The following is a 57,671-nucleotide window of genomic DNA, read 5'->3' as shown; positions in this document are numbered from 1 at the left end:
TGAATTAGCGAAGTTTGCTTCTGTTAATGAATTCATGAAGCATCAACAAGTTGAATTTTTTATAGTGGAATAATTAAAAGAAAGCTCAAAAGTTCAAGTGAGGGACTTTTGAGCTGCCTTTTTTAAAAGATAAGAAAGTATATAAATTTGTGCGATGTCTAGCTCCAGCGCCCAGCGACTAGTAGATTTCGCCCATCTCCCTACGATAAGTCAACATCGAATCGGCTACCGCCTCTTCGTGTTTCCTTTATCTCAGTTGAAGTGCTCCAATCTATACGTCGCAAAACGGGCGCTTGCGCTTTTCTTATAATGTATTTATTTAAAATAAAAGGTGAGCTACCCCAACGATAATCGGTAACGTGATTGCCGTACGGATCAAGAAGATAATAACAAGATCTTTGAAGTTAACAGGGATTTTTGAACCGAGTAGTAGTCCACCTACTTCAGACATGTAAATCAATTGCGTTACTGATAAAGTGGCAATAACAAATCGAGTAAGGTCACTTTCAATTCCCATTGCTAGGACAGAAGGCAAGAACATATCTGCAAATCCAATGAGAATTGTTTGAGATGCAGCATGAGCCTCTGGGATTTGTAGCAATTCTAGAATAGGGATAAAAGGTAATCCTAACCATTGGAATACAGGTGTATAATTGGCAATAATTAAAGCGATTGTTCCCATTGCCATAACAACAGGAGCAACACCCATCCATAAATCTAGAACATTTCTTCCACCCTCTAAGAAGAATTTCTTTATTCCCTTATTTTCTTCTGCACGATTAACAGCTAGTTTAACTCCCCAAGTAAAAGGATTATAGCCTTTTGGTGTTACTTCGTCATTATTTGGCTGATGATCACCATGATATGTATCAGGCTTCCTTGATAAAGGTGGAATCCTTGGCATAATGATTGCAGCTACAAGTCCAGATAGAAGAACAGTTAAGTAGAATGGGATAAACATATGACCAAGATTAACTTGTGAAATAATAACAAGGCTGAATGTAATAGAAACAACAGAGAAGGTTGTTCCGATAATCGCAGCTTCTCGTTTTGTATAATAGCCTTCTTCGTATTGTTTGCTAGTTAGTAGTACTCCGATTGTTCCATCACCTAACCAAGAGGCGGCGCAACCAATGGAGGAACGACCCGGAAGTCTGAATAGCGGGCGCATTACTTTTATAAGAAGTGCTCCAAAAAGCTCAAGTAAACCAAAGTTTAAGAGTAGTGGTAAGAGTAATCCAGCAAAGAAGAATACTGCGAATAAAGTAGGTAGTAAGCTAAACAGCAATGTTCCACCAGTGTCTTCTGACCAAAGCCATTCTGGTCCAATTTTGAATAATACCATAACAGCAAAGATTGCACCGAAGATTCTTGTAATCATCCAAACAGGGCTCACGTCGAATAGCGATGTGAAAAACGGGCTTTTTTTGATGAAAGGTATATTAAATAGTTTAGCAGCTAATGTTCCAAGAACAGCTAGTACAATAATAAAGGTCATAATGTAGGGAATTGAGTCACCAAGCATGTCTTTAAACGTACCAGATAGAATTGCAATTGGAATAGTAATTTGTCCGTCATATGAGACAGGAGTCATGAATAATAGAATACCGATTAGAGAAGGTATGATAAATAGTAGTAATGAAGATACTTTATAGTGTTTTGACGTGTTGTTCATTATGTTCCCCTTTACTTTCATTGTATCGGTTGATTAATATATATACAGTTTAATGCATAATAATAAAAAAATCTATTAATATTTCAAAATAGTATTTATCAGGTTTTTACCTTTACCCCATTTTTTTATGTATAAACGTTGAAATGATATAAAATGTTGAATTATATGTATATATTTTATATGTGTATAATAAAGAAGAAGCTGTTAGATGTATAATAAATGAAGTTATTTATTATTTTTAAATAAGTAATGATGAGGAGTGTTAATGTGGAAAGAGTACAGCTACAGGATGATATTCAGTTTTCTCGTATTATTCATGGTCAATGGCGATTAGCAGATTGGCAATATAGTGATCAACAAGTGTTACAACTTATGGAACAGTGTCTAGAGTTAGGCATAACAACAATTGACACAGCTGATATTTATGGACAGTATACATGTGAGAAGCTTCTTGGAAAAGCCTTATCATTAAAACCTCAACTTCGTGAACAATTAGAAATCATAACAAAATGTGGGATTAAATTAACTTCGAGAGATGATGTGCAGCTGAATCATTATGATTCAAGTAAGAAACATATTGTAGAGAGTGTGCATCAATCCTTAGAGAATATGCAAACAGATTATATTGATGTATTGCTAATTCATCGTCCAGATGTACTTACTGACCCAGCAGAAGTTGCAGAGGCTTTTTCCGAATTAAAGCAATCGGGGAAAGTAAAGCATTTTGGAGTATCTAATTATACACCTTCACAAGTCTCCATGTTACAAACGTATTTAGAAATGCCTCTTATTACGAATCAAGTGGAATTGTCTGTATTAGAAAGAGCTCAATTTGAGAATGGAACGTTAGATCAAGCAATTGAAAGACGTATGCCACCGATGGCTTGGTCACCTTTAGCTGGGGGACGAATATTTACAAGTGAAGATGCTCAGGCTGTTAGAGTGAGAGAGACACTTACAAAAATAGCATCTGAAATCGGCGCGAAGAGTATCGATCAAGTAATGTATGCGTGGTTGTTAAAACATCCAGCAAAGATTATGCCAATTGTTGGTTCAGGTAAAATGGAACGTATTCAAGCTGCTGTAAAAGCTTTATCATTAAATCTCACTAGAGAGCAATGGTATGAAATTTGGGTAGCTTCAAGAGGAAAACAAGTAGATTAAAGAAGATTGTAAGGAAAGAAGGTCGTTTTAGTTTGATTAAATGTATTGCAACTGATATGGATGGTACTTTATTAAATATGCATGAAAAAGTTAGTGAGGCGAATAAACGCGCGATTGAACATGCCCAGTCAAAAGGTGTGGAGGTAGTAGTAGCTACAGGTCGCTCGTATTTAGAAGCTCGCCATGCGTTAGATGAAGCTGGTTTGAAATGTCCTGTTATTTCCATCAATGGAGCCGTTGTATGGGATGAAGAGGGAGAAATGGTAGCATCAAATCCAATGGATAGAGAAGATGTAGAGCGAGCTAGAGCAGTTTTAGATGAAGCGGATATCTACTATGAAGTTTATACAAATAAAGGTACATATACATATGATAAGAAAGTCTCTATTGAAACGATTGTGGATTTATTAGTATCTGCATTTCCTGATGTGGATCCGGCGTATTTAGAGAAAAGAGCAACGGAGCGTTTTGATTTAGGTTTAGTTCATGTAGTACCGAGTTACGCTGAATTATTTGCAGATGAAAACATTCAATGTTTTAAAATGCTTGTGTTTTCTGGTGATCAAGATTTATTAGGACACACTGGTGGTAAGCTTAAAGAGCATACATCTTTAACAGTTAGTTCATCTGGTAAAGAAAACCTAGAAATCACAAGCCCTTCTGCTCAAAAAGGTATCGCATTAGAAAAGTTTGTAGCGAAGCGTAATATTGCTCTTAGCGATACAATGGCAATTGGTGATAGCTACAATGATATTTCTATGTTTGAAAAAGCAGGTAAAGCAGTAGCGATGGGTAATGCAATTGCTGATATTCAACGCTTTTGTGATGAAGTAACATTGAGCAATCACGAAGATGGTGTAGCTCATGCTATTGAAAAAGCCTTAAAATAAAGTATTGCATCTTAGTCAGGCACCTACGTTTACTTTCTTTTAGAAAGAGGTAGGAAAATGAAAAAGATTAAGTGGTTATTCAGTATGATGTGTCTACTCATTTTAACAGCTTGTAGTAAGGCAGACGATGTGGATGATGAGAAGAAGGAAGAAATGGTAAGCAATCGGGCTACAACCATTGCAGTAGAGGCAACACAGCTTCAAGTTCCATGGTCAATTCAGAAAGCAAATGAAACCTTTTATATTAGTGAACGAAACGGAACGATTGCTGTCGTGCAAAATGGACAGGTAACAAGAGAACCAGTCCAGTTGAATCAACCTTTATCTTCTCAATCTGAAGCGGGCCTGCTAGGTTTTCTGTTAATGCCTGATTTTGCAAAGTCACAGCGAGCAATTGCCTATTATACGTATGAGCAGGATGGAGAGTCTTTGAACCGTGTAGTTATTCTCCAACGAAGTGAGAATAAATGGCATGAAATCACAAAGCTATTAGATGGTATCGTTAGCGGTCAATATCATCATGGTGGTCGTCTGCAAATAGGTAAGGATGGTTTGCTTTATATTACGACGGGTGATGGTTTGAAAGAAGAACGAGCACAAAATCTCCAATCGCTTAGTGGGAAAATTCTTCGAATGAACCTAGATGGTAGCGTACCGGAAGATAATCCATTTTCAAATTCATATGTATATAGTTATGGTCATCGAAACCCACAAGGACTTACTTGGGATGAACAAGGCAATCTCTACAGTAGTGAACATGGTTCTTCTGCTCACGATGAATTAAATACCATTGTAGCAGGAGCAAACTATGGTTGGCCTATTATTCAAGGAGATGAAAAGAAGGAAGGCATGGTAACGCCGATTATTCATTCAGGTAATGTAACATGGGCACCTGCAGGGCTTGCGTATCATAATGGTAATCTGTATGTAGCAACGTTACGAGGCGAAGCGCTTAAACGTTATCATCTTCAATCAAAAGTAATGGAAGATGTCGTGAAGGATGTTGGCCGTATACGAGATGTATTCATAGAAGGGAATATGTTATATTTCATTTCGAATAATACGGATGGAAGAGGCAACCCTTCTAAAGATGATGATCAATTGTATAAAGTAGAATTGTAAGAGGCTATCTGCCAAGTGATTAACAATCACTTGGTGGACAGCCTCTTTACACTGTTGTAGATTACAAAAAAAAGATTACCTAAATAGGTAATCTAATTAAAGGGGGATACTATGGAAAGTTCATCATATTGGCATTATATCCAGTGCACGAGCACTTTATACATAGATGATGAAATTATTTATTATCCCACTTATATGTCCAGAACGTCTCTATATTAAGTCTTCTCAATACTTCTGGATCACGTTGGTTAATCTTTTCTTCCCAATCAGCAGTCATTAATTGCGTTTGAGAAGCGTGAGCTCGAAGTGCCGCTAGTTTCGTAGCTTGAAAAGCACTTACTTCGTTAACAATATCCGGTTCTCCTAAATCTTCAATACAGTTACTTGAGAATGCTACTGCATGTAAAGTTGGACGGCTTTCCTCTGGCATTCTTCCCAAAGCTTCTACGACTGCTTTTCCTGTTGCATCATGGTCAGGATGGACACTATATCCTGGATAGAAGGAAATAACTAAGGAAGGATTTAATTCGTGAACGGCATCTGTAATCATACCGATAAGTTTTTCTTCATCTTCAAACTCAATTGTTTTATCTCGAAGGCCCATCATACGTAAATCGGAAATACCCATAGCTTTTGCTGCTTCTTGTAATTCTTGTTTACGGATTTTTGGCAGCCCTTCACGAGTGGTAAAAGGTGGGTTACCTAAGTTTCTGCCCATTTCTCCTAGTGTTAAACACATATATGTTACAGGTGTCCCTTGAGTAGTGAATGAAGCAATCGTTCCTGATACACCGAAAGCTTCATCATCTGGGTGAGGGAACACGACAAGTACATGACTTTCTTGACTCAATGTTTTTCCTCCTCTCGTCTTATTCGAACGGTGTCTCGCTAATTTGTAATGAGACAGCTAAACGACCACTTTCATCTAAACCAGCTAGAAGTAATCGATTCTGGTCATCCATCATGAAGTGAGTAACGCCTTCAGCGTAAACCCATCCTAATGCAATCTTTAAACCTACACGATAGGGACCGTCACCTTTAATTTTTCCATGCTCATATTGAACAAGAGCATTTCGAATATAAGCACCAGCAGAGTAACTGCCTCCGCCAAAGTGTGAAGCATATGCTCCGTTAGTTGTTTCTAGATGTATATACACATCTTTTTGCTGAAAAGAATCAATTGCTTCTTGAACAGCTAAAGGTACAATTGGCTTCATACTATAACCTCCTCATTCCTAATTAACATCTTGATTTATAGTAGATTTCTCAAAGTAAATCTTGGGGTAGTTCTTCTTTTTGGGGGTGATAGATTGTTGAAAGAAAATCATATCAACCCAAATTTTTAATATTACTATTCACTATCTTACTAAAAGAATGGAAATAATGCGAAAAGATTACCTTCATTTTTTTTGAACATTTCTTGTGATTGCTTCAATCAAAATGTAGTTGTAAGAGTGAAAACGAAGGAAAAAAAGACTAATGCATAGTTCACATTAGTCCAAGTTTTATATTATATTATATTTTATTTATTTTGAGCTCCATATAGTTTGTAAGCACCATGCATAGTTGGTCCAACGTATTCGTTTAGTTTCCAAGAATGGCGAATGGCTTCTGTAATGAAATCTTTCGCTACAGAGATTGCTTCTTCTACAGATTTTCCAAGTGCTAATTCAGCCGTAATTGCTGCAGCAAATGTACAACCTGCACCATGTGTATAAGAAGTTGGAATTAGGTCGTTTTCAATAATGATATGTTCTTTACCATCATACATTAGGTCGATGGCTTTTTCTGTACCATGTAATTTGCTTCCGCCCTTAATCACAACATATTTAACTCCAAGGTCATGAATTTTTTCTGCTGCTTTTTTCATTTGGTCAACTGTCGTAATAGTTTGCATTCCAGCAAGCTGAGCTGCTTCAAAAAGGTTAGGTGTAGTAACCGTTGCAAGTGGAAGTAAAGCTTCTCTGTATGCAATGGTATGCTCAGGGAATAGAACTTCATCTTCACCTTTACAAACCATTACTGGGTCAATTACTACGTTTGTAAGATTGTACTCTTTAATTTTACGAGCTGCTAATTCGATAATTTCAACTGAACCAAGCATTCCTGTCTTTAATGCATCTACGCCTACTGAAAGAATTGTTTCTAATTGTGCTTCAACTGTAGATGTTTCTTGAGGAAATACTTGATGATGCCAGTTATCTTTTGGATCCATCGCTACAATTGTCGTTAAGGCAGTCATACCGTAAACACCAAGTTCTTGAAATGTTTTTAAATCTGCTTGTATACCTGCACCGCCGCTTGAATCGGAGCCAGCAATCGTTAAAGCTTTTTTCATTGTCATATGAATCCTCCTAATGTAGTTAGATAATTATGAATTAATTAACTATTCTTCGCCTAATAAGCAGTTAATTAGTCTTCTTCTCTATTAAGAATATAATAATTAAGTTTAGATATACAAGCATTTCATTTACTTATGTAAAGTGAAAAAGTAATAGTCTAGTTGAAGAATCAAGGGTTCTTTCATACATACTGTGTGGCTGCACTAATTTCTTTTCTATGAAATAATGAGAAATTAGAGGAAACTGAGAATTTAAGATAAAATGATAAGAGATAATCCTGAAAGGTAGAGAGATACAATGATTTTACCGAATAATATACATGATTCGTGGAAGCCTTTTTTGACAAAAGAAATGATAGATGAGTTAAAAGAAATCGAACAACAAATTGGGTCGAATTATAATCCGCATGAAACCGACCGCATTTTACGATTTCTTACTACAGATTTACATCAAGTGAAAGTCATTTGGCTTGGTCAAGATGTGTATCCAATGAAAGGGGCAGCTACTGGAAGATCCTTTGAAGTAGGTGGGTTAGAAAGTTGGCATGGTCCATTCCGCCAAGTATCTTTGAAAAACATCGTACGTTTATTGCATAAAAATTTTAATCAAATTGAGGATTATAGTGATATTAAATCTTTTCAATCTATTAAGTCTGAAATTAGTTCAGGTAGCTTTCCTATTAAACCACCTCACTTATGGTTTGATGATTTAGAGAAACAGGGTGTTTTATTTTTGAATACATCATTTACGTGTGAAACAGGAAAGCCGAATAGTCATAAACATATTTGGGCTCATTTTTCACAGCAAGTGTTAGCTTATATATCTAAATGTAATCCGAATATTAGTTGGTTTTTATGGGGGAAAGAAGCGATTAGTAATAAAGTATATATTGAAAAAGGACGGTTCTATGAAAGTCGTCATCCAATGATGTGTAGTGTAAAGTATCCAGATGATTTCTTAAAGTTTCAAGGTTTTGAAAGAACGAGAAATGATATTCATTGGGTGCATTAAACTGAATTCGTCAATGTTTCACATGAAACATTATTTTCTGACAATTTTCGAAAGAGAGAACAATAGGAGATATGGAAAATAAACAAAGAATTAATTGTGTGAAGTGTAGGCATTATTTCGTGACATGGGATCAGCAGTCGCCAAAGGGATGTAGGGCATTCGGGTTTAAATCCAAGCTACTACCTTCGATGATTGTTTTGCAATCGTCGGGGCAAAATTGTATGAAGTATGAAGAAAAGAAATGACTAGAATGATTGTGAAACGTACATTATGATTAAGGAAGAAACTTGACTAGAACACTAGAGGTGAATAAAATGGAAATCTCATCTGATAAAGTGTTGAATAAAATGGAAGAGCTTATTCAAAAAGCTAAGACAGCCTCAACATTTCAAAAGAAACAAAGTTACATATTGGCAATTAAAGCATTATGCGAAATAATGTCAGAAGAAGAAGCCAATATACAAGTAGTAAAGCAACCTGTAATGCAGGAACCTAAGTATGTGAGTACACCTACTGCTGAAGTAGCGAATCAAAAACCAATGTCAATGAATGATGCAAATGGTTCGTCTTTATTAGACTTCTAAAATTTAAGATAAGGGTGACTCGAAAGGTATTAGCTAATATCACTTCACTGGGCTTTCCTTTTAATATTAAATGGAGAATTTATCTATTCTCTAAACCGCAAGCGTTATAAACCAACTATTTCAAGTAACTTAATTTAAATTAACAATCAGATGTAAACAAGTACGAAGCATCTTAAAAGCGTAAAGAGGCGTCTTAAAAGTGATTGGAAATCACTTTTAGGACAGCCATATTTTTTTGACTAGAGTACTCGAAACGGATGAATCAATTCGTTATAATATATTCTAGTGAATGAATTGCTTCTATTCATTAAATAGATTAATTTTTTATGATTTTGTATAGATTTAAAGCTGAAAGAGAGTGAGCGCAATGGGTCGTAAGTGGAACAATATTAAAGAGAAAAAAGCATCCAAAGATGCTAATACTAGTCGATTATATTCAAAATTCGCACTTGAAATTTATGTAGTTGCCAAGCAAGGTGAACCAAACCCAGAATCTAACCAAGCATTAAAATTCGTTTTAGAGCGTGCTAAAACGTACAATGTACCAAGAAACATTATTGATCGTGCTATTGAAAAAGCCAAAGGTGGAGCAGATGATAACTATGCTGAGCTTCGCTACGAAGGATTTGGACCTAGCGGATCAATGATTATTGTAGATGCATTAACAAATAACGTGAACCGTACTGCTTCAAACGTTCGTGCAGCCTTTGGTAAAAACGGTGGGAACATGGGTGTAAGTGGATCCGTTGCTTACATGTTTGACGCTACAGCAGTTATTGGTGTAGAAGGTAAGACTGCTGATGAAGTACTTGAACTACTAATGGAAGCAGATGTTGATGTTCGTGATATTCTTGAAGAAGATGAAGCGGTAATCGTATATGCTGAGCCAGATCAATTCCATGCTGTACAAGAAGCATTCAGAAGTGCTGGTGTTACAGAATTTACAGTTGCGGAATTAACAATGCTTGCACAAAACGATGTAACACTTGATGCTGATGCACAAGCTCAATTTGAAAAATTAGTTGATGCATTAGAAGATTTAGAAGATGTTCAACAAGTGTACCACAATGTGGATTTAGGTGAATAAATGAAAGAAAGCGTCCGAAAATCATTTTTCGGACGCTTTTTTAACAGATAAGAAAGTATATAAATTTGTGCTGTGTCTAGCTCCAGTGCCCAGCGACGTATAGATTTCGCCCATCTCCCTACGATAAGTCAACACGAAAAAGGCTATCGCCTCTTCGTGTTGACTTTATCTCAGTCGAAGTGCTCCAATCTATACGTCGCCAAACGGTCGCTTGTGCTTTTCTTAATAGAGGGAGTATATAGTTTTGCGTGTTGTCTAACCTGACACCTGACACACTCGGTCATAAGCCAACCCATTTTGAAAACCAAAAGAGGGTTTTCAAGAATGGTTCGTCTTATGACTGCCGTGTGTCTCCTTTTGGATTAGGAGTAAAAACAAGAAGCAAATTCTAAATCCAAAAGGATCGGTGATGTTTTTTCTTATTAATCATCATTACTTAAAATACCGATTATACGTAATAAATAGATAAACAAGTTAACGAAGTCTAAATAAAGACTTAAAGCAAGTAGAGGTACCATTTCCTCTGAAATACCACGATGTTTCATCTGGTTAAAATCATATAGGATATACAGAGAGAAAAGGATTGCTCCAACACCTGATACGATTAACATATTTGTAGATGATAGAGGCATAAATATGCTTAAAATACTTACTACTACTAAACCAATTAATACAACCATTAAGAAAGAACCTAAGAAAGAAAGGTCTTTCTTCATTGTAGATCCAACAATTCCAAATACTGTAAAAATACCAAATGTTGCAGCAAATGCCATTAATACGGCTTCTGCACCAGCAGTTGAAGCGTAATAGCTTACGATAGGGAATGTTGTTATACCTGAAATGAAAGCAAAAACATATACAAATGTATATCCAACGGCTTTTCTTCTTCTAAACCAAAAAGCAGCAATAATCATGATAAACTCTGCAATGGCTAGTGGAAGCATAAGGCTAGGTGGAATGAACTGACCAGCATACAATCCAATAGTTGCTAGTAAAAGGCTAATAATAAATGTGACAAGAACTTTTTGAAATAATGATCTTGTACTAGTATTGTGATAAATCGTTTCGTGCATGATTCAGACTCCTTTATTTAATGAATAATGAGATGACATATCAATTATGTATCGGATTTCTTTTCTTCATTATAAATTATGAATTTTTTTTGTACAGAGGACCTCTTACTATTCTTTACAAAAACAATATGTTTTAATGGTATTTGACTAAAAATAAAATATTTTCTAATAAAATACACTTGTAAAAGTAGAGGGGGAGCAGGAAAGATGAAATTATTTATATCATTAGGTGCTATTTATGGCTTCTTAGCGGTTGCATTAGGTGCATTTGGAGCTCATATATTAGATGGAAGAATTCCAGCAAAATATATGATTACATGGGAGAAGGCTGTACTATATCAAATGTTTCATGCAGCGGGGTTACTTGTCGTTGGTTTATTAGCAGGTAAGTTTGGTATGAAGCCACTTATTAATTGGTCAGGTTGGTTAATGTTTATTGGCGTTATTTTATTCTCAGGTAGTTTGTACGTATTAAGTGTTACACAAATTAAAGTATTAGGAGCTATTACACCAATTGGCGGTGTTTCATTCCTTGTAGCTTGGCTATTAATGGTGTTTGCTGTTAACAAATATGCATAATGAAAGTAAAACCCTTGCTAGTATAGCGAGGGTTTTACTCTTGGTATGGACTAAACTAGTCCTCGGTTGACTATCTTCATCTTGGTGAATAAGTAGCCAAAGGCTGTGCAGAGGCGAATGGATACTCGTACTCAATTTCTTCATCAAACGTAATATAATCCAGATATACCATCAGTAGAATGTAGCGAATACCTGTTTGAGGATCGCTTAGAATGATATGATCTCGTCCTGCTGCTTCGATAATTCCTTTGAAAATCTTTGCATTCCATTCTTGATTGTTCTCAAAAGTCATATATACGGTTGCAAGCTTCCCTTTATTTAAGCGGAGAATATTCTCTACGTAAGATTGCTCTAAAGGCAACATTCCAGGAATTTGTGGACCTGTTGTTGGTGTACTGGGTGGTGTAGGTACTAATAAACCACCAGAAGCTTCGAGTGGTCCTCCTTGGAAGCTTTGTCCTTGCTGAGTAGTTGGCATTGGGTGCGGTGATGGTTGTTGGGACATTGGTTGTTGATACATTGGTTGTTGTCCACCTTGCATAGGGTTGAAATAAGGTGGTTGTTGTTGAGGCCGATATCCATAGTTTTCATACGGGTTTGGACCAGACTGGTTCATTTCTTCTTACCTCCAATTTACATGCTATGATAGCAGTTTTAGTAAGTATGAATACATGTCAGTAAATCTTGTTGTTGTTATGCGTTTAAAACGTTTGATATACACTTGGGCAGTCGTCTCCAGTAGGCTCGAAAAAACAATGTGCTTTGTATCGTCCTGAATTGGCTTGGTTGTACCAAGTAGGTGGGCATTCACCCTCTGGTCTAAAATACCATAAAGAATAGCTAGCAGGATGATATCTATTTCCTTTAAGATTCTTTCGTGCTAAGTCCATATCTTTTTGCCTTGCTCGCTGATAGAAATAGCCCTTTTGGGTTGCTTCAAAGCCACCAGGGCTTTGGAAGACCATTTTTGATACGGTATCAATGTTTTTGAAATCTAGGCAAGTGGCTTTGACTCGATTGACGCCTACATTACCAACCATAAGCATTCCAAGTTCTCCTTCACCTTCTGCTTCTGCACGCATAAGGCGTGCAAGTAACTTCACATCTTCTTCGTTATACGGAATCACTCCCATTTGTTTCACCTCATTGTTGACTCTTGATGATCAAAAAAGATTAGTAAGCAATATGCGATGAAGTAGCTTGGCACTTCAGTAACTAGCAGTAATCTTTACTATTTCAAATGTATGAACAAGGGAGAAAAATATGCATTGAAAAATCATTCTAGAAATTTTTTATGTAGTGAAGTAGTCTATAAAACCAAAAGAGACCATCCAAAAAGTAAATGGAGATTACTTTTGAGATAGTCTCTTATAAATAATAATTATACGTGAAGAAAAGAAGTAATTTTCTCTTCTTGCAGTAGATTACCGACGAAGAATTGACCAAATTCACCATAACGAGCACTTACTTCATCGAAACGCATTTCATATACAAGTTTCTTGAATTGAAGAACATCGTCAGAGAATAATGTAACTCCCCATTCATAATCATCAAAACCTACTGAACCAGTGATGATTTGTTTAACGATTCCAGCATATTTTCGACCAATCATTCCATGAGAACGCATTAAGCCGCGGCGTTCTTCCATAGGTAGCATATACCAGTTATCTTCACCTTGGCGACGCTTGTCCATTGGATAGAAGCAAACATGTTTTGCTTTTGGAAGAGTTGGATAAAGACGTGCTAGAATTTGTGGATTTTGATAAGGATCTTCACCAGCTGGTAAGTAATTACTTAGTTCTACAACAGAAACATATGAATGAGCTGGAATTGTGAATTCAGCTAGTTTTGACTTGTTGAATTCCGTTTCAATTTCATTTAATTCTTCCATTGTAGGGCGGACAATCATCATCATGAAGTCGGCTTTTTGTCCAACGATTGAATATAATGCATGACTACCAGCTTTTTCTGCTTCTGTTTTATTCCACTTTTCAACTAATCCTAAAAATTCAGAAATGGCTGCTTGTCTTTCATCGCTTGAAAGCATTTTCCAAGTTGTCCAATCCATAGTGCGGAAATCATGCAAGCAATACCATCCATCTAAAGTTTGTGCTGCTTCACTCATTAATAATCACTCCCACAGTTACCTTCTATATTTATCATCATTTACTATATCATACCTTATGAAGAAAATAGGTCAGCTAAGCACTGTGAACAGCATATTAAATGTGAACAGCGAGTGGATTTGATTGATAAAACAAACATTTCGGAATAAACAAAACTGGAACTTTTCTGTTACTTCCGTAGAAATTTTGATGATAAGAGGGTATGCTTATCATATAAGAAATAAGGAGGATTTTTATTGTGAGTGATTTATTTATTTCATTGAAAAACAAAGTAGCAGGTCAAAATGTGAAAATCGTTTTTCCTGAAGGCGCAGATGAGCGCATCTTAACTGCTGCAAGCAGATTAGCAGCTGAAAACATTTTAACACCAATCTTGGTAGGAAATGTTGCAAACATCGAAAGCAAAGCAAAAGAATTAGGTGCTTCACTTGATTCTGTTGAAATATATGATCCAGCAAACTATGAAGCAATGGATGAACTAGTAGCTTCATTTGTAGAACGTCGTAAAGGTAAAGTAACAGTAGAAGATGCACAGAAAATTTTATTAGATGCAAACTACTTTGGTACAATGCTTGTACACGTGAATAAAGCAAATGGATTAGTAAGTGGAGCAGTTCATTCAACAGCTGATACTGTACGCCCGGCATTACAAATCATCAAAACAAAACCAGGTATTCGTAAAACATCTGGTGTATTTATCATGGTTCGCGGTGAAGAAAAGCTTGTTATGGCAGACTGTGCAATCAATATTGCTCCAGATAGCCAAGATCTTGCTGAGATTGCTGTTGAAAGTGCTAAAACAGCTAGCATGTTCAGCATTGATCCTAAAGTAGCAATGCTAAGCTTCTCTACAAAAGGTTCTGCTAAGTCTCCAGAAACAGATAAAGTTTCTGAAGCAGTAAGAATTGCGAAAGAACTAGACCCAGCATTAGTTGTTGATGGTGAATTCCAATTCGACGCAGCATTTGTTCCTTCAGTAGCTGCACAAAAAGCTCCAGATTCAGTTATTAAAGGCGATGCAAATGTATTTGTATTCCCAAGTCTTGAAGCGGGAAATATTGGATACAAAATTGCGCAACGTCTAGGTAACTTTGAGGCTGTTGGACCAATCTTACAAGGTTTAAATCGTCCAGTTAACGATTTATCTCGTGGTTGTAACGCAGAAGATGTGTACAAGCTTGCATTAATTACAGCTGGTCAATCACTGTAAGATTTTGCTTTTGGCTAGTACAAAATGCGAGTAACGAAGCAAAAGGGGGGGAACACGCGAGATGAGGGAAGAACGTTCGATTCTTTATCAAAAGACCTGGAGAATTATTGATCACACATCGATGGGACCACAGTTTTCTGCACTTCAATCTTTTGCGACTGATGATACACTTTGTCATATCGCGGGGCAAGGTTCTTCAGTAGCCATTGCAAGAGCGTGGGTACATCACCATACGGTTGTTCTTGGTATCCAAGATAGTCGACTTCCTTTTCTCGAAAAGGGGCGTCAGTATTTAGAGGATAATGGTTATCGTGCCATTGTTCGCAATTCAGGAGGCTTAGCGGTTGTTTTAGATACAGGAGTTTTAAACCTGTCGCTAGTTTTCCCTGAAGTGGATAAACGTATTGATATCAATAGAGGGTACGACGCAATGGTTGAACTCATTCGCTACATGTTCCGAGCGTATGATGTCGAGATTGAAGCGAGAGAAATTGTTGGCTCTTATTGTCCAGGTAGCTATGATTTAAGTATCAATGGGAAAAAGTTTGCGGGCATTTCGCAAAGAAGAATACGTAATGGAGTGGCCGTTCAGATTTACCTTTGTGTAGAAGGTAGTGGATCAACACGAGCTGAATTGGTGAAGCAGTTTTACTCGATTGCTAAAGAAAACGTAGAGACAAAGTTTGTATATCCATCTATCGTTCCAGAGGTAATGGCTTCCTTAAGCGAGCTATTACAGATTGAATTGACGGTACAGGATGTCATGCTAACGTTTTTGAAAGCAATACAAGACCATAGTGATTCCATTTATTCTTCGCAGCTTACGGAAGAAGAAGCCTCCTACTATGAAGGCTATTTAATACGTATGCAAGAGCGAAATGAAAAGTTTATTAAATAATATCATAAAAGCCGTTGCTTCTAATTCGTTAGAAGCAACGGCCTTTTCGATTGGAAGAACATATCAAGAAGCATAAACATTAACCAAAAAAGATCGGTACCAGTTTTTAATGAATTGTAACGAAATTTTATTAATTATATTGAAATAAGATGCAATTTATTTGTTACTTTAATAATAGAAGATTAAGAAAATGATATTGTTACATACATTTAATCTAGAGAGGTTCTCGTATGTTATTAAATTTTATCAACAATGTTTATCGAACAAAATCCATTTACATATGGGGAGTAGTTGCTGTTCTCATTCTTATTCTTAATTCGCCTATTCAAACGTTTGCTTCATCAGATACTAAAATAGTAAAAGTAGGCTATTTAGAAGGGTACGGAATTAGTACAATTAATAAGGAATTTAAGCAAGGTTTTGTTTATGATTATTTAACAGAATTAGCGAAGTACGCGAATTGGAAATACGAATTTATTCCAGTAACGTTTGATGAAGGGCTAGAAAAATTATCGAGAGGTGAATTAGATTTATTTGGACCTTTAGAGCGTTCAGAAGCACGTGAAAGCAAGTTTGCTTTTCCTAAATTCCATTTCGGATATGAGTATGGAACTTTACTTACAAACGATAGTAACCAACAATTTTTTTATAATGATTTTAAAAGCTTTAATAATATAACAGTAGGAATTGTTCCAAATGATTTTTTTGTTTCTAAATTTAAGGAATTTTCTAAAGTGCATGGTTTTTCAGTAAAATATAAGGATTTTATTAGCCCAGCATCGCTTGTTGAAGGGCTGAAGAGTGGTCAAGTGGATGCTATTCTTGTAGGAAGCTTGACTACTAACATTAGGGATACAAAGATCATTAGTAAGTTTTCTGTAAATGGTGTTTATATAGCTCTAAACAAAGATAATGCCGCTTTGTTGAAGGAATTTAATCAAGCAATGTCTGAGATGAGATTAGAAAACTTATTTATTGATGCAGATTTATACAAGAAAAATTTTAAGTATGAGATTGAAAATACAGCATTCACAAGAGAAGAAAATGAGTATGTTAGTACTCAACCAAAACTGCGCGTTGTATATGACCCTGATTATGCACCTGTCGGATACTATGATGATGAAACAGATACATATAAGGGAATTAGCGCTGATATAATGAAAAATATTTCTGAAATTAGTGGAATTGAGTTTGAATACATTAAAACCAAAAATTATGCAGAAAGTGTTCAGTATATTGAAAATGGGAAGGCGGATTTACTTGCTGGTTATACAAATCTTGTAGAAAGCAAGGCATTTCTAGAAACCCAAAAATTCATAGATGTTCCCGCTGTCTTGATAGGAAAAAAGGCTAAACTGTCCAAAGGCTATACAATTGCTATGCCATCCGCTTATAAGTCATCAGTTAATTTCATTTCTAAAAGATTTGCTGGTGCAAAAATTGTATATTATCAAACAGTTGATGATTGTATTGAGGCTTTAAATAAAGGAGATGCTGATACAACTGTTATAAACGTTTATAAATATACAGAATTAATGCGGGATCAAGAAGATACTGATTATCGAATGGTTGGCGTTTCAGAAACAGTTGTACCTCTTAAGATAGGTGTATCTACGCAAGTTGATCCGAGAGTGGTCTCAATTCTTAATAAATCAATTGCTTCTATTACAGATAAACATTTTGAAGATATTATGTATCAGAATACTTTTGGAAAACCTTATAAAATTTCTTGGGATACATTAGTCAAGAAATATAGTTTTTATTTAATTGGTACGATTTTTTTGATTTTCGCTATTATTTTTATAGGTGTAATCATCAATCATAGACGAACGGAAAAGAAGCTAGAAAAAATCGCTTATACAGATCCCTTAACGGGTATAAGAAATCTTGAAAAATTTAGATTAGATGCTAAATATATATTAGAAAATAATCCACCAGAAGAATATTCAATTCTTTATTTGGATGTAGAGAAGTTCAAAAATATAAATGATACATACGGATTTAAAGCTGGAAATGATGCTCTCATATATATTTCAACTTGTTTTTCGGAAGAATTAACAAAGGATGATTTGTTTGGTAGAGGATCAGCGGATTATTTCCTTGTTTTAATGAAAGAACGTGACTCTTCAAAGTTGGCAGAGAAAATTTCAATTATATTAAAGCGTGTTCAGGCATACGGAGATAATCAACCAAAGCCATTTAAGTTAACGATGCGCTGTGGTATATATAAAATTATGTCGTGTGAAACAGATATTACATCTTTAATAGATAAAGCAAATGAAGCAAGAAAAGGTCTTAAAAAAGATATTGGAAAAACGTTTGCTTATTATACGCCTGATATGCATAATCGAATTTTGAAAGAGAAATTTATTGAAGAAAGCATGGAGTTGTCACTTGCTCAAGGAGAATTCGTTGTTTATTTACAACCTAAATTTGATGTATTACAGCATGAAATTGCTGGTGCAGAAGCTTTGGTAAGATGGAATAACAATGAGGTAGGAATGCTGTCACCAGCAGACTTTATTCCGCTTTTTGAAAAAAATGGTTTTATTATTAAACTAGATTTTTATGTTTTTGAGAAAGTGTGTCAAAAGCTTCAAGAATGGATTGCTTTAGGTTATCCAATTGTACCGATTTCTGTTAACGTATCTCGTGTGCATTTAAGTAAATCGGATTTTACTAGTAATTTAATTCGACTAGTGAAGAAATACGATATTCCATCACATATGATTGAACTGGAATTAACAGAATCAACTTTTACAGAGAATATTGATTCTCTCGTTACTATTATGAATGAGCTAAAGCAAGCAGGCTTTTTAATTTCGATGGATGATTTCGGAACAGGCTTCTCATCACTCAATTTATTGAAGGTATTGCCGGTTGATGTTCTCAAGTTGGACAAGTCGTTTCTGAATCGAGAAGAGACATCTACTAAGGAAGAAATATTGGTTGCTGATGTGGTGAGAATGGCACATCATTTGGATATTAAAGTAGTGGCAGAAGGGGTAGAACGAATGAAGCAAGTAGCATTCTTGAAAAGCATTCATTGTGATCTAATTCAAGGATATGTCTTTGCAAAACCGATGCCAATTGAAGAATTTGAAACACTAACTTTTAAGAACAAAAAGTAGATTATATAAAAAACCATCAGTAAGATGTACTGATGGTTTTTGTATTATTGTATTGGAAGACCTATTTCTTGGCCAGGTATTAAATCAATCGATTGATTATAAACAGATATTGATACTGCTTCACCCTCAAGAAGTTGTAATGTTATAGCAGAATTATTAACAGCTACTGCAATTTGGCGGTTGCGGTAAGTAATCGAGAATTTATAACCTGTCCATTGTTTTGGTAATATAGGTGCAAGTGAAAGCCCGGATTCTTTCGCGCGTAGGCCTGCAAATCCATAAACAATAGCCATCCACGTTCCACCCATGTTTGCCATGTGTAGTCCGTCCTTTGTATTACCATGCGTATTATCTAAGTCAAGACGAGCTGTTTCAATAAAGTATTGATATGCTTTGTCATGATAGCCAACTTTAGATGCCATAATACTGAATACACAGTGTGATAGAGAAGAATCATGTGTTGTAATATTTTCATAGTAATCGTATGAATTCTTAATCGTGCTCATAGCTTGTTCATCTTCTAATAAGAAATGTCCAAGCACTGTGTCAGCTTGTTTACATACTTGATAGCGATACAGAGTTAATGGGTGATAATGAAGCAGTAAAGGATGTTTCTCCTTCGGTGTGTTATCAAAATCCCAAACTTCTTTTTGGAAGAAGCTATCGTCTTGTGGATTCACATCTAATTCTGCATCATATGGCAAGAACATTAACTCAGCTGCTTTTTGCCACTGTGCTACTTCATCTTGAGATAAGTTAATTTTGTTCATAATGGCTTGTAGAGCATCTTGATCTTGTTCAACTAATATTTGATAAGCCTTCGCAGCCCATTTTAAGTTATGCTTTGCCATTACGTTTGTATAGTAGTTATTGTTAACGATACATGTATATTCATCCGGACCTGTTACGTCATTGATAACGAATTTATCTTTGTGGAAGTTTCCGGCATCAATCCAAAGGCGGGCTGTTTCAAAGAGCATTTCCGCACCATACTCAGCCATGAAAGGTATATCTTGTGTTACTAAATAGTATTGGATATAGCTGTATGCAATATCAGCACTGATATGGTATTGGGCTGTACCAGCAGGGAAGAACGCAGAGCATTCTGTTCCTGAAATTGTACGCCATGGGAATAGGGCACCTTGCTTGTGACCTAAAATCTTCGCGTTTGCACGAGCCCCATCTAAAATGTGATAACGATAGATTAATAGGTCTTTTGCTAATTCAGGCTTGGTCATTAAGAAGACGGGAATCATATAGATTTCTGTATCCCAGAAGTAATGTCCTTCGTAGCCTTCACCAGATAATCCTTTTGCTGCAATATTTGAATGAGGGTCACGACCAGTAGATTGCAGTAAGTGATATAGATTGAAACGAATGCCTTCTTGAAGATCTGAATCACCTTCAATAGTAATATCTGCATTTTTCCAGAAGTCTGCTAAGTATGCTTCTTGAGCAGACAATGCATCTTCAAAACTGATAAATGATTGTAGTGCTACTGTTGCTTTTCCGACAAGCTCTTCACCATGACGAAGCGTATCTGTATATGCATTCCATTTAGTGAATGTAACAGTGTTAGATAGTTCGAATGTGAAGTGAGACTCAACACAGTCGCTATGAACAGTATGACTTGCAGTATGGTTTGTGTTTACAGCATATTGAGTAGCGCAAGCTGTTTGTAGTTTTGATACATATGTTTCGTTTTTAACCGTACAAATGCCATTCTCTTCTTTAGCCATCAATACTTTCAGACGCTTTGCATGACCTGAAGCTACTCGTGGATCATTAGGGTCTGTAAAGTTTTCAACATCACCATTTACAGTTGAAACAATCTTTACTTTGCCAAAGAAGTTTACTGGCTCAATTGTAATTTGAATAGCGAATATTTCTCTAACTGTAAAGGATACAAGACGCTTAAAGTGTAGCTTGACTTCTTGCCCTTTTGGAGAGCGCCAGTGAATTATCCTTTCACTAAACCCTTTATCCATATGAAGCTTGCGCTCGAATGAAAGTACTTCACCTTCATATAATGAGAAACGTTCTTCATCAAGATAGATGGTTACTTCTTGTGCATCGATAATATTAATAAGTTTTTGTTGTGTTTCAGGGAAGCCATACAATTTTTCACCGTAGGTTACTTCAGTTATATCATGGAATGCATTAATATATGTGCCGCGAATGCTTGTATAATCTGGTGCATAGCCTTCTTCAAAGTTTCCTCTTACACCTAAGAAGCCGTTACCAAGGAAGAATAAGCTTTCGTCTTGTAGTACGTCTTTTTGGGATAATTTATTGGATGTTAATGTCCAAGTCATAGGGGAGAGCCTCCTAAATTGTCGAGTATAGTTATGGAAAAAGGCTCTTCAAAAGATACCAACCTATATGGATAGGGACATCTTTTTACCAAGCCTTTGTTTTGTCATTAGACTTCTAACTTATTTAGCGAAAAGTTCTTTCATAAGAGCAAGTGTTAATTGATCAGTAGAAGATACAACATGCTTAGCGTTGTTAAGAATTGCAGCTTCACCAACACCTACTGCCAGCATGTTTGCTGAGTTAATTGCTTCTACACCAGCGTGTGCGTCTTCAACACCAATACAGTTTGCAGGATCTACGCCAAGAGCTTCTGCGGCTTTTAAGAATACTTCTGGATGTGGTTTAGATTGTGCAACTGTAGCTGCATCAACAATATGATCAAATAAATCTTGAACACCAAGACCGTCTGTTACTTTAAAAGCGTTTTTAGATGCTGAAGCCATACCGATTTTGATGCCAGCGTCTTTTAACTCATTCAAGAAGTTTTCAATACCAGGAAGTAAATCTTCTGCTGTAATGTTAGCGATTAATTCAACATAGTGGTCGTTTTTCTTCGTTGCTAATGCTTCTTTTTCTTCTGCCGTGAAATCATTTTGTTTGTTGCCAAGTGCGAGAATGCGCTCTAATGATTCTGTGCGGCTAACACCTTTTAATGTTTCGTTGAATTCACGGTCAAAAGGAATGTTTAAATCTTCGCCAAGTTTTTGCCAAGCTAAGAAGTGATATTCTGCTGTATCTGTAATTACGCCATCTAAGTCAAAGATAACTGCTTCTAGAGTTTTCAAGTGATGTTCCTACTTTCTTATGTTGATGAATATAATTGTTTGAATGGAAAGTGAGAGCAATCTCGGATGATTGCTCTTCGTTTTTCTATTGTTTAGCTCCAGCGCCCAGCTTCTAGTGGACTTCACCAATCTCCCTACGATAAGTCAACATCAAATCGCTAGGCTCTTCGTGTTTCCTTTATCTCAGTCGAAGGGCTCCAGTCCATACGAAGCTAAACGGACGCTTCCGCTTTTCTATTGTCTAGCCTTACACCTGACATGCGGCTTTTCTTGCTGTCTAGCTCCAGCGCCCAGCTTCTAGTGGACTTCACCAATCTCCCTACGATAAGTCAACATCGAATCACTGCGTTCTTCGTGTTTCCTTTATCTCAGTCGAAGGGCTCCAGTCCATACGAAGCTAAAGGGACGCTTCCACTTTTCTATTTATCCCCGCCGATTCTGAATCCTTGCATGAAGTATTTGTTCAGCATGATATATAGAATGATGATTGGAATAATTGAGACGACGGATGCCGCCATGATGTAGTTCCACTGTGTTAAGTTTTGACTTTGGAATGTTTGTAATCCAAGTGTTAACGTATATTTCTCTGGTGAAGAAATATATAGTAATGGCTTTAAGAATTCGTTCCAGAAGCCCAAGAATACGAATACACCTTGTGTAGCGATTGAAGGGCGAGCCATTGGAAATACGATTTTGAAAAATGTTTGAGTTCTGGATAAACCATCTACTTGAGCAGCTTCTTCTACTTCTTTCGGGAAGTTAATGAAGAATTGACGCATCATGAAGATGTAAGCAAAGTTAATGGCACCTGGTAAAATCAGTGCGCTGTAAGAATCAAGTAATCCAAGTGACTTCATGATTAAATAGTTTGGTATTAATAGAATTTGAGCAGGTACCATCATAACTGCCAGAATTAATAAGAAGACATAGTTTCTACCTGGGAAACGTAATCGAGCTAAAGCGTAACCTGACATTGTGTTGATGATAATATTTACGATTGTTCCAATACCCGCGATGATGAATGAGTTGAAAATCCATTTCACGAAAAGTGGATCCTTCGTAAAGATATATTTAAAGTTATCTAAAGTTCCTTCTTGAGGTAGAATATTTAATCCACCAGCGACGATTTCTTTATATGGTTTGAACGATGCCATTACTGCCCAAAGAAACGGATAGAGCGTTACAAGAGCGTATATGATGAGAATGGCATATAGGATGGCCCTTGACCATTTAAACTTTTTCATAATTGTTCACTCCTTAATAATGCGACTCTTCACGATTTACTCTTTTAGCAATCATAGATACGGCAAAGATGATAATCGTTAATAGTACAGCTAGTGCTGCTGAGTAACCCATTGTACCCATTGTTTTAAACGCGTATTGATAAATAATCAGTGAGAAAGTTAATGTTGCATTGTTTGGTCCCCCGCTACCACCGGAGATGATATAAGCTTGGTCGAATAATTGGAAACATCCAATAATACCCATCAATAATACATAGTTTGTAACAGGCGTTAAGTTTGGAACAGTGATTTTAATTAGTTTTTGCCATGCGTTAGCACCATCTATGTCTGCTGCTTCGTATAGCGAGTTATCAATATCTTGTAAACCTGCTAAATAAATCGTCATGAAGAATGGTACTGTTGACCAAATATTCATAGCCATGATTGTATTTAATGCGAATTCAGTTTCATTAATGAAGTTAATCGGTGCATCGATTAATCCCATTTGTACAAGAATGCTATTAAATGGACCATTTAAGCTGAATAAGAACATGAAAATCATAGTTAATGCTGAACTTGATGTTAATGTTGGTAAAAAGAAGATTGTACGGAATGTATTTTGGAATTTGATTCCTGAATTTAGTACAGATGCAATCAATAGAGCGATTGCTGTTTGTAATGGAACTACGATAATTACATAACGTAATGTATTCTTGAACGCGATCCATACGCGTTCATCATTTAAGGCGTTAGCGTAGTTTTTAAAGCCTACCCAATCGAAACTCATTCCACCAATTAAGTCGACTTTGGTGAAAGAAAGGAAGAGTGCGTAGAAGATAGGGATGAGTGTGAATACTACCATAATGATGATTGCTGGTAACATAAAGCCATAACCTGTCATGGCTTCACGGCGTCTCTTAGCTGATTTCTTTTTGTTTGTCGACAGTGTTTCTGTAGCCAATATGATTCGCTCCTTCCGTGTATTGGTAAAAGGCACCCTCTAAGGAATTTCCTAAGAAGGCGCCTTCCAGCCCAATGCATATTTAAAAAAGATCGATGTTCGACATTAAAGCGTCATTCGATTAGTTTTTAATTTGTGTTTTAATATCTTTGTTAGCAGTTTTTTCTGCTTTTTCCATTGCTTGTTTTAAAGTCATTTCGCCTTTAACAGCAGCTGGAAGCATGTTGTTGTATTCACGCATAATAATTGGTAATGTTGGACCATTTGACCAAGTAGTTGCATATTCTGCAGCAGCGATGAATGGAGCCATTAATTCGTTGTCTTGCAATTTCATTGCTTCAGTTACAGACGTACGGCTAGGGATAACGCCAGCGCCTTCAGCCCATAATTTCATACCTTCTGTACCAGTTACATAGTTAATGAATTCCCAAGCAGCGTCTTTTTTCTTAGATTCAGCGTTCATTGAGTACGAAACAGTAAACATCATAGAAGCTTTTTTACCACCAAGTGTTGGGTGTTCTAAAGTTCCAAATTTCACATCCGGGAAGTTTTGTTGTAGGTTTGCAACGCCCCAGTTACCTTCTAACATGATTGCAGCTGATTCAACACCGAATGAATCTCCAGAGTTACCTTGTCCTAAATCTTTCGCTGTGTTGATTGTTTTATCGTTTTTAAATGCATCTACATACATTTGTAAATATTGTAATTGATCGTCTTTAGAAAGAACTGCATATCCTTCTTCATCTACAATCTTAGTTCCATTCGCTTGCATTACGTGCATATGACGAGCTAATTCAGCAGTTGAAACGAAAGCTTGTTTTCCTTTTGGAAGCTTAGATTGAAGATCTTTTAAGAATGCTGGCCATTCTGTTGCTTCTGTTGGAATTGTTGCTGGGTCTACGCCAGCTTGTTTAAATAAGTTTTCGTTGTAGAATAATCCAAGAGTTGAGTTATCTTTTGGAATACCATATTGTTTCTTATCTGTACCTGTGAATCCTTCATATGCAGGCTTATAGAAATCATCAACATTGAAATCTTTTGTTTTATCGATATATGAATCAAGTGGCTCAAGTACACCTTTTTCAATAAGTGCAGGTGCTTCAGATACGTCCACGTAGAATACGTCTGGTGCAGTTCCACCGATTAAGTCTGTTTGTAATTGAGTAGCATAATCATTGTAGATACGCTTCTCTACTTTAATGCCAGTTTTTTCAGTGAAAGCCTCTAATAACTTATCGTAAGTAGCAGCTTCTGCTTCTGAACCTTTCCAAGAACCAACCGTAATTGTTTGACCTTTAGTATCTCCAGATGCAGACTCTTTTTTGCTATCATCTGAACCACAAGCAGCAGTTGCAAGTAGCATAGCAGAAGTCATAACTGCTACAGCAGGTTTGATAAACTTTTTCATACTCAATAGCCTCCTCATGTTGTATAACTCTAATAATGAAAACGTTTTAGAATTATAAAAAAATGACATAATAGTATATAAACCTATTAAAATCAATGTTATGATATTTTTAGAAACCGTTTTCATTAACTACTCTTTTATTATATCCAAAACGTTTCGGAATTCAATTGTTTTTTTAAAAAAACTTTGTAAACGTTTTATTTATGAATAATTAAAATATTTAATATAATAAAACAGGATAAATGTTATTTGAGAAATGGTATATAATGAACCAACATAATTTATTAAGGGAGAGAGGAGGAAAATGCTTTGGTAACGATAAAAGATATTTCAAAAGCGACTGGATTTTCAACAACCACAGTTTCAAGAGCGTTAAATGGTTATTTAGATGTAAATGAAAATACAAGGAAAAAAATTCAAGTCGCTGCTGAGAAGTTAGGATATACACCTAATATTTTGGCAAGAAGCTTAGTTATGAAGAACAGTAAGACAGTTGGCTTGCTCATTACAGATTTGAAACGATCAGGTGTAAAAGATAACTTCTTATTTCAAACGCTATGTGGAGCGATGGATCAATTGCAAAATATGGAGTATGAGCTTGTTGTTCTAACAACTACTACATCAAAGCAAAGAAATAAAACATATCAGCAGTTATGCAATGAGCGGAATTTGGATGGTATTATCATTCAAGGTTTGAAAGTTGATGATCCTTATGTGCAAGAGGCACAGCAAAGTAGTAAGCCTTGTGTGTTTATTGATATTCCGATAGATGCGCCAAACACGGGCTATGTCACAACGAACCAAACGGAAAGTGCTACACAAGCTACGAAATATTTATGTCGTCTAGGGCATGAATGTATCGGTTTTATTAATGGACATGATACTGCCCATGTAAGTAAAGAGCGCTTGAGGGGATATCAACAAGCGTTAGAAGAATGTGAGTTACCATTTAAACCTGAATATGTTTACAATGGTGAATTTGATGAAGATAAGGCAAAGCAATGTGCTATATCTCTTATATTGTCATACCCAGAAATAACAGCGATTTTTTGTGCGAGTGACGTCATGGCTTTAGGTGTTATGAAAGCAGCAAGAGAATTAAATATTTCCATTCCTGACCAGCTTTCAGTTATTGGATTTGATAATATTTTGTTATCTGAATATGTGACCCCTAGTTTAACGACAGTTAGTCAAAACCCATATGAAATGGGAAGACGAGCGGCAGATATGATGATTTCACTCATAGAAGGAAAAGAGACAGACCGTATTGTAGTATTGAATAATGAATTAGTGTTGCGAGATACGACGGCGTCGCCCAAATTAGTTGAAATGTAAAAAGTGTGTATAGTAAAAGAGGTTATCCTTGTTTATAGGATAACCTCTTTTACATTTAATCCTCTTTAATAGCACGAATTGTTCGTAAGGCAAAGAAACCAACGACTGACCAGTATAGTAAGAAGAAGAAGCTAATTTCGAATCCGAGTAAGTCGAATACGGTTTTCACGAAAATAGGTGCGCTAATTCCGTATGCTGTAATGGTCCATGCTTCTTTATATGATATTTTGACGAACTTTTTAAATCCATAACCGGCTAATGCCAGCATACTGATGATTGCGAGATGAACGATGAGGTCAATCATCACATTTGTATATTGATAGAGTGGAGCGAATAAGTTAATTTGTGGCGATACATCTTTTGCTAGAGCAATGCTATCTTTTAAATCGAATACACCATCTTTTTGACCTGATAGTAAAGGGAAGTTCTCGTAGCTGAATTTTGCTCCGGGGAATCCGACTCTTCCGTAACTCCATTCTTTTTCTCCTAATGCGACGATATTCTTCATACCATGCATCGGTAATTGTGAAGTTTGATCACTACCTATAACAATCATCATTTCTAATTGAGGTAGGCTAATTACTTGAGGTCCACCTTGTTTTTGCAGACCTTCTTTCGTTATTGAAAACTCTTCTATTTGTTTCACTTGATCATATAAAGTGTTTTGAGAACCTTTATAAAGAGCATATCCCGCAATTAAGACGTTAGAGATTAATACGAGTAGTAGCACGTAGAAAAAGGATTTCCACATACTTTGTTTACGCCAGGAAGCGACCTTCTTGGCTGAGAAACCAATACTTGCTACAAACTGGTCTATTAGATTCATGTAATCACCTTATTTCTGAAATTTCCAAAACGTTTTTGAATAACCAAAGTGATTATATCACAAGATGTTTTGAAAAAAATTATAAAAAATAGCTTGTCTACCCGAAACGTTTCGGATAGAATGAGGTTAAGTTTAGAAAGCGCTTTACTTTTCTCATTTCCAAAAAGATTTAAAAACATATTTATTCAAACTAACTTTAATTATTCTTTGTCAGGAAGGACGATTTTATAATGTCTAATTCAATTATGCAATACAACCGTGGCACAGATGCCCTTAAAAACTGGATTGTAACTGAATCTGCATATAATCCTAAATTAGTAGGTAAAGCTGAAGCAATTTTTTGCTTAGGTAATGGATATATGGGTCAGCGTGCAGCTGCTGAAGAGAAAAACATGGGGGAAACTCGTAACTTATTCGTTGCGGGTACATTCAATAAGTTTGCTGACAATGAAGTAACTGAACTTCCAAATGCGGCTGATGTTCTTTGGATGGATTTCACTCTTGATGGACAAGCTTTCAATTTAGAGCAAGGTACTATCGTATCTTATGAGCGTGTATTAAACATTAAAGAAGCAGAATTAACAAGAAAAGTAGTTTGGACTTCAAACGAAAACCGCACATATGAATTAACATTCCGTCGTTTCATTTCTTTAGATGATAAGCACGTTATTGCACAACGTGTAGAAATTACACCAGTTGATCAAGACGCAGAGATTTCAATCACTTCTGGTATTAACGCACAAGTATCAAACAGTGGTGTGCAACACTTCAAAGAAGGCGAAAAACGCTTATTTGATAAGAAAATCATGCAATTAATCCAAACAACAACTGAAAGCAATATTGATTTTGTTTTCAATACAGCTCATCAGTTTGAAAAGAACAATGAAGCTGTTGAAGTGGATGGCTTAATCTTAATGGAGCGTCGTCAAATCTATTATGCATATAACAACATAACTGTCGCTAAAGGTGAAACACTTGTTATTGAAAAATTAACAAATGTATTCACTAGCCGTGACAAAGACGTTGAAGTAGAAGGATTAAAAGGTTTAAAAACATTCGCTAAAGAACATTTAGAAGGTGTATTAAAAGCAGGCTACAACACATTATTTACTGCTCATGCAAAAGCTTGGGAAGAAAAAGTTTGGAGTGTTTGCCCAATCACAATTGAAACGGCTGAAGACTTCGATCAATTAGCAATTCGTTTTGCTCAATACCACTTAACAGTATTCACTCCAGCTCACGACAACCGTATGAATGTTGGGGCAAAAGGATTATCTGGTGAAGGATATAAAGGACATACATTCTGGGATACTGAATTATTCGTTCTTCCATACTTCATTTACAGCCATCCAAAAGTAGCTCGTAGTCTACTAGAATATCGTTATTTAACACTTCCAGGTGCACACAAGAAAGCGAAAGAAAATGGCTATGAAGGTGCAATGTTCCCTTGGGAATCTGCATGGCTTGAAGATGGTGAAGTAACACCTGTATGGGGGGCTGCTGACATCATCACTGGTGAAGCAACGAAGATTTGGTCTGGTTTCATTGAGCAACATATCACGTCTGATATCGCATTTGCTACATGGCAATATTACCAAATCACTGGTGACGAAGATTTCATGGAGAAGTACGGCTATGAATTACTTCTTGATACAGCGAAATTCTGGCAATCTCGTTTAGAGTGGAACGAAGAAAAACAAGAATTCCACATCAACAACGTTATCGGACCAGATGAATATAAAGAGCACGTAAACAACAATGCATTCACGAACTACACAGCTCACTGGACAATCAAGAACGCAATGGCTTATTACAACATGTTAAAGGCAGACAAGCCAGAAATTTTTGCTCGTCTAAATGAGAAGTTAGATCTTGATGCAACTTATGAAAAATGGGTTGAGAAAGTAGATAAAATCTACCTACCACAGCCACGTCAAGAAGATTTAGTAATCGGACAAGATGATACGTACCTATCTAAAGAAATCATCGACTTAACAAAGTACAAAAACCAAGAAAACGTTGGTTCAATGTTCAAAGATTACAACTTAACACAAGTAAATGAAATTCAAGTATCGAAGCAAGCAGATATCATGGTTCTGTTCTACCTACTTGAAGACTTATTCAGCCAAGATGTTAAGAAAGCAAACTGGGAATACTATGAGCCAAAAACACTTCATGATTCATCTCTAAGCTTATCTACACACTGTGTATTAGCCTCTGATATGGGCGATAAAGAAATGGCTTATAACTTATTCAACAAAGCTTGTGCAATTGACTTAGGACCAAACATGAAGACAAGTGATCATGGTATCCACGCTGCTTCATTAGGTGGTATTTGGCAATGTGTTGTTAATGGATTTGGCGGAGTGAGAATGCTGAACGGTAAACTTCGCATCGTACCTGCATTACCAGAAAAATGGACTTCATTAACGTTCCCTATCTTCTGGCAAGGTGATCGCTTAGAAGTAACGGTTACGAAGAACACATTAACAGTGAAGAAAGTAACGAATAATAATGAAGAAATCACATTCACATGTGGCGAAACAGAATATACAGTTAAAGATCAAGTTGTTGTTGAGCTTTAATTAATAAGAAAGAGATATCTCATTGTGAGATATCTCTTTCTTCGTTATATGAATAGTAAAGTAGGAGATATTGCTAGTTAAACCTAGGCGATATCCATTTTCTACTATTATTCAGCTACTTTTTCTAAATTCCCATTGCGATCCATTTTGAATTTAGTAGTATGAGGAACTTCTTCCTCCAGTAAAACAAGCTTACGTGCGCGATTCATGATTTTCATCATTGTTTCATAATCCTCTTGAATGGTTTCACTGTTTTCTGCAAGATTATCAATTTTACCTTGTAGCTCTTCATTGTGCTGCTTCATTCGGAATATTTCATTCTTTGCATCACGAAGCTCTGCTTTTAATCTTTCGTTTTCTGCCTTTAATACTTCGCTATGCAAGCTTTGTGTATTCATAGATTGTAAAAATGAAATAACATCATCAATAGATGAGATATTTGTAGTATTCGTTGGCTGCACTACTTCATAGTTTGGTAATACAATTGGTTCTGATATTTCTTCTTGATAGTCATTTGTTTGTAATTCTAGCGGCTCCGGTATCAATTCTACGTTTAATCCAACATCTACAATAGATGGTGTTGGTGGTGTGTATAATAGTTTCTTTTTACCACCTTGTTCTTTTCCGAGTAGGCGATTACGTTGTTTACGTTGTTTCTTTGCTAATTGAAGTGCTTTTTCGTAGTTATGGCGTACAACAGCATTCCATCTGAAACCACAAGCAGCAGAAGTACGATTTAATTTGTCACCAACTTCTTCAAAGGCATTTAATTGCGTGCTACCTTCACGAACATGTCGAAGCACTGTTTCTGCTAAAAGCAAATCATCTTCCTCTGTCCAAGCATCTTGTCTTACTTTCATTGCTAACTTCCTTTCTAGATAACTTTGTTTTTTTCCTAAAAATAGGGAATGAATTAATAATTATTCTGTACAAGTTCACATTTTTTTATACACATAAAATAAAAAGGTAGTAGTTTATGAGAAAAGTGGAAGTTTTTGATTGATTTCGTGATGATTGGGGCTAGATGATGAGGGAAATGAGCATTGGACTTTTAAAAGGAAATGCATATAGCAGATAGGTAATGGGAACCATACAAAAGCAGTTACATTTTGACTTTCGATGCGAGAAAGAGTAAAATACCCATTAGATTTGTTACGTAGAAGGGATGGTTACCACGGATGGCTAACGAATTTAAAATATGCGACGAATGCCAAGCGACAAATATTAAAACACTCGTGCCAAAACTAAAAGAATTGGATCCAGATGCAACAATTGAGATTAAATGTCATTCATATTGTGGTCCTGGAAGAAAGAAATCTTTTACTTTTGTAAACAGTCGCCCAGTTGCAGCTCCAACAGAAGATGAATTGATTGAGAAAGTACGTGCAAAAATAAAATAAGTCAATGAATAAGCAATGCTTGTTTAAACATATAAGTATGGCAAGGTTACCTTTTAGATGCAGAATGTGCGAAATGGGTAACCTTATTTGTTTTTCCTTATTATGTTGGAAAGTATAAGTGTTTATTCAATTTGGTATTTGTTATATATAAATCAAATAATTAGTTACAATATCTTTAAAGGATAAATTCTTATCTTAATAATGGTACACTGAAATAAAGCAGTTAAGATTAAATAAATGGGGTTTTTTCTATGGAATATTCTAAAGAGAAATTGAGCGAAGAAAAAGTATTTAAAGACCCTGTACATCGCTATATCCATGTGAGAGATCGAGTGATATGGGATTTAATTGGAACGCGTGAATTTCAACGACTGAGACGAATACGACAGCTAGGAACAACCTTTTTAACTTTCCATGGGGCTGAACATAGCCGATTTAATCATTCGCTTGGTGTATATGAAATTGTTCGTCGAATTATTGATGATGTATTTAAGGGACGTAAAGATTGGCATGATGAAGAACGGCTATTATCATTATGTGCAGCTTTGCTCCATGATCTAGGACATGGACCGTTCTCACATTCATTTGAGAAGGTATTTGATTTAGATCATGAACATTTTACAAGGGAAATTATTTTAGGGGATACAGAAGTTAATGGTATTCTCAAACGTGTAGCTACTGATTTTCCAAAGAAAGTAGCAGAAGTAATTGAAAAAACCTATCAAGACAAACTTGTTGTTAGCTTAATATCAAGCCAAATTGATGCGGATCGTATGGATTACTTGCAAAGAGATGCTTATTTCACTGGAGTAAGTTATGGCCATTTTGATATGGAACGATTATTACGTGTCATGAGACCGCGTGTGGATCAAGTGGTTATTAAAAGTAGTGGTATGCATGCGGTAGAGGATTATATAATGAGTCGTTACCAAATGTATTGGCAAGTCTATTTTCATCCTGTAACGCGAAGTGCGGAAGTTATTTTAACGAAAATACTACATCGTGCTAAAGAGCTGTACGGGAAAGGCTATTCTTTCAAGCTAGAACCACTGCATTTTATCTCTCTTTTTGAGGGGAATGTATCAACGGAAGATTATATCAAAATGGATGAGAATATTATGATGTATTATTTTCAATTATGGCAGGAAGAAGAAGATGCTATTTTGAAAGATTTATGTAGCCGTTTTGTAAATCGTAGATTATTTAAATATGTAGAGTTTCATCCTTCGCAAACGGGTATGAATATGTTGATGGAATTGACCACTTTGTTTAAAAAAGCGGGAATTGATCCGACGTATTATTTAGTAGTAGATCATTCATCGGATTTACCATATGATTTCTACCGTCCGGGAGAAGAGGAAGAACGTTTACCTATTTATTTATTAAAAAATAATGGTGATATAAAAGAGCTATCTCGCGAGTCTGAAATTGTTGATGCGATTACAGGGAAGAGAAGAACAGATCATAAATTATATTTTCCAGAGGATTTCTTGAGAGATGAGAAGTCAAAAAGAAATATTAAAAGACAAATTCGTAAGCTATTAGGGATAAACTAACATAGATAGAATGTACATGAATTAAGAGCGACGATTCTTCATTAAGAAACTGGCAACTCCTGTTTCTTAATGAGGTTTGTTTTTGTCTGTGAAATTTTTAGGAACAGGATTGGTTGCTCTAGAAGGAGGGGTAATGTTGTGTTCAAAGACCATGCTAACATTATTAATGCCATCTCATCTGTCGGTGAAATAGCCGGGAGAAAGAAATTACAAAAGATGATTTATATAGCGAAGAAGATTTCGTTTCCTTTTCAAGAGAAATTTCAATTTCATTTTTATGGTCCTTATTCAGAAGAACTGACATTACGTATTGAAGAGCTTTGTGATATGGGATATTTAAATGAAGTGAAAGAGAAAAAAGGTGGCTATCATCAGTATTGTTATTCTACCTCTAAGGCTGGAGCAGACTTTTTAGAACTATATAAAGTGGACATGCCTTTAGTTGAAGAATGCCTACAAGATATGAATAACCAGAATGCACGTTTTTTAGAATTGGTATCAACAGTACTATATTTCGATGAATTGGAGAAAGAAGAAGTCATTGAAAAAATTCATACACTAAAAAGTAAACAGAAGTATACGCTAGAAGAAATTGATGAAGCATATAATTATATCAATCAATTGATGAAGAAGGCTCAGCTGCAATAATGCACTTATAATATATGAAGAAGGGGCTGTTCGAAAAGTGATTTTCAATCACTTTTCGAACGCCCTTTTACGCTTTTTGTGCTATTCGAAGTAGTGTTCATTTAAATCTTATTTTTGCTTAGTAGACTAAAAAACTGATTTTTAGCGCTTTTGGTCAAGATGAAACTCAAATGACTCCTTAAAAAATCAGCGAATTTCATTCTCATACATATAAATAAATGTAGCAAATAGGACTAATTGGACAACCTCTTTATTGAGTGATAGAAAGTACATTGTTTTTACTGTATCTAACCTTTCACCTACACATGCATCCAGCAAAAAGGACCGGTGACGGTTTTTCTTATTGTCTGGCTTTAGCGCCCAGAGACTAGTAAACTTTGCACTCTTCCCTACGATAAGTCAACATCGAATCGCCTATCGGCTCTTCGTGTTTCCTTTATCTAAAGGATGAGAGCTCCAGTTTATACGTCTCTAAACGGGCGCTTACGCTTTTCTTATCTACTCATCACTTAAACGCTTACCAGCTACAGCGTAGTGGTTTTTTTGCATTTCTTCGATAAAAACAACGATTTTCTCTTTAGGAGCACCAGATGTTTCAGAAACAGCATCTGTTACTTTTTCAACTAAAGCTTTCTTTTGCTCTTCAGTGCGACCTTCAAGCATTTTTACAGTTACGTATGGCATTATAGGACATCTCCTTTCATATGTACTGATAGTAGTTTTTCATAAGATGTTGGGAAAATCAAGGAGCGAACATGCGAATTGATAGAAAATCTCTGTTTTGTATATTAAACATTTCCATCATAATACGCTATACTTAGTAGTACCATAAGTGTGGAGTGTGAAAGATGGATTTTTTGAATAGTTTTTTAGCATTTTCTTTACAAGAATTGCCTTACGTCGTTATTTCGCTATTGATTGCTTTTACAGTGCATGAATTTGCGCACGCGTACGTTGCGTATAAGTTTGGCGATACAACTGCAAAAGACCAAGGACGATTGACCTTAAATCCAAAGGAGCATATTGATCCATTTGGAACGATATTGATTCTGATAGCTGGCTTTGGTTGGGCACGACCAGTTCCGGTCAACCGAAACAACTTTAAAAACCCGCGATTAGCAGGTGTCCTTGTTTCAATAGCAGGACCAATTAGTAATTTACTGATTGCAATTATTGGGTTTGCAATTTGGTATGGATTACTAGCTGCTGGTGTGGAACCGAATACGTACGTCTATCAATTCATGAATCAATTAATTGGTTTAAACATTCTTCTATTTGTGTTTAACCTCTTACCAGTCCCACCTTTAGATGGATATCGAATTATTGAGGATTTGGTATCTCCAAGAGTACGTGCGAAAATGACACAGTACGAGCAGTATGGCATACTAATCTTTTTAATTTTAATATTAACTCCATTAGATCGATACACCATTCAACCGATCTTTAATACGGTGATTCCAGCCATCTCAAATGGATTACAAAACTTTTTCTATACACTATTTATGTAATGAAGCAGAAGGGAGTCTACGATGGATAATCAAAACAAAAAAATGCAATTTAACATTATTAAAAATAACCCAACAGATGGGCATAAAGGCTTTGGTGCTGGCTCATTAAGCCTTGAAAACATCTCTCCAATTATTATAGATGTACAAGAAAAGGATGCATTTATCGATGTAGGTGCTATGCATGCAAGAAGTGCAACTGAGAAGGGTATCAAATTCTTGAAGAATAAAGAGGAAGTTCCAAATGGGAAGCCTTATTGGATTATTTGGGTAGCGATTGAAAGAAATGAAGAAGGAGCTTACTATGCTGGAGTAACTGCTTGTGAAATGACTATAGACCGTAGTATTCGTCGTGGATATAAATCATTGCCTGAACATGTGAATAATCTTGATAAAGCAATGAAACGAAAAATTATAACTAGTCATATGGATGACATTTCTAAAGCGGTATTGAAGGAATTTTTACAAAAGCATGATCACAGCATGTGGGATCGTTCTAGTGATGAATTAAAGCAACAACTTAATTGATAATAAATGTAAATAAGTCCAAAATACGACAATTTCTGAAAAAGATTTTTTATACTTGTCGTTTGTGTGGACAATGAGTAAACTTAACATAAGCGTACAACGCTGTAAAACTAGGACACGAAAAAAGGCTACCTTTTGAAAATCATCATGATTTTTATAAGGGTAGCCTTTTTCAACGATTAGGAACTATTTTGTTTTATAATAAACGTAGCAGGACTTACTAAATTAGTATCTTTATATAGAGTTAAAAGGGGAAAAGGGGTGGTTATAGTTGAAAGCTGTAGCTGTGTTTTGTGGCTCTAGTAATGGATCAAATAAGGCATATCGTGAAGGCGCAATTGCACTCGGAAAGGAATTGGCGAAACGAGGAATTAAGCTAGTATACGGTGGGGCATGTGTTGGTTTGATGGGTGCTGTGGCGGATTCCGTCTTAGAAGCAGGCGGAGAAGTAATTGGCGTTATGCCTAAGATGTTAAAAGATAAGGAACTTGCTCATCCTGCTTTAACGGATTTAATTATCGTAGATACTATGCATGAAAGAAAAGCAAAAATGGCAGAATTGGCAGATGGTTTTATCGCCTTACCAGGTGGCGCAGGTACTTTAGAAGAGTTTTTTGAAGTAGTTACGTGGGCTCAAATCGGTCTTCATCAAAAACCATGTGGACTTTATAATACAAATCAATTCTATGAACCACTTATGGCTGTTTTTGCACATATGGTAGATGAACAATTTTTGCAAGAAAAGTTTCGTGCGATGCTCGTATTGGATGAAAATCCAAGCTCAATGTTGGATCGATTCAATATGTATGTCGCACCAGGTGAGAAGACATATTCTAAGAAAGAAGAAGGAATTCTTTAATAACAAGTTCTTTTTAGTTGGATATAAAAAAGGCACGTTCTTATTTGAAGAATGTGCCTTTTCGTGTTGTCTAGTTCCGAACGCCATCGGTTCGAGGTCATAAGTCAATCAGTCCAGAAGGTTAAAAGCGACCTTCTAGCCAGCTTGCCTTATGCTTGTCACCGATAAACGGGCGTTCTCCACATTTCGGTTTTTCCTTTATCTCGGTCGAAGCGCTCCAATCTATACGTCGCAAAACGGGCGCTTGCGCTTTTCTTATTGTCCGATTTTACTTCTTCAATCACCAAAATGGAATAATTTTTTTATACCATGGTTTTTTTCTTTCTTGTTGTTTAGGTTCTTTTTCTTCAGAACTTAAATGTAACGTACATTGTTCGGTTGGCTCCGTTCCTCTGACGAAATACGTGAGTACAGAGACAGGGCAATCCTTCGTGGCGATTTTGCCGCTTTCAGGATTGATTTTTACCCCAATCACATTATTTCCGCTTGGTTTGAATTTCTTGAAGGTTGATTTCGATAAACTATTTTCCATAAAATCAGCCCAAATATTTTTCGCATATTGTTTATCAGCCGTTCGTTCCATAAGCTTTGACTGGTCATAACCTGTCCAGACACCTGCAACCAGGTCTGGAGTATAGCCAATCATCCAACTATCCGTTTGAGTAGAGCCAGATTTTCCAGCATATTGCCTTGTTAGTCGAGGAACGATGGTTGAACCTGTTACAGAAGCATATCCGTTCAGTTTTTGATTAAAGACACCTGTTAACATGCCCGTTAAAACGAATGCTTGATCACGATCTAATACCTCTTTTGTGAATGTTGGAGCTTGATAGATAACTTCGCCTTTATGGTTTTCTACTTTTTTAATAAATACAGGCTGTATTTCTTTTCCACCACTTGCTATTCGACTATACGCATTTACCATCTCAATTACTTTTACGCCAGAAGTTCCAAGAGCTGAAGCAGGTACAGCTTCAACATTACTTTGAATTCCAAATTTCTTAGCTGTATTTTGCAGCTGTTTTTCACCGAGGAATAGATGGGTTTTAATAGCGTATATGTTATCTGATAATGCTATAGCTTGAGCTAATGAAATTTCTTTATTCGCATATTGCGAGTTGAAATTATGTGGAGTATATGAAGCTTTCCCGTCATCAAAAGTAAAGGTAGTGGCTTCACTCTTTAACATAGTTGTTGGTGTAAACCCATGCTCTAAGGCTGAATAATACAATAATGGTTTGATTGTGGACCCAGGCTGGCGAACCGCTTGAGTAGCACGATTAAAAGCACTCTCTTCATAGTTGCGTCCTCCTATCAGTGCTTTCACTTCACCATTCTTTGGATTCATGGCTACAAGAGCTCCTTGTATATCACTATCTTCAGAGAAACGAGACTTGAATGCTTCTTCACCAATTTGTTGTTCATGTAAGTCTAATGTTGTATATACTTTAAGTCCACCGAGTGCAATGGTCTTTTCATCGAGATGGAGCTGAGATTTTAAGACTTGTTGAACAGCATCAAAGAAGTACGGTGCAAGTTGCTTTGTTTCTTCAAGATGCCCATTTAACGTGATTGGTTCATTTTGTAATGCTTGTATTTGCTTTTTTTTAATGTATTTTTCGCTTGCCATCGAAGCTAATACAATTCCTTGTCTTTTCTTTGCATTTTCAAAAGAAAGGAAAGGTGAATAATGTGAAGGACCTTTTGGAATGCCAGCTAGCATAGCTGCTTCAGCTACTGTTAAATCCTTCGCATTCTTACCGAAATAATACTGACTAGCAGCTTGGACACCATATGCGCCATGTCCAAAGTAGATGGTATTTAAATAGCCTTCTAAAATTTCATTTTTAGAATAGTTCATTTCGATACGCACAGTGTAAAGTGCTTCATTTAACTTCCGAAACCATGTTTTTTCATGATTTAAAAAAAGATTTCGAGAATATTGTTGCGTAATTGTACTAGCACCTTGCACTTTTGACATTGCTTTCACATCGGCAAAAACTGCTCCAGCAATTCGTTTGTAATCAAAACCGTTATGTTGATAAAATCCTCGATCTTCTACTGCTAGTACAGCTGCTACCATATCTGGTGAGATATCCTCTAACTTAGTCCAGTATCTCTTTTGTCCTGTATGTGATTCTGCGAATAAGGTTCCATCTTCACTGTAGAAAAGGGATGACTGAGGTACAGCTAACGGTGGTGCCCCAAGAATTTTTGCATAGATTAAGACGCAAAAGTAAAGTGTTAATATGGCAATTAGTAGTAATGAAAATAAGATGACAGCAGCTCGAAATAGTTTGGCTGCTTTATTTAATCGTTGTCCAGTTAGAATCTCCACTATTTCCACCCTTCCATCTTTGTAGTTTTAATGCTGCTTTTCTGTGCCCAACCTTACACCTGCTATGCGGGAGTAGATCAAGGAACATAAACATCAATCAAAAAAGATTGTTGACGGTTTTTTTAAAAGATAAGAATGCATATAATCTTGAATGGTGTCTAGCTCCAGCGACGTATAGATTTCGCCCATCTCCCTACGATAAGTCAACACGGAAAGGCTATCGCCTCTTCGTGTTTCCTTTATCTCAGTCGAAGTGCTCCAATCTATACGTCGCAAAACGGGCGCTTGCGCTTTTCTTATTAGTATGAAAAAAATCTCCATATTTTAAACATTTCTTCTAAAACTGAAATATTTTTCTTGTAAGACATGTAGGGGTAGGTGGCAAGTAATTGTCTTTTTCGTGGATTAAATCATAGGAAAAACGGTAATAACATTATCTAATGCTTGCGTATAGTTGAAACTTAAAATAAGAATCTTTATACTTATGAAAGTTAAAGATTTAAATCGTTTTATATAAAATAGAAAAGATAACCTTTTTTAAATTCAATAAAGGGTGAGAAGAGTGTCAGACACAAAGACAGTAAAAGTCGAATTAAAAACAACTATTACTAATGGTGAAGAAAGAGATTCTTATGAACTCTTGACATTTGGTACATTACAGCATAAAGGCCGTTCTATTTACCTTCGATATGATGAAGTCCAACAGGATTTGAATAAAACACATACAATTGTGAAATGGTCACCTGAAGAAGTTTTCATTATGAGAAGTGGTCATGTGAAAATGAGACAAAAATTCTTAAAAGATTTAATGACAGTAGGGTCATTTGAGAGTACTTATGGGACGATGCAAATGTTAACGACTGCTAAGAAAATGAATCATTCATGGGATGACAACACAAAAGAGGGCAAGATTCATCTTATTTATGATTTGAATATGCAGGGAAATGATGTAGGTCAATATGATATGTTGATTCGCTACAAGGAGGAAACAAAGTAAATGAATATCGTTGAACAAGTGCAAGAAAATTTAAAGCAGGAAATAAAAGCTGCTGTTATAAAAGCAAACTTAGCAACAGAAGAAGAAATGCCGAATGTTATTCTTGAAACACCAAAGGATAAAGTAAATGGTGATTATTCTACAAACATGGCTATGCAACTAGCGCGAGTAGCAAAAAAAGCGCCTCGTATGATTGCTGAAGAATTAGTAGCAAACTTTGATCAATCAAAGGCTTCTATTCAAAAAATCGAAATTGCTGGACCAGGATTTATAAATTTCTATATGGATAATTCATATGTTACGAAAATCATTCCTACAATTCTAAACTTAGGTGACAAATATGGGGAGAGTAAAGTAGGGAATGGCGAGAAAATCCAAGTGGAATTCGTATCAGCAAACCCTACTGGAAATCTTCATTTAGGACATGCTCGTGGAGCGGCAGTTGGTGATTCTTTATGTAATATTCTAGATAAAGCAGGCTATGCGGTTTCTAGAGAATACTATATTAATGATGCAGGTAATCAGATTAATAATCTTGCTTTATCTGTTGAGGCACGCTATTTCCAAGCTCTTGGCTTAGATAAAGAAATGCCAGAAGACGGTTACCATGGACAAGATATTATTGAAATCGGTAAGAAATTAGCTGAAGAATTTGGAGATCGTTTTACACATGAAGATGAGAAAGCTCGCTTTGATTTCTTCCGTGAGTACGGTTTGAAATATGAATTAGGTAAATTAAAAGAAGATCTAGAAGAATTCCGTGTACCTTTTGATGTATGGTATTCAGAAACATCATTATATGAAAATGGAAAAATTGATGCTGCATTAAATGACTTAAGAGAACGTGGTCACATTTATGAGCAGGATGGTGCTACTTGGTTCCGTTCAACTGAATTAGGTGACGATAAGGACCGGGTATTAATTAAGCAAGATGGTTCTTACACTTATTTAACGCCAGATATTGCTTATCACCGTGATAAATTTGCGCGTGGATTCGAAAAGCTAATTAATATTTGGGGAGCTGACCATCACGGATATATCCCTCGTATGAAAGCGGCAATTGAAGCATTAGGTCATGAGCAAGATCAATTAGAAGTAGAGATTATTCAACTTGTTCATTTATACAAAGATGGCGAGAAAATGAAAATGAGTAAACGTACAGGTAAAGCTGTTACAATGCGTGACTTAGTGGATGAAGTTGGCTTGGATGCAACTCGTTATTTCTTCGCAATGAGAAGTGCAGATACTCATATGGATTTTGATTTAGATTTAGCTGTATCTCAATCAAACGATAATCCGGTTTATTATGCACAGTATGCACATGCACGTATTTGCAGTATTCTTCGTCAAGGAAAAGAGCAAGGCTTTGATATAGATGGTAAATATGATCTATCACTTATTACATCAGAAAAAGAATTTGATGTTCTGAAGAAGCTAGGTGATTTCCCACAAGTGATTGCAGAAGCGGCTGAAAAACGCTTACCGCACCGTATTACTAATTATATCTTTGATTTAGCTTCTACTTTCCACAGCTTCTATAATGCAGAGAAAGTATTAGACCAAGATAATGTTGAACGTTCAAAAGCACGCTTAGCATTAATTCAAGCAGTTCGTATTACACTTCATAATGCTCTTGCATTAATTGGTGTATCTGCTCCTGAGAAAATGTAAATAGTGGAATCCCTAAAAAAAGCAGGTGGAGAAAAAGTAATTGCACTTTTTCTCCACCTGCTTTTTTGTATTTAAGACAGTATTCACATGTGCTTTTTCAGGCTAGGTTACTGCTCGTGGAATTGGGGTATTACTTAGAGTCGACAAAACAAGTAGAGGGTTGGAATCAATGCAACTAATGCTAACATCGATGTCATCTTTGGTTGATAGACAGTACTTATATAGAGGGAGATAATAAAGTAGGAGGTACGAAAAGTATGATAAATATGAATTTAAAACAACTTCGAATAATCCATCGTTTCACCCAAGAGGAAATAGCTGAACAATTGAATGTATCCCGTCAAGCCGTTGCTAAATGGGAAAAAGGAGAAACGATTCCTGATATATCTAGCTGTGTAACTTTGGCAAAACTATATAATGTGACGTTGGATAATCTAGTTAATTATTCAGGTGAAGATTCGGGATTGATGGTGCCTCCTAAAGGTAAACATTTTTTTGGAAGTGTGACTGTAGGAGAACGTGGACAGATTGTCATACCGAAAAAGGCAAGAGAGTTATTCAAAATAGCATCAGGTGATTCATTAATCGTTGTCGGTGATGAGGATCGTGGATTGGCAATTGTTCCTCAAAGCTATATGCAAATGTTTTTTGAGCAGGCTGCTTTTAGGCCGGATGAGACAGATAGATAAAATACTGGGGAGGGAGAGGGCATGAATTCCGCAATTGAAATAACTAATCTCACTAAAAAATATGGTTCAAAGATGGCGGTTGATGATGTATCTTTGTCAATCGGTCAAGGCGAATTATTTGCTCTGTTGGGTGTGAACGGGGCAGGGAAAACAACATTGATTAAATTGCTATCCTGTTTAACAAAGCCGACAAGTGGAGATGCGGTTCTATTGGGAAATAGCATTTTAGAACATCCCCAAAAGGTAAAAGAGTGTATAGCTGTTTCTCCACAAGAAACGGCTATCGCACCCAATTTGTCTGTTAGGGAAAACTTAGAGCTAATGGCCGGTGTACATGGTTTTGATAAAGCGGAAACAAAGAAGAAAACAGATGAGATGATTGAGCTTTTCTCATTTGAGCAAATAGAAAAGCAACGCAGTAAAACGTTATCTGGTGGTTGGCAGCGCCGATTAAGTATTGCAATGGCTTTGATTAGTAATCCGAGCATAATCTTTCTTGATGAGCCTACTTTAGGACTGGATATATTAGCACGACGGGAGTTATGGAATGTAATCGAAAACTTAAAGGGTAAGGCGACTATCGTATTAACAACTCACTATTTGGAGGAAGCAGAAGCATTATCAAATCGTATTTGCATTATGAAAGATGGAAAAATTAAAGCTTTGGGTACAGTAGAGGATATGAAGCAAAAAGCAGGTACAGATCGTTTTGAAGATGCTTTTGTTAAATTTGTTTCAGAAGGTGATTCAAAATGAAAATGAAGGTATTTTCCAATAGAACAGCGAAGGAAATCCTTCGCGATCCTTTATCCTTATTTTTTGGTATCGGCTTTCCTGTAGTCCTAATATTATTACTTACGGCGATTAATAGAAACATCCCGACTGATATATTCAATATTGAAGAATTGACGCCAGGTATAGCGGTGTTTGGTTTATCTTTTATGTCCTTATTTTCAGCACAGCTTATTTCCAAAGATCGAGCATCCTCCATGTTGGCTCGATTATTTACAACACCGATGAAAGCGTCTGATTATATATTAGGGTACATACTTCCACTGGTTCCAATGGCATTGGTACAAAGTATCGTTTGCTACCTTGTTGCCTTTTTGCTTGGAATGGAAATGACAGCTTCTATTCTAGTAGCTTTAGTCATGATTCTTCCAACATCAGTAGTTTTTATCGGTATTGGGTTGTTATGTGGTAGCATATTGAATGAAAAGGCAGTTGCTGGTGTATGTGGCGCCTTGCTTACTAATCTTACTGCTTGGTTATCTGGTACTTGGTTTAGTCTAGAACTTGTGGGTGGTACGTTCAAAACAATTGCCTATTGGTTGCCTTTTGCTCATGCAGTAGATATGGGAAAAGCCGCAGTGAATGGAAATTATAGTGAGATATTTTCTCACTTTTGGTGGGCTCTAGGTTATGGAGTATTGTTCATGTTTATTTCAGTCATAGTGTTTAAGAGAAAAATGAATACAGATTAATTTATAATCTGAAACAATTAGAAAAGAGCTGGCTCAAAAGTCATTTGGTAGTGACTTTTGAGTCAGCTCTTTTCTTGGATAGTTTCCCTTTTCTTACATAGTTACAATTGCACCACTAATTCTTTTTGTCCCTCGTATTTTTGAGATATCTTCTACTAATCGAAGAAGAGCCTGATCTTTACTTTTTGCTTCAATCATAAAATCTACATCTACATGACATTTTTTCAACTCAGATAGAAATGGTTGAATAAAATCCAAATCTACAAAATCAGAATGTGAACGAAACTCCTTCTCTGATTTTGGTGATGAAATATGGATTTTGGGATTTAAACCAGTGTGTTGCCAAGTTTGAAAAATACGTGGTAGTAATTCATTTAAAGGCTCTTCACATAGATTTGCCATATGATGATGATAATCAAAGACACAAGGAATATGTTCACGTTCACACACAGCCAATGTTTCGCTAGCTGTATACGTTTTATCGTCATTTTCAAGTGTCATGCGGGTCTTTATATGTGGCGGTACTTGCTTAATATTGTCATGAAACCGTGCTAAAGAAGATACTTTATCACCATATGCACCACCCACATGAATATTCATGTATGAATCGTCTTCAATTCTCATTGCTTCAAGCATTTTATAATGGTATTCAAGATCGCGAACAGAGTTATTGGTTATCTCTATTTTTGGACTTGTGAACAGAGTAAATTGATTGGGATGAAAGCTGACGCGCATTTTATTATTTTTAATTATCTGTCCAAGTTCTTGCCACTCATTATGAAAGGGCGTAACAAAATCCCATTGTACTTCAGGATGTGTAGCGAGCGGTACGATTGAACTGGATAGGCGATATAATTCTATTTCATGAGCCACATTATAATACAACATTCGTTTTGTATTTGTAATATTGGTTAGTGTCACAGCCTGTAACTTAGCGAGTCTTTCTTCTTCAGCAAGTTGGGAATAACGCTTGAAAGTTACAGTTTTAGAAGGGGACGCATCCCATAAAGTTATAGCGGTAGACACGTATCCAAATCGAATAATCATGATGTCCTCTCCTTATAAAAAAGTGGCAATCATTGCTGCTATTTTTTCTTTGGTGCTTCGCCATATGTTAAATTTGTTTAATTGTTCAAGTGACATAGAGCTGCTGTTCTTAAAATCCATTTCAATTTCCTGCTTTACTTCAGCTATATATGCTGAATCGTAGATTAGACAATTAATTTCATGGTTTAAAAAAAGACTACGTTTATCAAAATTCGCTGTACCAATATCGAGAATGCTATCATCGATTAATAAGTACTTCGCGTGGAAAAATCCTTTTTGATATTGGTAGATTTCAGCACCATAGGAAAGTAACGTTCGAAAATATGGGAACGAGGCTTCTTTCACAAAGATATGATCAGATGTTTCGGGTACAAGAATTTGAATATGAACACCTTTCTTTAACTTATAAATTAATTCATTCATAATTTTTTCGGAAGGAATAAAGTAGGGCGTTCCGATGATGATAGAATTTTGTGCTTGTTTGATCAAGTCTACAAATGTTTCTTGCAAAAATAATCCTTCAGTTGGAACGAACTGATGAAGATGTTTTCCTTTGTAACCTTCATGAATGAAAATATCTTTATATTTAATATTTTCACCTGACCCTTCTAACCAATCTGCTAAAAATTCCACTTCTAAGTCTTGAACACCTTCACCTTTTAATCTTAAATGATAATCACGCCAAGGGTTTAGCTTTTTGTCTTGGTTATTGTATTCTTTTCCAATGTTAAATCCGCCGATATAGCCGATTTTGCCATCGATAATCGTAATTTTTCGATGGTTTCTTTCTTGAGATGAATAAAAGAAAAAAGGAAACTTGGGTAAATGACAAAAAGAAAATTTCACTCCTGCATTTTTTAATGACGTGATGGTTTGTTTGCTGAAACTTAAGCTTCCACCCCAATCTAACAAGAGTCGAACTTCGACTCCTTCAGTCACCTTTTTCTTAAGTAGATTCGTGAAACGCTGACTGATCTTATCATTTTTTACAATAAAAAAAAGGATGTGTACATATTGAGTAGCTTGTTGAATGTCTTGAAACAGCTTTTCAAAAAGCTCCGGTCCTGATGTATACAGAGAAATATCACTGTTTCGTTTAGGGTATGTTGTTTTTTGAGTTTGTGAAATATGCTTCTTTCGACCTAATTTGAAGTCGATTAGTAGTAAAAAAATGAGTATCAAAATACATATTAGAATAATTAAAAGCGCTTTCAAATATTTTCTCTCCTCTACAAAAATCGTCCTTCATTTATTTTTTCTCAAAACGCGTAGAATTAACCAGAATGGGTTGATGAGAAGAAAATGAAGATAGAAAAAAATAGAAAAACGTTGACTGAATCGTCATTCACTATATAATATATTAGTAATAAATAAAAAATTCTGAAAATAAAAAATGAAAAACATTAAAGGGATTTTCATCGAAATGAAAGGTTTGGTAGGTTAAAACTGCATCTTTTGTTGCTCTTTATGGGGAAGGAGACGGAATGGAAGGATTATTATGGGTTAACCTCATCGCGTTTTTACTGATTGTTGCATATGCCATAAGCCTGTTTGTTTACTTGATAAAAACGAGAATTAAGTACATCAAATTGGGAAAGAAAGTGGAATTTGATAATCGTGTAAAAGAGAGGCTTCAATTAGTCTGGGAAAATGTTTTTGGACAGAAGAAGTTATTGAAAGATAAGAAAAGCGGTATCATGCATGTGATGTTCTTCTATGGCTTTTTATTAGTACAGTTCGGAGCGATTGATTTAATTATTAAAGGTATTAAGCCAGGTGTACACTTACCGTTTGGTCCGTTGTATCCAGCGTTTACTTTTTTCCAAGAAATCGTTGCTCTGATTATTTTAGTAGCGGTTGTTTGGGCATTTTATCGTCGTTATATCGAGAAGCTTGTTCGTCTGAAGCGAGGATTTAAATCAGGTTTAGTGCTTATTTTTATCGGTGGGTTAATGGTATCGACATTAATTGGTAATGGTATGGCACTAATCTGGCATGGTCATGATCCTAGTTGGACTGAGCCAGTTGCTTCAGCTGTAGCAATTGTTTTTTCTGGTATCGGAAAAACAGCTGCAATTGTTGGATTCTATATTGCTTGGTGGATTCATGCGTTGATTCTACTAACATTCCTTGTGTATGTTCCACAATCGAAACATGCTCACTTAATTGCTGGACCAGCTAATGTTTATTTTCACCGTTTATCTAATCCAGGAAAGTTAACAAAAATTGATTTCGAAGATGAGTCTCAAGAAACATTTGGTGTTGGTAAAATTGAGGATTTCAGACAAAATCAATTAATCGATTTATATGCTTGTGTAGAATGTGGTCGCTGTACGAATATGTGTCCAGCAACAGGAACAGGGAAAATGCTCTCTCCAATGGATTTGATTTTGAAGTTACGAGATCATTTAACGGAAAAAGGTGCTGTAGTGACAAGGCAACAGCCTTGGGTTCCAGGGTTTGCTTTCTCTAAGACAAAAGGGAATCAACTAGCTTTAGCAGCGGCTGGACAAGGTGTAGAAGAGCAGGCAGCAACGTCTATTTACGATCCAAGTTTAATCGGGGACATTATCACCGAAGAAGAAATTTGGGGTTGTACAACTTGCCGTAACTGTGAAGACCAATGTCCGGTTATGAATGAGCATGTTGATAAGATTATTGATTTACGTCGTTATCTTGTCTTGACAGAAGGAAAGATGAATCCGGATGCACAGCGTGCGATGCAAAATATTGAGCGTCAAGGTAATCCGTGGGGTCTTAACAGAAAAGAAAGAGAGAGCTGGCGTGAAATTCGTGAAGATGTAACGATTCCGACAGTGAAAGAAATGAAAAAAGCTGGAGAAGAGTTTGAATATTTATTCTGGGTAGGCTCAATGGGTTCTTATGATAACCGTAGCCAGAAAATTGCGTTATCTTTTGCGAAGCTTTTGAATGAAGCAGGCGTGAAGTTTGCGATTCTTGGAAATAAAGAAAAGAACTCTGGTGATACAGCAAGACGACTTGGAAATGAATTCGTATTTCAAGAGTTAGCGACGAACAATATTGCGGAATTTGAGAAGAATGAAGTGAAGAAAATAGTCACTATTGATCCGCATGCATATAATGTCTTCAAGAACGAATATCCTGATTTTGGCTTGGAAGCTGAAGTATTTCATCATACAGAAGTGCTGGCTCAATTAGTTCGAGAAGGAAAATTAAAACCAACGTTTGCAGTAAACGAGACAATCACGTTCCATGACTCTTGTTACTTAGGTCGTTATAACGAGGTATACGATCCTCCACGTGAAATTCTGAAAGCGATTCCTGGAGTTAAACTGGTGGAAATGGAAAGAAATCGTGAAACTGGAATGTGCTGTGGCGCAGGCGGTGGCTTAATGTGGATGGAAGAAGAAACAGGACATCGTATTAATGTGGCGAGAACAGAGCAGGCATTAGTTGTAAAACCATCTGTCATCAGTTCAGGTTGTCCATACTGCTTAACGATGCTTTCGGATGGAACAAAAGCAAAAGAAGTGGAAGAATCAGTTGGTACGTATGATGTTGCTGAGTTACTAGAAAGAGCGGTTGTAGGAATAAAAACTGCTGTTGAAGCGTAAGATTTAGGGATTTACTTATTTGTACAAAAATGGTTTGAATTTACTGTGCAATCATGTACAATGAAGTTGTTAAAGGGTCATTTACTTATTTGAAATATTCACAAAAGAATAGGGTAGCATGAAGATGCCTCCCTTTTCTTTTGGTTTATTTTGAGTGAGCGTTCGGTCAGAGGTCGTTTAAGGTTTATTGTCTAAATTTTCAGAAGAAGGGCGAGGGTAAGATGGCAAAAGCGGTTATTGTAAGTGGGGTAAGAACACCATTTGGTAAGTTCGGTGGCGGTTTAAGTAGTTTATCTGCATCAGATCTTGGTGGAATAGTAATTAAAGAAGCCTTGAAACGAGGAAATGTAGATCCAGAGTCTGTTGGCGAAGTAATTATGGGAACTGTTCTACAAGGTGGCCAAGGTCAAATTCCTTCACGCCAAGCTTCTAGAAAAGCAGATTTACCTTGGAATGTTAAGACAGAAACGATTAATAAAGTTTGTGCATCTGGTATGCGAAGTGTGACATTAGCCGATCTTCTAATTCGTGCTGGTGAAGAGGAAATTATCGTTGCTGGTGGAATGGAATCCATGAGTAATGCTCCTTATATTCTTCCAAATGCTCGTTGGGGAATGAGAATGGGAGAATCGCCTGCAAAAGATTTAATGATTCACGATGGTTTAAGTTGTAGTTTCACAGGTGTGCATATGGGAACATTCGGTAATAGTACTGCGGCTGAGTTTGATATTAGCAGAGAAGAGCAAGACCAATGGTCATATCGTAGCCATAAGCTAGCACTAGAAGCAATTGAATCTGGCAAACTAGCAGAAGAAATTGTTGCAGTTGAAATCCCGCAACGAAAAGGCGAGCCACAGCTAGTAGAACACGATGAAGCTCCTCGAAAAGGCACTACTGTGGAAACGCTATCAAATTTAAAGCCAGCGTTTGGTAAAGAGGGAACAATTACAGCTGGGAATGCTCCTGGAGTAAACGATGGGGCAGCAGCACTTGTGTTGATGAGTGAAGATCGTGCTAAGGCTGAAGGTAAAGAGACTTTAGCATATATCCTTGGTCATGCTGAAATTGCTATTGAATCGAAGGACTTTCCTCAAACACCTGGTTTGGTTATTAATGAAATCTTAAAGAAAACGGGCAAAACTGCAGAAGAAATTGATTTATTTGAGATCAATGAAGCTTTTGCTGCTGTTGCCTTGGCAAGTAATAAACTAGCAAACTTAAATCCTGACAAAGTGAATGTAAATGGTGGGGCAGTAGCGTTAGGCCATCCAATCGGTGCTAGTGGTACTAGAATTATTCTTACTTTAATCTACGAATTAAAGAGAAGAGGCGGCGGAATTGGCGTTGCAGCTATTTGTAGCGGCGGCGGCCAAGGTGATGCAATCATGATTGAAGTACCAAAGGCATAAGCAAGGCACCGTATATGGTTAGTGAGTGTTGGGATGGACTTGCCTTAAGTTCCTACCCAACATCATTTTTTGAGTGGAATTGAACAACCGCTCAACAATATACATCATAAGGGTTAAAGAAAATACAAGGGGGAAGTTAAATTGACTATTAAGCAGGTTATGGTAATTGGCGCAGGTCAAATGGGTGGCGGTATTGCTCAAGTATGTGCGATGTCAGGGTACAGTGTGTACCTCCATGATTTAAAAGAAGAATTTGTTGAGAAAGGTTTAAATGTTATTAAGAAAAACCTAGCTCGACAAGTATCTAAAGGCAAAATGACAGAAGAAGAGCAAGCGAATACACTTCAACGTCTTATTCCGTCTGTTGATCTGCAAAATGCAGCAAAAGTAGATATTGTCATTGAAGCAGCTGTAGAAAACATGGAGATTAAATCAAAACTGTTTGCCGAATTAGATAGTATTGCTGCTGAACAGACTATTTTGGCAACAAACACTTCTTCTTTACCTATTACTGAAATTGCAGCTGTTACGAATAGACCAGAGAAAGTAATTGGCATGCACTTCATGAATCCTGTACCTGCTATGAAATTAGTTGAAGTAATTCGTGGCTTAGCAACGAGCGATGAAGTGTATCAAGTGGTTGAAGATTTAGCAAAAGCGCTTAATAAAATTCCAGTTGAAGTGAATGATTTTCCAGGCTTTGTTGCGAATCGCATCCTAATGCCAATGATAAATGAAGCCATCTACACATTATATGAAGGTGTTGCATCGAAGGAAGCTATTGATGATGTCATGAAGTTAGGAATGAATCATCCGATGGGACCGCTTACGCTAGCAGACTTCATTGGCTTAGATACTTGTCTTTATATTATGGAAACGCTTCACGAAGGATTTGGAGACGATAAGTATCGTCCATGTCCATTGCTACGAAAATATGTGAAAGCTGGTTGGTTAGGTAAGAAGGCAGGTAAAGGTTTTTATACGTACGAATAAGTTAGAGTGGCTTTAAAGCATCGAGGGGGGCTAGGGGGATGGATTTACGTTTTACAGAAGAACAGGGCATGATGCGAAAGATGGTCCGCGATTTTGTTCAAAATGAGGTCAAACCATTTGTAGAAAGAATGGAAAAAGGGGAGTTTCCTAGAGAACTTATTCAAAAGATGGGTGAACTAGGATTAATGGGTATTCCAATTCCAGAGCAATATGGTGGAGCTCAAATGGACTTTGTTTCCTATATTATTGCGATTAATGAAATCTCTAGAGTGAGTCCAACGTTGGGAGTTATTCTCTCCGTACACACATCTGTAGGAACAAATCCAATTCTGTATTTCGGCACAGAAGAACAGAAACAAAAGTATGTGCCTAAGCTTGCTTCTGGTCAATATTTAGGAGCATTCTGTTTAACTGAGCCAGGGGCCGGGTCAGATGCAGCAAGTTTAAAATCTCGCGCCGTATTACAGGGAGACCATTATATTATTAACGGCTCTAAAGTATTTATTACAAATGGCGGAGAAGCAGATGTATACATCGTGTTTGCTTCCACTGATCAAACCAAAGTAAGTAAAGGCATATCGGCATTCATCGTAGAGAAGGATACACCTGGATTTATTATAGGAAAAGATGAACATAAAATGGGGCTACTCGGTTCACGAACGGTTCAAATTACTTTCGAAAATATGAAAGTACCAAAAGAGAATCTATTAGGAGCTGAAGGAGAAGGCTTCAAGATCGCGATGGCTAACTTAGATGCAGGAAGAATAGGCATTGCCGCACAATCATTAGGAATTGCTGAAGGCGCTATGGAACATGCTGTTGCTTACAGTAAAGAACGTAAGCAATTCGGTAAACCAATTGCTGCTCAGCAGGGGATTGGCTTCAAACTTGCAGAAATGGCTACAAATATTGAGGCAGCGAGATTGCTTGTTTATCAGGCAGCGAGCATACGTGCTGCTAATCTACCTAGTGGAAAGGAAGCATCTATTGCTAAATTATTTGCTTCAAAAACGGCGGTAGAGGTATCTATAGAAGCTATCCAAGTGTTTGGTGGTTATGGATACACGAAAGAATATCCGGTTGAAAGATATTTCCGTGATGCAAAAGTAACGGAAATTTACGAAGGTACAAGTGAAATTCAAAGAATGGTTATTTCCAAATTTTTAACTAAATAAATAGATAAAGATTAAGGTGGGGAATTATTATGAATTTTAAATTAACAGAAGAGCATGAAATGATTCGTAAAATGGTTCGTGATTTTGCAAGAAATGAAGTAGCACCATCAGCAGCAGAGCGTGATGAAGAAGAAAGATTTGACATGGATATCTTCAAAAAAATGGCTGAGTTAGGGTTGACTGGTATTCCGTGGCCGGAAGAGTACGGTGGAATCGGTAGCGATTATTTAGCATATTGTATCGCAATCGAAGAATTATCCCGTGTTTGTGCTTCTACAGGGGTAACTCTTTCAGCTCATACTTCATTAGCAGGCTGGCCTGTATATAAATTTGGTAATGAAGAACAAAAACAAAAATATCTTCGTCCAATGGCACAAGGTGAAAAAATCGGTGCCTACGGCTTAACTGAGCCTGGTTCAGGGTCAGATGCTGGCGGCATGATTACAACAGCTAAGCTTGATGGTGATGAGTATGTATTAAATGGCTCAAAAATCTTCATCACAAACGGTGGAATCGCTGATATTTACGTTGTATTTGCTTTAACAGACCCATCGTCTAAACAAAAAGGAACAAGTGCATTTATCGTAGAAAGCACATTCCCAGGATTCAGTGTAGGTAAGAAAGAACAAAAATTAGGTATTCGTTCTTCTCCAACAACTGAAATCATTTTCGAAGATTGCCGTGTACCAAAAGAAAATCTTCTTGGGAATGAAGGAGACGGCTTCAAAATCGCAATGATGACACTTGATGGTGGAAGAAATGGTATTGCTGCACAAGCTGTAGGGATTGCTCAAGGTGCTCTTGATGCAGCTGTTGACTATTCTAAAGAACGTGTTCAGTTTGGTAAACCAATTGCCGCACAACAAGGCATTGGCTTTAAATTAGCAGATATGGCAACAAGTGTTGAAGCAGCTCGTCTTTTAACATATCAAGCAGCATGGTTAGAATCAGAAGGCTTACCTTATGGGAAAGAATCTGCCATGTCTAAATTATTCGCTGGTGACACAGCAATGAAAGTAACAACAGAAGCTGTTCAAGTATTTGGCGGCTATGGTTATACAAAAGATTATCCTGTGGAGCGTTATATGAGGGATGCAAAAATTACGCAAATATATGAAGGAACACAAGAGATCCAAAAGCTTGTAATTTCAAGAATGATTACGAGGGATTAATGATCTAATTATTCCTTTAAACATTTGATAATATAAGGCAATATGAAGGGCAAAGAAGTGCCAATCTTATAGGTTTTTTAGCACTTTTTTTGCTCTTTGTGTTCCATATATATAATGCTTTGTTCCGTAGGGGTGTGGATGAAGCGATACGGTTTTAAAGGGTGGTGTATTAATGAGGCGAAGAGAAGTCCAGGCATCAGTTAAAGATGAACTGCTAATTAAGAAAAGGCGGAATCAAATGATTAAAGGTGCCGTTTCGCTTTTTAAAGAAAAAGGTTTTCATCGAACAACAACAAGAGAAATTGCAAAAGCATCTGGATTTAGTATTGGGACTCTTTATGAATATATTCGCACGAAGGAAGATGTACTATATCTAGTTATTGATCGAATTTATGATGAAGTTAAAGAAAGGCTAGAACGAGATTTATCCGGGAAAAAAGGTACATTAGAAAGTTTAAAACTTGGAATAGCAAATTACTTCAAAGTGGTTGATGAAATGCAAGATGAAGTTCTTGTAATGTATCAAGAAGCTAAATCGTTATCCAAAGATGCTTTACCATATGTACTGAATAAAGAAATCGCGATGGTTGCGATGTTTGAGAATTTAATTCGCGATTGTAATGATAATGGCGAAATTCATTTAACGGAAGAGCAAATTAAGATGCTTGCTCACGATATTTTTGTGCAAGGACAAATGTGGGGTTTTAGACGATGGGCACTTCGTAATTTGTTTTCTATTGAAGAGTATATTGAAGTTCAAACTAGTTTATTAGTTAAGGGTTTAATCAATAATTCTTAAGGCGAATTAGAATAAAAGTAATATGGGGGGAACGACAATGAATGCGGTTACATTATATAAGCCAAAAAATCATATTCGTTTTATTACAGCGTCTAGTTTGTTTGATGGGCATGATGCTTCTATTAATATTATGAGAAGAATATTACAAAGTACAGGTGCAGAGGTGATCCATCTTGGGCATAACCGTTCTGTTGAAGAAGTTGTAAATGCAGCTATTCAAGAAGATGCACAAGGTATTGCGATTTCTTCTTATCAAGGTGGTCACGTAGAGTACTTTAAATATATGTATGATTTATTAAAGGAAAAAGGAGCAGAACATATTCGGATTTATGGCGGCGGTGGTGGTGTTATCGTGCCACGTGAAATTAAAGAGCTGCATGATTATGGGATTGCACGGATTTTTTCGCCTGACGATGGCCGTGAGCAAGGCCTACAAGGCATGATTAATGTGATGATGGAGGAATGCGATCAAGCATTAGCAAGTGCATCATTTGAAGAAACCGTTGAAAAACTTCCATCAGGTGATTTTCAAGCTGCAGCTAAACTGATCACGGCAGTAGAGAATCAGATTAATGAAGCTGGTGAAAGAGCGGCAGCATTAGACTCAACGATGGAAAAAATCAATGAATTAGAAAAGAAAATTCCGGTCATTGGAATTACAGGAACCGGTGGAGCAGGAAAAAGCTCATTAACAGATGAATTAATTCGTCGATTCTTAAATGAAATACCAGATAAAAAAATTGCCATTCTATCCATTGATCCAACGAAGCAAAAAACAGGTGGCGCTCTACTCGGTGACCGTATTCGTATGAATGCTATTTTTAATAATCGTGTGTATATGCGAAGCTTAGCAACTCGTACTTCAAGAAGTGAAATTTCTTTAGCATTGAAAGATGCTTTATCTGTAGTGAAGGCTGCAAACTTTGATGTAATTGTTGTAGAAACATCGGGTATTGGTCAAGGTGATGCTGCGATTACAGAAGTATGTGATATTTCTCTTTATGTAATGACGAGTGAATTTGGAGCGCCTTCTCAACTTGAGAAAATTGATATGATTGATTATGCGGACCTAATTGTAATTAATAAGTTTGAGCGAAAAGGTTCAGAGGATGCGCAACGACAAGTACAAAAACAATATCAGCGTAGCCGTAATTTATTTGATAAAGAGTATACGGATATGCCGGTATATGGAACGATTGCAAGTCAGTTTAATGATGCTGGAACGAATGGTTTATTCGCTGCATTAGTAGAGTTGATTAATGAAAAAACAGGTAATAATTGGACGACATCATTCTCGAAGGATAGTAATGTAGAATTGCAAAATGTCATTATTCCAAATGATCGTCGTTATTATTTAAGAGAAATAGCCGAAACCGTTAGAAAATACAAGGCAACGGCAAATGAACAAGCAGAAATTGCACGTAAGTTATTCCAATTAGAAGGTGCAATTGAAGAGGTTAAGAGAAATGAAGTAAATGAAGAAGTGTTAGCTTCATTACAAATATTAAAAGGTAAGGTAGAAAGTCAATTAACGAATGAGTCGAAAAACATACTAAATGGTTGGGATAAGTTCAAGGAAAGCTATCAGCAAAATCAATTAGTCACAGTTATTCGTAATAAAGAAATCGTGACAGAGCTTAAGACAAAGAGCCTTTCTGGTTTGATGATTCCGAAGGTTTCCCTACCAAAATATAAAGATTATGGCGATATTTTAACGTGGGTCTATACAGAAAATGTACCTGGTTACTTCCCATATACGGCAGGTGTGTTTCCATTCAAGCGTGAAGGGGAAGATCCAAAGCGTCAATTTGCTGGAGAAGGGTCACCTACAAGAACAAATAAGAGATTTCATTATCTATCCAAGGATGATGATGCAAAGCGTTTAAGTACAGCCTTTGATTCAGTTACTTTATATGGTGAAGATCCGGATCATCGTCCTGATATCTTTGGTAAAGTTGGCGAAAGTGGTGTTAGCATTTGTACATTAGAAGACATGCAGAAGCTGTATGGTGGTTTTGATTTATGTCATCCGTCCACTTCTGTTTCTATGACAATTAACGGACCTGCACCAATCATTTTGGCTATGTATTTAAATACAGCTATTATTCAACAAGTAGAAAAGAAAGAGCAGGAATTAGGAAGAAGTTTAACAGTTGCAGAACAAGAAGAAGTGAAGCAATTTACTCTTCAAACAGTTCGCGGAACAGTGCAAGCGGATATTCTAAAAGAAGATCAAGGACAAAATACGTGTATATTCTCTACAGAATTTGCACTCCGCATGATGGGAGATATTCAAGAATACTTTATTGGAAATAAAGTGAGAAACTATTATTCTGTATCGATTTCCGGCTATCATATTGCAGAAGCCGGAGCAAATCCAATCTCTCAATTAGCCTTTACATTATCTAATGGTTTCACATATGTAGAATATTATTTAAGTAGAGGTATGAAAATTGATGATTTTGCACCAAACTTATCATTCTTCTTCTCTAATGGTTTAGATGCGGAATATACTGTAATTGGTCGAGTAGCTCGCAGAATTTGGTCAACCGTTATGAGAAATCGTTATGGCGCAAACGAACGCAGTCAAAAGCTTAAATACCACATTCAAACATCAGGTCGATCACTTCATGCTCAAGAAATAGATTTCAACGACATTCGTACAACACTACAAGCCTTAATGGCGCTACATGATAATTGTAATTCATTGCATACGAATGCATACGATGAAGCAATTACTACTCCAACTGAAGAGTCCGTACGCAGAGCAATGGCTATTCAAATGATTATTACGAAAGAACATGGTTTAACGAAAAATGAAAATCCATTACAAGGATCATTTATAGTAGAAGAATTAACAGATCTTGTAGAAGAAGCTGTACTTCAAGAGTTTGAACGATTAAATGATCGAGGTGGCGTTCTAGGCTCGATGGAAACGCAATATCAACGTGGTAAAATCCAGGATGAATCTATGTATTATGAGATGAAGAAGCATACTGGAGAGTTGCCAATCATCGGAGTAAACACATATTTAAATCCAAATCCACCAACAGAAGAAGATTTAAACAATATTGAGTTGGCACGAGCAACGTTAGAAGAAAAAGAAGGTCAAATTACAAATCTACGTGCATTCCAAGCGAAGCATAAAGATCAAACAGAAGACGCATTACGCAACTTGAAAAAAGTAGCGATGAGCGGAGAAAACATCTTCAACGAATTAATGCATTGTGTAAACGTAGCAAGCCTAGGCCAAATAACAAGAGCACTTTACGAAGTAGGCGGACAGTATAGAAGGAATATGTGATTGGAAAAGTGAAAGTGCTCGTTTTGCGACGTATGGACTGGAGCCCACTTCCTTAAGATAAAGGAAACACGAAGAGCCGTTAGGTGATTCGATGTTGACTTATCGTAGGGAGGTTGGCGAAGTCCACTAGGAGCTGGGCGCAGGAGCTAGACAATAATAAAAAGGTTGTG

At 36.5% G+C, this 57,671-nt stretch carries 50 protein-coding genes (1 of these 50 only partly in view); 31 read left to right on the top strand and 19 right to left on the bottom strand.

What is annotated here, in order from left to right:
• A protein-coding gene (locus TX86_RS18470) for an LTA synthase family protein (protein ID WP_042351149.1) crosses the window boundary here: on the top strand, nucleotides 1–73 show its final stretch. 2,351 nt of this gene lie to the left of the window's left edge; only the last 73 of its 2,424 coding nucleotides appear in the window; the start codon falls outside the window, past its left edge; it ends in the stop codon at nucleotides 71–73.
• A 246-nt stretch (nucleotides 74–319) separates the two neighbouring features.
• Here the strand turns inward: TX86_RS18470 and TX86_RS18465 are convergent, their stop codons facing one another.
• Entirely contained in the window at nucleotides 320–1,675 is a 1,356-nt protein-coding gene (locus tag TX86_RS18465; protein WP_042351147.1) for a YjiH family protein, read from the bottom strand.
• 267 nt (nucleotides 1,676–1,942) lie between these two features.
• Between TX86_RS18465 and TX86_RS18460 the strand changes: the two genes are divergently transcribed.
• Genes TX86_RS18460 through TX86_RS18450 form a run of 3 tightly spaced genes read left to right on the top strand, consistent with a single transcriptional unit; the run spans nucleotide 1,943 to nucleotide 4,851 of the window.
• Complete coding sequence (locus TX86_RS18460) at nucleotides 1,943–2,839, top strand: aldo/keto reductase (RefSeq protein ID WP_042351146.1); 897 nt, start codon at nucleotides 1,943–1,945, stop codon at nucleotides 2,837–2,839.
• Nucleotides 2,840–2,871: 32 nt separating this feature from the next.
• Entirely contained in the window at nucleotides 2,872–3,729 is an 858-nt protein-coding gene (locus tag TX86_RS18455) for a Cof-type HAD-IIB family hydrolase (RefSeq protein WP_042351144.1), read from the top strand.
• Nucleotides 3,730–3,786: 57 nt separating this feature from the next.
• Entirely contained in the window at nucleotides 3,787–4,851 is a 1,065-nt protein-coding gene (locus tag TX86_RS18450; protein WP_042351143.1) for a PQQ-dependent sugar dehydrogenase, read from the top strand.
• 175 nt (nucleotides 4,852–5,026) lie between these two features.
• Here the strand turns inward: TX86_RS18450 and bshB2 are convergent, their stop codons facing one another.
• The 3 genes from bshB2 to pdxK form a co-directional block, all read right to left on the bottom strand.
• Entirely contained in the window at nucleotides 5,027–5,701 is a 675-nt protein-coding gene (gene bshB2, locus TX86_RS18445) for a bacillithiol biosynthesis deacetylase BshB2 (RefSeq protein ID WP_042351142.1), read from the bottom strand.
• 19 nt (nucleotides 5,702–5,720) lie between these two features.
• Nucleotides 5,721–6,068 (bottom strand): YojF family protein, encoded by a 348-nt coding sequence (locus TX86_RS18440; RefSeq protein WP_042351140.1) that lies wholly within the window; start codon nucleotides 6,066–6,068, stop codon nucleotides 5,721–5,723.
• A gap of 305 nt (nucleotides 6,069–6,373) precedes the next feature.
• Nucleotides 6,374–7,195 carry a pyridoxine/pyridoxal/pyridoxamine kinase gene (gene pdxK / locus TX86_RS18435; RefSeq protein ID WP_042351138.1) on the bottom strand — a complete coding sequence of 274 codons (822 nt, stop codon included), beginning with the start codon at nucleotides 7,193–7,195 and terminating at the stop codon, nucleotides 6,374–6,376.
• Nucleotides 7,196–7,490: 295 nt separating this feature from the next.
• Between pdxK and TX86_RS18430 the strand changes: the two genes are divergently transcribed.
• The 3 genes from TX86_RS18430 (at nucleotide 7,491) to TX86_RS18415 (ending at nucleotide 9,875) form a co-directional block, all read left to right on the top strand.
• A complete protein-coding gene (locus TX86_RS18430) occupies nucleotides 7,491–8,204 on the top strand; it encodes a uracil-DNA glycosylase (RefSeq protein WP_042351136.1) in 714 nt (237 codons plus the stop codon).
• A 287-nt stretch (nucleotides 8,205–8,491) separates the two neighbouring features.
• Entirely contained in the window at nucleotides 8,492–8,788 is a 297-nt protein-coding gene (locus tag TX86_RS18420) for a YwdI family protein (protein ID WP_154663160.1), read from the top strand.
• 367 nt (nucleotides 8,789–9,155) lie between these two features.
• Nucleotides 9,156–9,875: a YebC/PmpR family DNA-binding transcriptional regulator gene (locus TX86_RS18415; RefSeq protein ID WP_042351131.1), complete on the top strand. Its 720-nt coding sequence runs from the start codon at nucleotides 9,156–9,158 to the stop codon at nucleotides 9,873–9,875.
• 422 nt (nucleotides 9,876–10,297) lie between these two features.
• Here the strand turns inward: TX86_RS18415 and TX86_RS18410 are convergent, their stop codons facing one another.
• Entirely contained in the window at nucleotides 10,298–10,948 is a 651-nt protein-coding gene (locus TX86_RS18410; RefSeq protein ID WP_042351130.1) for a Bax inhibitor-1/YccA family protein, read from the bottom strand.
• A 207-nt stretch (nucleotides 10,949–11,155) separates the two neighbouring features.
• On the opposite strand from TX86_RS18410, the gene TX86_RS18405 reads away from it, so the two are divergent.
• A complete protein-coding gene (locus TX86_RS18405) occupies nucleotides 11,156–11,527 on the top strand; it encodes a DUF423 domain-containing protein (RefSeq protein ID WP_042351129.1) in 372 nt (123 codons plus the stop codon).
• 76 nt (nucleotides 11,528–11,603) lie between these two features.
• Here TX86_RS18405 and gerQ read toward each other — a convergent pair whose 3' ends face one another.
• The 3 genes from gerQ to hemQ form a co-directional block, all read right to left on the bottom strand.
• Complete coding sequence (gene gerQ / locus TX86_RS18400) at nucleotides 11,604–12,143, bottom strand: spore coat protein GerQ (RefSeq protein WP_042351128.1); 540 nt, start codon at nucleotides 12,141–12,143, stop codon at nucleotides 11,604–11,606.
• A gap of 85 nt (nucleotides 12,144–12,228) precedes the next feature.
• Nucleotides 12,229–12,660, bottom strand: coding sequence for a cell wall hydrolase (locus TX86_RS18395; protein WP_042351127.1), 432 nt, complete (start codon nucleotides 12,658–12,660; stop codon nucleotides 12,229–12,231).
• 248 nt (nucleotides 12,661–12,908) lie between these two features.
• Nucleotides 12,909–13,652, bottom strand: a complete 744-nt coding sequence (hemQ, locus tag TX86_RS18390) for a hydrogen peroxide-dependent heme synthase (protein WP_042351126.1) — start codon at nucleotides 13,650–13,652, stop codon at nucleotides 12,909–12,911.
• 239 nt (nucleotides 13,653–13,891) lie between these two features.
• Here hemQ and pta point away from each other — a divergent pair, with 239 nt between their 5' ends.
• The 3 genes from pta (at nucleotide 13,892) to TX86_RS18375 (ending at nucleotide 18,892) form a co-directional block, all read left to right on the top strand.
• Nucleotides 13,892–14,863 (top strand): phosphate acetyltransferase, encoded by a 972-nt coding sequence (gene pta, locus TX86_RS18385; RefSeq protein WP_042351125.1) that lies wholly within the window; start codon nucleotides 13,892–13,894, stop codon nucleotides 14,861–14,863.
• 61 nt (nucleotides 14,864–14,924) lie between these two features.
• On the top strand, nucleotides 14,925–15,761 hold the full coding sequence (gene lipL / locus TX86_RS18380; RefSeq protein ID WP_042351124.1) for an octanoyl-[GcvH]:protein N-octanoyltransferase: 837 nt from the start codon (nucleotides 14,925–14,927) through the stop codon (nucleotides 15,759–15,761).
• A 230-nt stretch (nucleotides 15,762–15,991) separates the two neighbouring features.
• A complete protein-coding gene (locus tag TX86_RS18375; RefSeq protein WP_042351123.1) occupies nucleotides 15,992–18,892 on the top strand; it encodes an EAL domain-containing protein in 2,901 nt (966 codons plus the stop codon).
• 44 nt (nucleotides 18,893–18,936) lie between these two features.
• Here TX86_RS18375 and TX86_RS18370 read toward each other — a convergent pair whose 3' ends face one another.
• From TX86_RS18370 to TX86_RS18350, 5 genes are all read right to left on the bottom strand, one after another.
• Nucleotides 18,937–21,207 (bottom strand): glycoside hydrolase family 65 protein, encoded by a 2,271-nt coding sequence (locus TX86_RS18370; protein WP_042351121.1) that lies wholly within the window; start codon nucleotides 21,205–21,207, stop codon nucleotides 18,937–18,939.
• Between the two features lie 120 nt (nucleotides 21,208–21,327).
• The gene (pgmB, locus tag TX86_RS18365) at nucleotides 21,328–21,993 is read right to left on the bottom strand and encodes a beta-phosphoglucomutase (RefSeq protein ID WP_042351119.1); all 666 of its coding nucleotides are present in this window, start codon (nucleotides 21,991–21,993) and stop codon (nucleotides 21,328–21,330) included.
• Nucleotides 21,994–22,412: 419 nt separating this feature from the next.
• On the bottom strand, nucleotides 22,413–23,237 hold the full coding sequence (locus TX86_RS18360; protein WP_042351118.1) for a carbohydrate ABC transporter permease: 825 nt from the start codon (nucleotides 23,235–23,237) through the stop codon (nucleotides 22,413–22,415).
• Nucleotides 23,238–23,250: 13 nt separating this feature from the next.
• The gene (locus TX86_RS18355; protein ID WP_230203679.1) at nucleotides 23,251–24,117 is read right to left on the bottom strand and encodes a carbohydrate ABC transporter permease; all 867 of its coding nucleotides are present in this window, start codon (nucleotides 24,115–24,117) and stop codon (nucleotides 23,251–23,253) included.
• Nucleotides 24,118–24,298: 181 nt separating this feature from the next.
• A complete protein-coding gene (locus TX86_RS18350) occupies nucleotides 24,299–25,585 on the bottom strand; it encodes an ABC transporter substrate-binding protein (protein ID WP_042351115.1) in 1,287 nt (428 codons plus the stop codon).
• A 309-nt stretch (nucleotides 25,586–25,894) separates the two neighbouring features.
• On the opposite strand from TX86_RS18350, the gene TX86_RS18345 reads away from it, so the two are divergent.
• Entirely contained in the window at nucleotides 25,895–26,920 is a 1,026-nt protein-coding gene (locus TX86_RS18345) for a LacI family DNA-binding transcriptional regulator (RefSeq protein ID WP_042351114.1), read from the top strand.
• Nucleotides 26,921–26,975: 55 nt separating this feature from the next.
• On the opposite strand, the gene TX86_RS18340 is transcribed toward TX86_RS18345, so the two are convergent.
• A complete protein-coding gene (locus tag TX86_RS18340) occupies nucleotides 26,976–27,746 on the bottom strand; it encodes a DUF1189 family protein (RefSeq protein ID WP_042351113.1) in 771 nt (256 codons plus the stop codon).
• A gap of 230 nt (nucleotides 27,747–27,976) precedes the next feature.
• Here TX86_RS18340 and TX86_RS18335 point away from each other — a divergent pair, with 230 nt between their 5' ends.
• Nucleotides 27,977–30,331, top strand: coding sequence for a glycoside hydrolase family 65 protein (locus TX86_RS18335; protein WP_081707747.1), 2,355 nt, complete (start codon nucleotides 27,977–27,979; stop codon nucleotides 30,329–30,331).
• Between the two features lie 107 nt (nucleotides 30,332–30,438).
• Here TX86_RS18335 and TX86_RS18330 read toward each other — a convergent pair whose 3' ends face one another.
• The gene (locus TX86_RS18330; RefSeq protein ID WP_042351112.1) at nucleotides 30,439–31,191 is read right to left on the bottom strand and encodes an RsfA family transcriptional regulator; all 753 of its coding nucleotides are present in this window, start codon (nucleotides 31,189–31,191) and stop codon (nucleotides 30,439–30,441) included.
• Nucleotides 31,192–31,509: 318 nt separating this feature from the next.
• On the opposite strand from TX86_RS18330, the gene TX86_RS18325 reads away from it, so the two are divergent.
• From TX86_RS18325 to TX86_RS18315, 3 genes are all read left to right on the top strand, one after another.
• Entirely contained in the window at nucleotides 31,510–31,731 is a 222-nt protein-coding gene (locus TX86_RS18325; RefSeq protein ID WP_042351110.1) for a YuzB family protein, read from the top strand.
• Between the two features lie 251 nt (nucleotides 31,732–31,982).
• Nucleotides 31,983–33,287 (top strand): HD domain-containing protein, encoded by a 1,305-nt coding sequence (locus tag TX86_RS18320; RefSeq protein ID WP_042351109.1) that lies wholly within the window; start codon nucleotides 31,983–31,985, stop codon nucleotides 33,285–33,287.
• A 138-nt stretch (nucleotides 33,288–33,425) separates the two neighbouring features.
• Nucleotides 33,426–33,935, top strand: coding sequence for a YwgA family protein (locus tag TX86_RS18315; RefSeq protein ID WP_042351108.1), 510 nt, complete (start codon nucleotides 33,426–33,428; stop codon nucleotides 33,933–33,935).
• A 498-nt stretch (nucleotides 33,936–34,433) separates the two neighbouring features.
• On the opposite strand, the gene thmT is transcribed toward TX86_RS18315, so the two are convergent.
• Nucleotides 34,434–34,619 (bottom strand): 2-hydroxymuconate tautomerase, encoded by a 186-nt coding sequence (thmT, locus tag TX86_RS18310; RefSeq protein WP_042351106.1) that lies wholly within the window; start codon nucleotides 34,617–34,619, stop codon nucleotides 34,434–34,436.
• Between the two features lie 173 nt (nucleotides 34,620–34,792).
• Here thmT and TX86_RS18305 point away from each other — a divergent pair, with 173 nt between their 5' ends.
• The 3 genes from TX86_RS18305 to TX86_RS18295 all read left to right on the top strand — a co-directional run bounded on the left by TX86_RS18305 (nucleotide 34,793) and on the right by TX86_RS18295 (nucleotide 36,827).
• A complete protein-coding gene (locus TX86_RS18305; protein WP_154663166.1) occupies nucleotides 34,793–35,443 on the top strand; it encodes a site-2 protease family protein in 651 nt (216 codons plus the stop codon).
• Between the two features lie 21 nt (nucleotides 35,444–35,464).
• A complete protein-coding gene (locus TX86_RS18300; RefSeq protein WP_042351103.1) occupies nucleotides 35,465–35,968 on the top strand; it encodes a YwhD family protein in 504 nt (167 codons plus the stop codon).
• A 271-nt stretch (nucleotides 35,969–36,239) separates the two neighbouring features.
• Nucleotides 36,240–36,827 carry an LOG family protein gene (locus TX86_RS18295; RefSeq protein ID WP_042351101.1) on the top strand — a complete coding sequence of 196 codons (588 nt, stop codon included), beginning with the start codon at nucleotides 36,240–36,242 and terminating at the stop codon, nucleotides 36,825–36,827.
• 280 nt (nucleotides 36,828–37,107) lie between these two features.
• Here the strand turns inward: TX86_RS18295 and TX86_RS18290 are convergent, their stop codons facing one another.
• Nucleotides 37,108–39,165: a transglycosylase domain-containing protein gene (locus tag TX86_RS18290; protein ID WP_042351100.1), complete on the bottom strand. Its 2,058-nt coding sequence runs from the start codon at nucleotides 39,163–39,165 to the stop codon at nucleotides 37,108–37,110.
• 562 nt (nucleotides 39,166–39,727) lie between these two features.
• Between TX86_RS18290 and TX86_RS18285 the strand changes: the two genes are divergently transcribed.
• From TX86_RS18285 to TX86_RS18265, 5 genes are all read left to right on the top strand, one after another.
• The gene (locus tag TX86_RS18285; protein WP_042351099.1) at nucleotides 39,728–40,162 is read left to right on the top strand and encodes a YwiB family protein; all 435 of its coding nucleotides are present in this window, start codon (nucleotides 39,728–39,730) and stop codon (nucleotides 40,160–40,162) included.
• Nucleotides 40,163–41,833: an arginine--tRNA ligase gene (argS, locus tag TX86_RS18280; protein ID WP_042351097.1), complete on the top strand. Its 1,671-nt coding sequence runs from the start codon at nucleotides 40,163–40,165 to the stop codon at nucleotides 41,831–41,833. It abuts the gene before it with no gap.
• A 257-nt stretch (nucleotides 41,834–42,090) separates the two neighbouring features.
• Nucleotides 42,091–42,522, top strand: a complete 432-nt coding sequence (locus TX86_RS18275) for a helix-turn-helix domain-containing protein (RefSeq protein WP_042351095.1) — start codon at nucleotides 42,091–42,093, stop codon at nucleotides 42,520–42,522.
• Between the two features lie 21 nt (nucleotides 42,523–42,543).
• Nucleotides 42,544–43,278 (top strand): ABC transporter ATP-binding protein, encoded by a 735-nt coding sequence (locus TX86_RS18270; RefSeq protein ID WP_042351093.1) that lies wholly within the window; start codon nucleotides 42,544–42,546, stop codon nucleotides 43,276–43,278.
• Nucleotides 43,275–44,006, top strand: coding sequence for an ABC transporter permease (locus TX86_RS18265; protein ID WP_042351091.1), 732 nt, complete (start codon nucleotides 43,275–43,277; stop codon nucleotides 44,004–44,006). Before TX86_RS18270 ends, TX86_RS18265 begins: the two co-directional genes overlap by 4 nt.
• Before the next feature lie 93 nt (nucleotides 44,007–44,099).
• Here TX86_RS18265 and uvsE read toward each other — a convergent pair whose 3' ends face one another.
• Together uvsE and cls are read right to left on the bottom strand one after the other, a co-directional pair.
• Entirely contained in the window at nucleotides 44,100–45,053 is a 954-nt protein-coding gene (gene uvsE / locus TX86_RS18260) for a UV DNA damage repair endonuclease UvsE (protein ID WP_042351090.1), read from the bottom strand.
• Between the two features lie 12 nt (nucleotides 45,054–45,065).
• Complete coding sequence (cls, locus tag TX86_RS18255) at nucleotides 45,066–46,268, bottom strand: cardiolipin synthase (protein WP_081707745.1); 1,203 nt, start codon at nucleotides 46,266–46,268, stop codon at nucleotides 45,066–45,068.
• 269 nt (nucleotides 46,269–46,537) lie between these two features.
• Here cls and TX86_RS18250 point away from each other — a divergent pair, with 269 nt between their 5' ends.
• The 7 genes from TX86_RS18250 (at nucleotide 46,538) to icmF (ending at nucleotide 57,501) form a co-directional block, all read left to right on the top strand.
• On the top strand, nucleotides 46,538–48,649 hold the full coding sequence (locus TX86_RS18250) for a (Fe-S)-binding protein (protein WP_042351088.1): 2,112 nt from the start codon (nucleotides 46,538–46,540) through the stop codon (nucleotides 48,647–48,649).
• A 221-nt stretch (nucleotides 48,650–48,870) separates the two neighbouring features.
• Nucleotides 48,871–50,058, top strand: coding sequence for an acetyl-CoA C-acetyltransferase (locus TX86_RS18245; protein WP_042351086.1), 1,188 nt, complete (start codon nucleotides 48,871–48,873; stop codon nucleotides 50,056–50,058).
• Between the two features lie 141 nt (nucleotides 50,059–50,199).
• Nucleotides 50,200–51,051, top strand: a complete 852-nt coding sequence (locus tag TX86_RS18240; RefSeq protein WP_042351085.1) for a 3-hydroxybutyryl-CoA dehydrogenase — start codon at nucleotides 50,200–50,202, stop codon at nucleotides 51,049–51,051.
• A gap of 38 nt (nucleotides 51,052–51,089) precedes the next feature.
• Nucleotides 51,090–52,226: an acyl-CoA dehydrogenase gene (locus tag TX86_RS18235; protein ID WP_042351084.1), complete on the top strand. Its 1,137-nt coding sequence runs from the start codon at nucleotides 51,090–51,092 to the stop codon at nucleotides 52,224–52,226.
• 29 nt (nucleotides 52,227–52,255) lie between these two features.
• On the top strand, nucleotides 52,256–53,398 hold the full coding sequence (locus tag TX86_RS18230; protein WP_042351083.1) for an acyl-CoA dehydrogenase: 1,143 nt from the start codon (nucleotides 52,256–52,258) through the stop codon (nucleotides 53,396–53,398).
• A gap of 172 nt (nucleotides 53,399–53,570) precedes the next feature.
• The gene (locus TX86_RS18225) at nucleotides 53,571–54,197 is read left to right on the top strand and encodes a TetR/AcrR family transcriptional regulator (RefSeq protein ID WP_042351081.1); all 627 of its coding nucleotides are present in this window, start codon (nucleotides 53,571–53,573) and stop codon (nucleotides 54,195–54,197) included.
• A 37-nt stretch (nucleotides 54,198–54,234) separates the two neighbouring features.
• Complete coding sequence (gene icmF, locus TX86_RS18220; RefSeq protein WP_042351080.1) at nucleotides 54,235–57,501, top strand: fused isobutyryl-CoA mutase/GTPase IcmF; 3,267 nt, start codon at nucleotides 54,235–54,237, stop codon at nucleotides 57,499–57,501.
• Nucleotides 57,502–57,671: the final 170 nt, after the last annotated feature.

It is taken from the genome of Bacillus massiliigorillae (assembly GCF_000380245.2).
Taxonomy (GTDB): domain Bacteria; phylum Bacillota; class Bacilli; order Bacillales; family DSM-1321; genus Bacillus_AD; species Bacillus_AD massiliigorillae.
This window is presented reverse-complemented; position numbering and strand designations above follow the sequence as displayed.

Excerpts from the sequence above, each read along its gene's own strand:
- TX86_RS18235 (WP_042351084.1), top strand. The coding sequence starts at position 51,090 with ATGGATTTACGTTTTACAGAAGAACAGGGCATGATGCGAAAGATGGTC.
- hemQ (WP_042351126.1), bottom strand. The coding sequence starts at position 13,652 with ATGAGTGAAGCAGCACAAACTTTAGATGGATGGTATTGCTTGCATGAT.
- TX86_RS18430 (WP_042351136.1), top strand. The coding sequence starts at position 7,491 with ATGATTTTACCGAATAATATACATGATTCGTGGAAGCCTTTTTTGACA.
- TX86_RS18320 (WP_042351109.1), top strand. The coding sequence starts at position 31,983 with ATGGAATATTCTAAAGAGAAATTGAGCGAAGAAAAAGTATTTAAAGAC.
- TX86_RS18245 (WP_042351086.1), top strand. The coding sequence starts at position 48,871 with ATGGCAAAAGCGGTTATTGTAAGTGGGGTAAGAACACCATTTGGTAAG.
- TX86_RS18450 (WP_042351143.1), top strand. The coding sequence starts at position 3,787 with ATGAAAAAGATTAAGTGGTTATTCAGTATGATGTGTCTACTCATTTTA.
- pdxK (WP_042351138.1), bottom strand. The coding sequence starts at position 7,195 with ATGACAATGAAAAAAGCTTTAACGATTGCTGGCTCCGATTCAAGCGGC.
- TX86_RS18405 (WP_042351129.1), top strand. The coding sequence starts at position 11,156 with ATGAAATTATTTATATCATTAGGTGCTATTTATGGCTTCTTAGCGGTT.
- TX86_RS18415 (WP_042351131.1), top strand. The coding sequence starts at position 9,156 with ATGGGTCGTAAGTGGAACAATATTAAAGAGAAAAAAGCATCCAAAGAT.
- TX86_RS18370 (WP_042351121.1), bottom strand. The coding sequence starts at position 21,207 with ATGACTTGGACATTAACATCCAATAAATTATCCCAAAAAGACGTACTA.
- TX86_RS18330 (WP_042351112.1), bottom strand. The coding sequence starts at position 31,191 with ATGAAAGTAAGACAAGATGCTTGGACAGAGGAAGATGATTTGCTTTTA.
- TX86_RS18335 (WP_081707747.1), top strand. The coding sequence starts at position 27,977 with ATGTCTAATTCAATTATGCAATACAACCGTGGCACAGATGCCCTTAAA.
- TX86_RS18440 (WP_042351140.1), bottom strand. The coding sequence starts at position 6,068 with ATGAAGCCAATTGTACCTTTAGCTGTTCAAGAAGCAATTGATTCTTTT.
- TX86_RS18340 (WP_042351113.1), bottom strand. The coding sequence starts at position 27,746 with ATGAATCTAATAGACCAGTTTGTAGCAAGTATTGGTTTCTCAGCCAAG.
- TX86_RS18250 (WP_042351088.1), top strand. The coding sequence starts at position 46,538 with ATGGAAGGATTATTATGGGTTAACCTCATCGCGTTTTTACTGATTGTT.
- uvsE (WP_042351090.1), bottom strand. The coding sequence starts at position 45,053 with ATGATTATTCGATTTGGATACGTGTCTACCGCTATAACTTTATGGGAT.
- TX86_RS18375 (WP_042351123.1), top strand. The coding sequence starts at position 15,992 with ATGTTATTAAATTTTATCAACAATGTTTATCGAACAAAATCCATTTAC.
- TX86_RS18350 (WP_042351115.1), bottom strand. The coding sequence starts at position 25,585 with ATGAAAAAGTTTATCAAACCTGCTGTAGCAGTTATGACTTCTGCTATG.
- gerQ (WP_042351128.1), bottom strand. The coding sequence starts at position 12,143 with ATGAACCAGTCTGGTCCAAACCCGTATGAAAACTATGGATATCGGCCT.
- TX86_RS18395 (WP_042351127.1), bottom strand. The coding sequence starts at position 12,660 with ATGGGAGTGATTCCGTATAACGAAGAAGATGTGAAGTTACTTGCACGC.
- icmF (WP_042351080.1), top strand. The coding sequence starts at position 54,235 with ATGAATGCGGTTACATTATATAAGCCAAAAAATCATATTCGTTTTATT.
- TX86_RS18265 (WP_042351091.1), top strand. The coding sequence starts at position 43,275 with ATGAAAATGAAGGTATTTTCCAATAGAACAGCGAAGGAAATCCTTCGC.
- TX86_RS18225 (WP_042351081.1), top strand. The coding sequence starts at position 53,571 with ATGAGGCGAAGAGAAGTCCAGGCATCAGTTAAAGATGAACTGCTAATT.
- TX86_RS18360 (WP_042351118.1), bottom strand. The coding sequence starts at position 23,237 with ATGAAAAAGTTTAAATGGTCAAGGGCCATCCTATATGCCATTCTCATC.
- TX86_RS18355 (WP_230203679.1), bottom strand. The coding sequence starts at position 24,117 with ATGACAGGTTATGGCTTTATGTTACCAGCAATCATCATTATGGTAGTA.
- TX86_RS18270 (WP_042351093.1), top strand. The coding sequence starts at position 42,544 with ATGAATTCCGCAATTGAAATAACTAATCTCACTAAAAAATATGGTTCA.
- TX86_RS18275 (WP_042351095.1), top strand. The coding sequence starts at position 42,091 with ATGATAAATATGAATTTAAAACAACTTCGAATAATCCATCGTTTCACC.
- lipL (WP_042351124.1), top strand. The coding sequence starts at position 14,925 with ATGAGGGAAGAACGTTCGATTCTTTATCAAAAGACCTGGAGAATTATT.
- TX86_RS18325 (WP_042351110.1), top strand. The coding sequence starts at position 31,510 with ATGGCTAACGAATTTAAAATATGCGACGAATGCCAAGCGACAAATATT.
- thmT (WP_042351106.1), bottom strand. The coding sequence starts at position 34,619 with ATGCCATACGTAACTGTAAAAATGCTTGAAGGTCGCACTGAAGAGCAA.
- TX86_RS18465 (WP_042351147.1), bottom strand. The coding sequence starts at position 1,675 with ATGAACAACACGTCAAAACACTATAAAGTATCTTCATTACTACTATTT.
- TX86_RS18230 (WP_042351083.1), top strand. The coding sequence starts at position 52,256 with ATGAATTTTAAATTAACAGAAGAGCATGAAATGATTCGTAAAATGGTT.
- TX86_RS18410 (WP_042351130.1), bottom strand. The coding sequence starts at position 10,948 with ATGCACGAAACGATTTATCACAATACTAGTACAAGATCATTATTTCAA.
- argS (WP_042351097.1), top strand. The coding sequence starts at position 40,163 with ATGAATATCGTTGAACAAGTGCAAGAAAATTTAAAGCAGGAAATAAAA.
- TX86_RS18300 (WP_042351103.1), top strand. The coding sequence starts at position 35,465 with ATGGATAATCAAAACAAAAAAATGCAATTTAACATTATTAAAAATAAC.